The following is a 55,540-nucleotide window of genomic DNA, read 5'->3' as shown; positions in this document are numbered from 1 at the left end:
CCGCCGCCCGCGGTGAGCGGGAGCGGGGGCCTCCGCCGGTGATGCCCTCCGGCGGGGCGTCAGACGGCGGAGCGCAGGAGTCCGAGCGAGCGGTTGATGCCGTCGACGTCGACCGCGGCCGGATCGAACGAGGCTCCGGCGGCGAGGCCGAGAGCCTCGAGCGCCTCCGCGTGGTCGGCCGAGGACGGGTCCGTCGCCGCCCGCACCGTGTCGGCCCAGGCCGCGGGGCCTCCCGGCACGTCGAGCGGAGCCGCGCCGCGCGCGCCCGTGCAGCGCGGCAGAGCCGACGACAGCGGCGCGATCGACTCCAGGCGGATCACGTGGCGCCACTCGTCCTCGAGGTCGTAGACGTAGAAGAGCTCGTCCTGCTCCTGCTCGAGCACCTCGGCGAGCGCGACGCCCGCCTCGTCCACGAGGTCGGCGCCGAACTCCTCCGCGTCGGACGGCGAGCCGATCGGAGCCTGCTCCTCGTCGGGCACGCCGACGCTGAAGTAGTGCGGCTGCGCGTCGGTCCAGCCCAGCGAGAGCTGGAGCGCGAGGTGCAGATCGCGCAGCGACGACTCGGAGGAGAGCTCGAGGCGCCGCCAGACGACGGGCTTGGTCCCGAGCAGGGCGACGTGGAGCGCGTAGGCCGTCGCCGTGTCCTGGGTCGCCTCGTCGAGGATCTCGAGGCGGGTGGCCTCGCGCTCGCCGAGGAGGACGACCGTCGCGCGGACGACGGAGGCGAGGACGGGCGCCAGGCCCTCCGGCACCGCGTAGCCGAATTCCGGCGAGTGCAGCAGCAGCCCGAGCTCGGCGGTGTCGTCGAGCATCCGCTCGGCCGTGCCGACCATGCGCTCGCGCTCGTCGAGGGCCTCGTCGAGCGAGACTCCGGAGTCGGCTGCCAGCTCGTCGACCAGCTCGCCGACGACCAGGCCCGGGTGGATCTCGGCCTGGCAGGCGACCGCGATGCGGACCAGCACGGCGTCGGTGGTGGTGACCGCGCGCTCCTCCGGGGAGAAGGCGCCGTCCTCGATGTCGGCGGCCGCCAGCGCGGTCTGGGCGCTGAGGATCCACTGCTCGAGGAAGCGGGCGACGTAGGCGATGCGCTCGGCGGCGGCCTCGTGGGCATCGGAGCTGCGCCAGAGCACGGCGGCCTCGCCGAGACCTGCGGCGGATCCCTCCTGCTCGAGCACCGCGGAGCCGACCAGCGCGTCCCACCAGGCCGAGACCGGGATGCGGACGGAGTCGTCGCTCGGGGTGGATCCCGCGGAGGAGATGCCCGCCTCGACCGCGATCTCGCGGGCGGCGCGCTCGGTGAGGGTCGCGCCGTCGTCGGCGGCGAGGTGCTCGACCACGACGTCGGCGGCGTGCACGAGAGCGGTGGCGCGCACGGCGGAGAGCTGCTCCTCGGCCGGGACCTCGTCGAGCTCGGCGAGGTCGTCGAGCACGGCCTCCACGAAGGAGCCGGCGAGGTCGAGGACCTCGTCGAGGACGGCCTGGCACTCGTCCAGCTCCTCGTCGGTGCCGGTCCAGAGGTCCTCGTCGGTGAGGAAGTCGAGGAAGTGCTCGACGACCTCGGCGACGGTGAAGAGGGTGTCGTCGAGGTCGGCCTCGCTCTCCTCCCCCGACAGGTCGGCCTCGATCTGGTCGAAGACGGCCTCGAGCAGCTCGGCGTCGGGCTGGGCGAAGGAGCCGCGCGGGCGCAGGTCGCGGGTCATCGCGAAGAGGTCGGTCAGCACCTCGACGGCCTCGTCGGCCTCGAGGTGCTCGTGCTGCATGCCCACCTCGGCGAGGTGCGAGCGGTACCAGCTGCGGAACCGCACCATCAGCGCGGTCTCGGCCGTGCGGCCGCCGCCCTGACCGCCGGACCCGCCCTGACCGCCTCCGGATCGTCCCTGGTTGCGCTTCTTGCCCATGATTCCTCCGCGACCGCTCCACTCACGACGAAGCGCTCCAGCCTACCCAGTGCGGGCGCGCGGCGGCACGCGCGGTCGCCCCCTGTTCACCCTGTGCGCACCGGGGGTCCGCTCCCTCTGATGCGGCCGATCGCCCGAGTCCCGGGATCAGCGCGCTGTGGGAGTCCTCGCCGCCCGGGCCCCTGCCACACGGGTCGCGATCATGAGAAATCTCGCAGCGATCGGGCGGCGAGGCTTGCGCTCGGCCCCCTCGCTTCGGTGGAGTGTCCGGATGACCGACACGACGGACACCGCCGAGACCGCTCCCGGGAAGGCGTCGCTCAAGCGGGTGATCACCGGACCGCTGCTGTTCGCCTTCATCGTGGGCGACACGCTCGGCGCCGGCATCTACACCCTGGTCGGCACGATGGCGGAGGACGTGGGCGGCGTGATCTGGCTGCCGCTGCTGATCGCGCTGGTCGTCGCCCTGCTCACCGCGGGCACGTACGCCGAGCTGATCACCAAGTACCCGCACGCCGGAGGGGCGGCGCGCTACGTGGACCGCGCGTTCGGGAAGCCGTACCTCTCGTTCCTGATCGGCTTCCTGATGATGGCCTCCGGCATCACGACGGCGGCCTCCCTGGCGAACGCGTTCGCGGGCGACTACCTCAGGGCTCTGCTGGACGTGCCGCCGATCCCGACCGCGATCGTCTTCATCGCGATCCTCACCCTGGTGAACCTGCGCGGGGTGAAGGAGTCGCTGACCGCGAACCTGGTCGCTTCGGTGATCGAGGTGAGCGGACTGGTCATCGTCATCGTCTGCGCCGCGGTCTTCTTCGGCTCCGGCGACGGCGATGCCTCCCGCGTGCTCGAGTTCAACCCCGACGTCGCTCCGCTGCAGGGGGCGTTCGCCGCCTCGATCGTCGCCTTCTTCTCGTTCCTCGGCTTCGAGGCCGCGGCGAACATGGCCGAGGAGGTGCGGAACCCCTCGAAGGTCTACCCGCGGGCCCTCTTCGGTGCGCTGATCACCGCCGCCGTGGTCTACCTCCTGATCGCGCTCGGCGCCGTGATCGTGCTGCCGAACGACGAGCTCGCGGCCTCCAGCGGTCCCCTGCTGGACGTTGTCGCGGCGAGCGGAGTGGCGGTGCCGCCGTGGCTGTTCGGCCTGATCGCGCTCGTCGCCATCGCGAACGGCGCTCTGCTGTTCATGGTGATGGCGTCGCGGGTCGGCTTCGGGCTCGCCACCTCCGGGCTGCTGCCGAGCGCCTTCGGCAAGGTGCTCCCGGGCCGCCGCACGCCGTGGGTGTCGATCGTGGTCGTCGGCGGAGTGACGATGCTGCTCAGCCTCATCGGCGACGTCGGCACGCTCGCCGAGACGACGGTGCTGCTGCTCCTGCTGGTGTTCATCGCGGCGAACGTCTCGGTGCTGGTGCTGAAGAAGGACCGCGTCGACCACGCCCACTACTCCGTGCCGCGCGTCGTGCCGGTGCTCGCGACCATCGCGAGCGTGGTGCTGCTGACGCAGCAGACGGGCGTGGTCTGGCTGGCGACAGCGGGCTACGTGGTCGTGGGGACGCTGCTGTTCCTCGCCACCCGCCTGGGGAAGCGGAAGCACGCGGAGCGGACCCCGGACTGATCCGGGCCGGCGGCGATCCGTCGCGAGCGGCCCGTCCGCGGATCCCCTGCGGGCCGTCCGCGGCGGATCGATCGCGGGGGGCGGTGAGGAGTGGGATCGTGAGGCTATGACCGTCACGCTCGAGCCGATGCCCGCCGCCGCTCTCGCCATCTGGATGCGGGTGCAGCGCTCGGCGTACATCGAGGACCGGATGCGCGCGGGCGACGACGAGGCGGCCGCGACGCGCAACGCCGATGCCTCGTACGAGAAGTACGTCCCTGGCGGCTCCCCCGCCGCCGGGCACGACGTGCTCCTCGTCTCCGAGGACGGCCGCGCGGTCGGGTCGCTCTGGCTCGGCCCGCACCCGAGCGGACTCGAGGGCGTCGGGTACGTCTGGGACGTGCAGATCGACGCCGCCGAGCGCGGCCGCGGCCTCGGCCGGGCGGCGATGCTGCTCGCGGAGTCGCACGTCCGCTCCCGCGGCGGCTCCGCCCTCGCGCTGAACGTGTTCGGCTTCAACACCGCCGCGCGGGCTCTGTACGAGTCGCTCGGCTACGAGACGACGTCCCTGCAGATGCGCAAGCCGCTGGTCTGAGCGGGGCCGCTCGACGCCGGGCAGGGGCACGACCCGGTCGCGCAGAACGCCGCACGCCGTGCTCGAGGGCGGACGCCGACGGGTGCCCACCGACGAGCACGGCGGCGGTGGTGGAACCGCCGGAAATCAGCGGGACCCTGCGGTCAGCTCGTGGAGGCGACGGCGGTCGGGTCGCCGGTGCCGGACGGACGCGGGGCGTCACCCGATCCGGTCGCCACCGACGCGCCGGTCGGAACGACGGTACCGCCGGTCGCCATCCCCCGGCCGAAGGCCTGGCCCTGGAGGATCGCGCCGAGGTCGACGCCGGTCGCCGACCTGACGCTGTCGAACGTCGCGGCGAGACCCGCCGCCTGCTCGCGCGCGATGTGGGTGCCGGCGGTGTCGCCGCCGATCAGCGTCACCGAGCCGACGTTCTGGTAGCCCTTCGCGAACTCGGCCATGAGCGAGGGCAGCTGCCCGATGAGCTCGCGACCCAGGATCGCCTCCTGGTTCTCGCGGAGCGCCTCCGCCTCGGCCGCGATGGCCGCCGCGCTCGCCTCTCCCTTCGCGCGGATGGCCTCCGCCTCGGCGGTCGCGTTCGCGCGCAGCGCCTCGGCCTCGGCGCCCGCCTTGGCCCGCAGTGCGTGGGCCTCGGCCTCGGCGCGGGCGCTCACGGCGGCGGCCTCGGCAGCGGCGGACGCCTGGCGCGCCTCCGCCTGGCGCTGGACGGCGTACGCCTCGGCGTCCGAGACCTGCTGCGCGACCTGGCGGTCCGTCTCGGCCTTCTTCTCGCGTCCGTAGGCGTCGGCGTCGGCCTCGGTCTGACGGCGGTACTTCTCGGCGTCCGCGACGCGCTTGACGTCGGCGTCGAGCTCGGCCTGCCGGTTCTCGGCGCGCTGCACGAGGACGGCCTGCTCGCGCTCGGCGCGGGCCAGGTTCTCGGCCTGCTCGGCCTCGGCGTTGGCGCGGCCGACCTCGGACTTCGCGGCGGCGGTGTTCTTGTCGTAGGCGGTCTGCTCGATCAGGTTCGCCTCGTCCGTGGCCAGCTGGCGCGCCTTGACCTCGCGGGCCGCGTTGATCCGCGCGACGTCGGCCTCGCGGCGGACGCGCTCGATCTCCTGCGCTCCGAGCGCCTCGATGTAGCCGTTGCGGTCGGTGACGCCCTGGATGGCGAAGGAGTCGAGGACGAGGCCCTGGGCGAGCAGGTCGCCCTTGATGCCCTCGGCGATCTCGTCTCCCAGCTTCTGCCGGTCCTGCATGACCTCCTCGACGCTGAGCTTCGCGACGACGCCGCGGAGGGCACCCTCGAGCTGCTCGGTCGTGAAGACGTCTATGGACTGGTCCTGCGACGCGAAGCGCTCGGCGGCGGCGCGGACCTGGTCGGCCGTGGACCCGATCTTGACCAGGGCGACGCCCGCGAGGTGGATGGTCACGCCGTTCTTGGTCTGCGCGACCGGCTCCATCTTGATCTGGCGGGAGCGCAGGGAGATGCGGTCGGACCGCTGGGTCAGCTTGTTCACGAACGCGCCGCCGCCGGTGATGACGGTCATGTTCGAGGTGAGGCCGTCCTCGCCCTTCTGCTTCTTCCCGACGATCACGATCGCCTCGTCGGCCTGCGGCACCTGGTACCAGGCGCGGAAGAGGAAGAAGCCGATGAGGGCGATCAGCAGGAGTGCGCCGACGGCGACTCCGGCGAGGACGATCCAGAGGAGATCCGGTTCCATGGGCGGGCGACCTTTCGTCCGACCCGCGCGACGCGGGTACCTGAGAGACGTACAGGTTCCATCGTGTCACAGCGCCTCGGACGGCCGCGTCGGCCGGAGGGGGGATACTGCGGACGCCGCCGAGAGCGGTTCGCGAGGGGGCGGGCCCGGACGAGGACACCCCGAACGAGGGCGTCGCGCGGACTGCCGCGGAGGAGATCAGTGCTGGGGTACCTGGACTCGAACCAAGAACAACTGAACCAGAATCAGCCGTGTTGCCAATTACACCATACCCCAATGGTCATCCGGAGGTGAACCCGGGACCAGGCGGCGACCGGATCGAGACCCGAGCGCCGAGAGACGACAGTACCCTACGCGGGCATCCCGCTCAAATCGAGCCGCGGACGACGCTGCCCTCGGACTCCGGGGCGGCCTCGCCGAGGCGGGCGCGGACGAGGTCGCGGTTGATCGCGGAGGCGACCTGGGCGCCCGATCCGGCGGCGACGATCAGCTGCTGCGGGCCGGGAGGGGTGACCTCGCCGGCGGCGTAGAGGCCGGGGACGGACGTGCGGCCACCGGCGTCGACGCGGAGGAAGCCGTCGGCGTCGCGGTCGGGGCCGGCCGCGTCCAGGTAGTCCAGCGCGGGCGTCCAGACGGGGCGGACGAACGCGCCGGTGCGCGGCACGACGTCGCCGTCGACGAGGCGGACGCCGGTCATCTCGGCGCGCTCCCCGGCGAGGTCGGCGACCGGGCGCCGGTCGACCCGGATGCCGATGGAGGCGAGCAGCGACTCGTCGGCGTCGCTCACCGTCCCGACGCCGTTGGTGAAGACGATCAGGTCGGTCGACCACTGCGAGAGGAGCATGGCCCGCTCCGCGAGGTCGTCGGTCTCGCCGATCAGGGCGAGCGCCTCCCCCGCCTTCTCGTAGCCGTCGCACTCCATGCAGCTGTGCACGGCGGTGCCGTAGTAGGCGCGCAGGCTCGGGAGCGCGGGCGGCGTCTCGAGGAGCCCCGCGGCGACCACGACGGCGGTGGCGACGACGGAGCGGTCCGCGCTGCCGCGCACGCCGCGCGCGCCGACCACGAACTCGCCGCCGGAGCGCTCGACCGATGTGACGAGGGCGTTGTGCACCTCGGCGGCCTCGTAGCGCTCGAACTCCTCGCGGCCGAGGCGGCGCAGCTCGAGCGGCGAGATGCCGTCGCGGGTGAGGAACCCGTGCGAGTGCAGGGTCGCGGCGTTCCGCGGGCGGTTGCTGTCGAGCAGCAGCACGCTGCGGCGCGCCCGGACGAGGTTGAGCGCGGTCGAGAGCCCGGCGGGGCCCCCGCCGATCACGACGACGTCGTAGCGTCCGCCGACCGTCTCCGCCACGGTCAGGCCTGCCGGGAGGTGCCGAGGTGAGCGCCCAGGCGGTCGAGGCGGGCGATCGACTCCTGCTTGCCGAGGATCTCCATCGACTCGAACAGCGGCGGCGAGACGCGGCGTCCGGAGACCGCCGTGCGCAGCGGCCCGTAGGCGATGCGGGGCTTGAGGCCGAGGCCCTCGATCAGCGCGGAGGCGAGCGCCTCCTGGATCGAGGCCGTCAGCCACTCGGACGCGGGGACGAGCTCGAGGGCGCCGATCGAGGCGGCGAGCACCTCGCCGGCGTTCGCGGGCAGGCCCTTCAGCGCGTCCTCGTCGTACTCGAGCGCGTCGGACGCGGTGAAGAGGAACCCGAGCATGCCGGGGGCCTCCCCGAGCAGGCCGATCCGCTCCTGCACGAGGGGTGCGGCGGCGTCGAGCACGGCGCGCTGCTCGGCGGTCGGCTCGCCCGCGAGCACTCCGGCCGCCACGAGGTACGGGATCGTCCGCTCGGTGAAGTCGTCGACGGCCAGGAGACGGATGTGGTCGCCGTTGATCGACTCGGCCTTCTTGAGGTCGAAGCGGGCCGGATTGGGGTTCACGTCGGCGACGTCGAAGGCGGCGACCATCTCGTCGATCGAGAAGACGTCGCGGTCGTGCGTGAGCGACCAGCCGAGCAGGGCGAGGTAGTTGACCAGGCCCTCCGGGATGAAGCCGCGGTCGCGGTGGTGGAAGAGGTTCGAGGACGGGTCGCGCTTGGAGAGCTTCTTGCTGCCGTCGCCCATCACGTACGGGAGGTGCCCGAAGCGCGGGACGAAGGTCGTCACTCCGATGTCGATCAGCGCGTGGTACAGCGCGATCTGCCGGGCGGTCGAGGGGAGGATGTCCTCGCCGCGCAGCACGTGGGTGATCTGCATGATCGCGTCGTCGACCGGGTTCACCAGCGTGTAGAGCGGCTGGCCGTTGGGGCGCACCACGACGAAGTCGCTGAAGGAGCCGGCGGGGAACGTGATCGGGCCGCGGACCAGGTCGTCGAAGGACAGGTCGGCGTCCGGCACGCGCAGGCGCAGCGCCGGGGCGCGGCCCTCGGCGCGGAAGGCGGCGCGCTCCTCCTCGGTGAGATCGCGGTCGTGGTTGTCGTACCCGTGCTGCTTCGCGCGGCCGGCCGCCTCGTTGCGCGCGTCGATCTCCTCGGCCGTGGAGTAGCTCTCGTAGAGGTGCCCCGAGGCCGTCAGGCGCGCGATCACGTCGAGGTAGACATCGGTGCGCTCGGACTGCCGGTACGGGCCGTGCGGGCCGCCGACTCCGACGCCCTCGTCCCAGTCGAGCTTCAGCCAGCGCAGCGCGTCGAGGATCTGCTCCACGCTCTCCTCGCTGTCGCGGGCGGCGTCCGTGTCCTCGATGCGGAAGACGAACGTGCCGCCGGTGTGGCGCGCGTACGCCCAGTTGAACAGGGCGGTGCGGATGAGGCCGACGTGCGGGGTCCCGGTCGGCGAGGGGCAGAAGCGGACGCGGACGTCGCTCCCGGTCGCGGTCGTGAACGGGTGCGCGTCCGGCGCGCTTTCCAGGGGCGGGGTGAGCTCAGACATACGAGGCCGATCCTACCGGCGGGAGCCGGTGCGGCGCCCGGGATCGCGGGGGGCCGTGGCGCCTCCGCCCCGGGCACGGTGCGCGCCTCGCGGCGACTGCTTCTACCGGACAGCACTGCTCCGAGTCAACGGACTCCCCGAGCGAGCAGGAGCGGTGGTGCGCTGACCTCGGGCCTCTCGTCGAGAGGGCCCGAGCGCCGCACCGCAGGCCGCGCCGGGCCTCCGCGCGAGCGTGCCCGGAAGGAGCACTGATGAGCACGATCGATCTCGACCCCCGCACCGACCGCCCGAGCGCCCTCACCGAGGCGGCACGGGAGGAGAAGGACGCCCGCACGCTCTCGCTCTTCCAGGCCGCGGTGAGCGCGGAGGCCGCCGAGGGCGCGCGCATCCGCGAGCGCATCGTGCTCGACCACCTGGGCCTGGCCGAGGCCATGGCCCGCCGGGTCTCCCGGAGCGGAGGCGACTGGGCGGATCTGCGCCAGGTCGCCTACGTGGGCCTCGTGAAGGCCGCCCGCCGCTTCACTCCCGAGCGCGGCGACAGCTTCGCCGCGTTCGCCGTCCCCACGATCACCGGCGAGCTCAAGCGCCACCTCCGCGACCTCGGCTGGATGATCCGGCCGCCGCGCGGCGTGCAGGAGCTGCACCGCCGCTCCGCCGTCGTCGCCGACGAGCTCGCGCAGGAGCTCGGCCGGCACCCCACCGACCAGGAGATCGCCCGCCGCCTCGGAGTGGACGCGACGGAGGTGGCCGACGCGCGCCTCGCGGGGCATCCGCTCTCCCTCGACGAGACCGTGGGCGAGGGGGGCGTCGGCCTGGGCGACACCCTCGGCGGCGAGGACGACCGGCTGCTCGAGATCGACCGGCGGCACGGGCTCGCCGAGGCCCTCGCCGAGCTCGAGGAGGGCCAGCGCGAGCTCCTCCGGATGCGCTTCGTCGAGGAGCGGACCCAGCAGCAGATCGCCGACGCGCTGGGGACGACGCAGATGCAGGTCTCGCGCCTGCAGCGGCGGATCCTCGCGCAGCTCGCCGACCGGCTCGGCGCCCCCTCGCGCAGCCATCAGCCGCGCGCTCCCCGGGCCCGCGTGGCCACGGTCACTCCGGTCCGACCGGCGACGCGGCTGAAGTCCGCCTGAGGTGGGCCTCGGCACGCGACGGGAGCGACGAGAGGGCGGCGAGGACGTCGTCGACCTGGACCGCGAGCAGCGCCGGGTCCGGCTCGGCGGAGAAGACGTCGCCGCGGCGGAGGGAGGCGTCGGTCAGCACGACGTGCGGCCCCGAGGCCGGAGGGCCCCAGGCCTCGGGCGGTGCCGGACCGAAGATCACGACCGAGGGGACGCCGTACGCGGAGGCGAGGTGCGCGGCTCCGGTGTCGACGGTCACCACGACCTCGGCGGCCGCGACGACCGCGGCGAACCCGCTGAGCGCGAGCTCCCCCGCCAGCACCTCGCCCGTGCCGGCGAGCTCGGCGACGCGGCGGGCGCGGTCGGCCTCGTTCGCGCCTCCGGTGTAGACGACGCGGTGCCCCTCGGCGGCGAGGGAGCGGGCCACCGCGGCGAAGCGCTCCTCCGGCCACTCGCGCGAGCCGTAGAAGGCCCCGATGTGCACGACGGCGGCTCCGGGGGCCGAGGCGGGCTCCTCCGGGACGGCGATCGCGACGTCCTCGGGGTCGGCGTCGAGACCGATCGAGTTCACCAGGCGGGCCCAGCGGGCGCGCTCGAGCTCGCCGTCGATCCAGAGCGGCCGCGGGTCCTCCGGGCCCGCGCCCGGGTCCAGCGCCGGGACGCGGAACTCGAGCGTGCGCTCGGGCGCGATCTCGCGCAGCCGCAGCCGCGACTCCGGGCCGTTGCCGTGGAGGTTCACGCCGAGCTCGACCCGGCCGGCGGCCATCGGCAGCGGGTCGTCGAGTCCGCGGAGGGTGGGCACGAGCGCGTCCAGTCCCTCGACCAGGTCGACGATCGGCTCGAGCCAGGGCGTGGTCGCCATGATCAGCCGGTGGTCCGGGAAGCCGCGGCGCAGGGCCTTGAGCGCCGGGACGGCGACGAGCAGGTCGCCGAGCTTGAGGGCGCGCAGCGCGAGGATCTCCGGAGTCCCGTCCGGGGCGGTGAGAGCGCGCACGGCGCCTCCTTCCTGTCGGAGTCCCCGTACCCCGCTGCGCGCACCTCAGACGCGCCGCCCGCAGATGCGAGCGACGCGCCCGGAGGGACCGACTTCTCCGGAAGGGGGTTTACATCCCCGGTCGAGGGGTACGAGGAGAAGGTGAACGACTCCTCCTCCCGGAGCGCCGACGAGCGCGCGAGGGCCCCGCGCCTGCGGGGGATCCTCTTCGACCGCGATGCGACGCTCGTGGTCGACGTGCCCTACAACGGCGACCCGGCGCAGGTCTCCCCGATGCCCACCGCCCTCGCCGCGGTCGAGCGGGCGCGCGAGGCGGGGCTGGCCGTGGGCGTGGTCACCAACCAGTCCGGGATCGCCCGCGGGATCATCGACCGCGGCCAGGCCGACGCGGTGAACCGGCGCGTGGACGAGCTCTTCGGCGGCTTCGACGTGTGGATGCTCTGCCCCCACGGCCCGGAGGACGGCTGCTCCTGCCGGAAGCCCCGGCCCGGCATGGTGCTCGGCGCCGCCGAGCAGCTGGGACTGCCGGCCCGCTCCCTCGCCGTGATCGGCGACATCGGGGCCGACGTCGGCGCCGCCGCCGCGGCCGGCGCCCGTGGAGTGCTGGTGCCGACTCCGATCACCCGCGCCGAGGAGGTGGACGCCGCTCCGCTGCAGGCGGCGACGCTCCTCGAGGCGGTCGAGCTGCTGCTCGCGATGCGGCCCGACGAGGACGCCGAGTGAAGCGCCGCGTGCTCGTCGCCCGCCTGGACAGCGCGGGAGACGTCCTGCTGTGCGGACCCGCCGTCCGCGCGATCGCGGCCGACGCCGAGGTGCTGCTGCTGAGCGGTCCGCAGGGAGCGCCCGCGGCCGCGCTGCTGCCGGGTCCCTCCTCCGTCCGCACCTGGTGGTGCCCGTGGATCGGCGACGCCTCCCGCCCCGTCGACTCCGAGCTCGTCGACGAGCTGCGCGCGATCGTCGAGGAGTTCGCGCCGGACGAGGCCGTGATCCTCACCTCCTTCCACCAGTCGCCGCTTCCGCTGGCCCTGCTGCTCCGCCTCGCCGGTGTCGCCCGCATCACGGGCGCCTCGGTCGACTTCGCGGGCGCCCTGCTCGATGTGCGCCTCGTCCCGGGCGAGACCCTCGAGGAGGACCAGCCGGAGCCGGAGCGCGCGCTCGCGATCGCGGCGGCGGCCGGCTTCGCGCTGCCCGCCGGCGACGACGGACGGCTCCGCGTGCGCCGCGAGGGCGTGCTGCCCGCCGCTCTCGAGGGGATCGGCCCCTACGCGGTCGTGCACCCCGGGGCAGCCGTCCCCGCCCGCGCCTGGCCCGCGGCGAACGCGGCCCGCGCCGTCGAGCTGCTGGCGGACGCGGGCCTCGCCGTCGTCGTCACCGGCGGCCCGGGCGAGCGCTCCCTCACAGCCGAGGTCGCGGGCTCCCGCGGCATCGACCTCGGCGGGGCGACGGACTTCCCCGGCGCCGCCGAGGTGCTGGCCGGCGCCGAGGTCGTGATCTGCGGCAACACCGGCCCCGCGCACCTCGCCGCCGCGGTCGGCACCCCCGTGGTCAGCCTCTTCGCGCCGGTCGTCCCGGCCGTGCGCTGGGCGCCCTACGGCGTCCCGGTCGCGCTGCTCGGCGACCAGGAGGCGCCCTGCGCCGGCTCGCGCGCCCGCGTGTGCCCCGTCCCCGGCCATCCCTGCCTCGCGGGAGTGAGCGCCGAGGAGGCGGTCGCCGCCGCCCTCCGACTCCGACCCACGACTTCCCCGAGAGAGGCCATCGCATGAGGATCCTGCTCTGGCACGTGCACGGCGGCTGGGCGGACGCCTTCGTCCGCGGCGCCCACACCTACCTGCTCCCCACGACTCCGGCCCGCGACGGCTGGGGCCTGGGCACCGGCGGCCGCGACTGGCCGAGCGCCGTCGAGATCGCGCCCGAGGAGCTGCACGACGCCGACGTCGACGCGGTCCTCCTCCAGAGGCCCGAGGAGCTCGCCGAGGCCGAGCGCCTGCTCGGGCGACGCCTCGGCCGCGACGTGCCCGCCGTCTACGTGGAGCACAACACCCCCCGCGGGGACGTGCCGGACAACCGCCACCCGCTCGCCGACCGCGACGACCTGCTGATCGTCCACGTCACCCACTTCAACGCCCTGATGTGGGACACCGGATCGACGCGGACGACGGTGATCGAGCACGGGATCCACGACCCGGGTCCCCTCTACACCGGCGAGCTGCCGCACTTCGGCGTGGTCGTCAACGAGCCCGTCCGCCGGGGCCGGGTCGCCGGGACCGACCTGCTCCCCCGCTTCGGCGCGGTCGCTCCGCTGGACGTCTTCGGGATGAAGACCGACCGGCTCGCCGAGCTGCCGGGCCTGGAGGACGTGACGGTCCTCGGCGACGTCCGCACGCAGGCGATGCACGCGGCCCTGGCCCGCCGCCGGGTCTACCTGCACCCGTTCCGCTGGACCTCCCTCGGCCTCGCGCTGCTGGAGGCGATGCACCTCGGGATGCCCGTCGTCGCGCTCGACGTGACGGAGGCGGGGCGCGCCGTCCCGCCCGAGGCCGGAGCGGTCTCGAACGACCTCGACGCCCTCGTCGCCTCGGCCCGGGCGCTCGTCGAGGACCCGGACCGCGCCGCCCGCGCCGGCGCCGTCGCCCGCGAGGCCGCGCTCGCGCGCTACGGCCTCGCCCGGTTCCACCGCGACTGGGACGAGGTCCTCGCCGACCTCCCCGGACGCCGGTCGCCGGAGCCCGCTCTGGAAGGGAGCACCCGATGAAGCAGCACCTCTCCGCCGCGCCCGCGCTGACGATCGCCATGGTCTCGGAGCACGCGAGCCCGCTGGCGACCCTCGGCGGCGTCGACGCCGGCGGCCAGAACGTCCACGTGGCGGCGCTCGCCGACGCGCTCGCCCGCCGCGGCCACCGCGTCGTCGTCTACACCCGCCGCGACGACCCCTCCCTCCCCCGGCGCGTGCCCTTCACCTCGGGAGTCGAGGTCGTGCACATCGACGCCGGACCGCCGCGCCGGGTGTCCAAGGACGAGCTGCTGCCCTTCATGGGCGACTTCTCCGTCGACCTCGCCGAGGAGTGGCTGCAGGAGCGGCCGGACCTCGTGCACAGCCACTTCTGGATGTCCGGGGTCGCCGCGCTCGACGCCTCCGAGCGGGTGGAGCGCGCCACCGGGCGGCGCGTGCCCGTCCTCCACACCTTCCACGCGCTGGGCGTGGTCAAGCGCCGCCAGCAGGGCGCGCTCGACACCAGCCCCGAGGAGCGCGCCTGGCTCGAGCCCGGAGTGGGTCAGAAGGCCGACGGCGTCGTCGCCACCTGCTCGGACGAGGCCTTCGAGCTCAAGGGGCTCGGCGTGCCGACCTCGCGCATCTCGGTGGTGCCCTGCGGAGTCGACATCGACCGGTTCTCGGTCGAGGGCCCGGTCGCGCCCCGCGGCGAGCGCTCGCGGCTGATGACCATCGGACGCCTGGTGCCGCGCAAGGGCATGGGCATCGCGATCGAGGCGCTCGCGCACCTGGTCGCGGCCGGACACGACGCCGAGCTCGTCGTCGTCGGGGGCTCCGGCTCCGGCGACGCGCTGACCGCGGACCCGGAGTACCAGCGGCTGCACGGCGTCGCCGAGAGCCTCGGCGTCGCGGACCGCGTCGACTTCGTCGGCCAGCTCTCGCAGACCGAGATGCCCGCGATGCTCCGCTCGGCCGACGTCGTGGTCTGCGCGCCCTGGTACGAGCCGTTCGGCATCACTCCGCTCGAGGCGATGGCCTGCGGCGTGCCGGTCGTCGCCTCCTCCGTGGGCGGCCTGATCGACACCGTGGTCGAGGACGTCACCGGGGTCCACGTGCCTCCGCGCGATCCGGTCGCCCTGGCCGCCGCCCTCGGCTCGCTGCTGGAGGACCCCGACCGCGCCCGCGCCTACGGGGCCGCCGGACGCGAGCGCGTCGAGTCCCGCTACTCCTGGGACCGCGTCGCCGCCGACACCGAGCGCGCCTACGTCACGACCCTCGCCGGCCTCGGCGACGAGTCGCTCCTCACCGGCGCCACGAGCGCACCCTCATCCCCCACCACCCGGAAGGCGGCTCCGCGACGATGACCATCGACAGCGCGACCATCGACACCGTTCTGGACACCCCGGCCGACGCCGCCCGGCGCCTCGTCGACGACCACGTGGCGCGCGCGCTCGACGCGGTCGCGCAGCTGGAGCGCCACTCCGAAAGGATCGCCGCCTGGGGCGTCGAGCTCGCCGACCGCCTGCACTCCGGCGCGCGCCTGCTCGCCGCGGGGAACGGCGGCTCCGCGGCCGAGGCGCAGCACCTCACCGCCGAGCTCGTCGGCCGCTTCGACGGCGACCGCGTCCCCTTCTCCGCCATCTCGCTGCACGCCGAGACGTCGAGCCTGACCGCGATCGGCAACGACTACGGCTTCGACCACGTGTTCTCGCGCCAGGTCACCGCGCACGCCCGGACAGGGGACGTCGTGGTGCTGCTCTCCACCAGCGGACGCAGCGCGAACCTCCTCCACGCCGCGGAGGCCGCCCGTGCGGCGGGCGCCCGGTCGTGGGCGCTGACCGGCGAGGGGCCGAACCCGCTCACCGAGCTCTGCGACGAGGCGATCGCCCTCGAGGGCCACGGCTCCAACGTGCAGGAGGCGCAGCTGGTGCTCGTGCACGCGCTCTGCCGGGCCTTCGAGCACCGGATCCGCGCACGGACGGCGGCCGCCTCGTGAGCCGCCTGCGCCTCGTCGTCGTCGGCGACGTGATGCTCGACGTCGACCTCTCCGGACCCGCCGAGCGGCTGAGCCCGGACGCCCCCGTCCCCGTGGTCGACGTGTCGGCCCGCAGTGCCCGCGCCGGCGGTGCCGGACTCGTCGCCCGGATGCTCGCCCGCGACGGGCACGAGGTGACGCTGGTGACCGCGCTCGCCGAGGACTCGGATCCGGACGTGGCGGAGCTGCGCGCCGAGCTGTCCGGCGTCCGCCTGGTCGCCGGGCCCTCGGGAGCGCCGACGCCGGTGAAGACCCGCGTCGCCGCCTCCGGCCAGGCCGTGGTGCGGATCGACCGCGGCTGCGAGACGCCGCCCGTCCCCGGCGTCACCGACGCGATGCTCGCCGCGCTCGCCGATGCCGACGCCGTGATCGTCGCCGACTACGGCCGCCGCCTGACCGAGGACCCGTCGCTCCGCACGGCGCTCGACGCGCTCACCGTGCCGCTGGTGTGGGATCCGCACCCGCGGGGCTCGCAGCCGGTCGCCGCCACCTCCCTCGCCACCCCGAACCTGGCCGAGGCCACCGCCTTCTCGGGAGCCGTCGGCCGCGGAGTGACGCGCGCCGAGTCCGCCGCGACCACCCTCCTCGAGCGCTGGGGCTGCGGTGCGGTCACCGTGACGATGGGATCCTCCGGCGCCCTGCTGCGCTCCCGCGGCGCCGGCGTCCCGGTCGTCGCACCGGCCGTCGCCGTGCCGCCCACCGACCCGTGCGGCGCGGGCGACCGGTTCGCCGCCTCCGCCGCCGTCGCCCTCGCCGAGGGTGCGAGCACGTCGGAGGCGGTGCAGGCGGCGGTCGCCGCAGCCGGCGCCTACCTCCTCGCGGGAGGGGTCGCCTCCCTCTCCGCTCCCGCCGACCCCGCACCCCTCCACGGCGGCGGTGTGGACGCCCTGCGCGTCGCCGAGTCCGTCCGCGCGGCAGGAGGAACAGTGGTCGCGACGGGCGGCTGCTTCGACCTGCTCCACGCCGGCCATGCCCGCACCCTCTCCGCAGCACGCGCTCTCGGCGACTGCCTGATCGTCTGCCTCAACTCGGACGACTCCGTCCGGCGCCTCAAGGGCGCGGCGCGGCCGATCATCCCCGAGGACGACCGCGTCGACCTGCTGCTCGCGCTCGAGTGCGTCGACGCCGTGCTGGTCTTCGGCGAGGACACGCCGGACGAGGCGCTGCGCCGCATCCGCCCCGACGTCTGGGTGAAGGGCGGCGACTACTCCGCCGAGTCCCTCCCCGAGACGGCGACGGTGGGGGAGTGGGGCGGCCGGGTCCTGACCGTGCCGTACCACCCGGGCCGCTCGACCACCCATCTCGCCGCCGCGCTCGCGCGCGTCGGCTGACCCGCGGCCCACGAGGCCCGCAGACCACCCCCGGAAGGAAACCATGAGCACCACTCCCACCCCCATCGGCCGCGTCCTGATCACCGGAGGAGCCTCCGGGCTCGGTGCGGCCGTCGCCGCCGCGGTCACCGCCGCCGGCGGCACCCCGATCGTGCTCGACCGCGACGTCTCGTCGGTGAAGGAGGGCGTCGCCGCCTACCAGGTCGACGTCGCGAAGACCCGCGAGGCCGAGAAGGCGGTCGTCGAGATCGCCCGCGAGCACGGCGGGCTCGACGCCGTCGTGACCGCGGCCGGCATCGACCGCTGCGGCCGCCTCGTCGACGTGGAGCCGGAGGAGTGGGAGCGCGTCATCTCCGTCAACCTCCTCGGTACCGCGGCCGTCGTCCGGGCGGCGCTGCCCTTCCTCACCGAGACCCACGGCCGCGTCGTCACCGTCGCCTCCTCGCTCGCGATCAAGGCCGTCTCGGACGCGACCGCGTACTGCGCCTCGAAGTTCGGCGTGCTCGGCTTCACCCGCGCGCTCGCGGCCGAGACCAAGGGCGAGATCGGAGTGACCACGCTGATCCCGTCGGGCATGAAGACGCGCTTCTTCGACGACCGCGACGAGCAGTACAAGCCGGGTCCGGACGCGCTGCTGAACGACCCGGAGAACGTGGCGAACGCCGTCATGTTCGTCCTCGGCCAGCCGCGCGGCTGCGAGGTCCGCGAGCTCGTCATCACGCACGAGGAGGAGCCGTCCTGGCCGTGATCCGCTGACGCGGACCCCGGGATCCCCCCTGCTGCGAGATGCCACCTGTGACGCCGACACGCCGATGTCGAGCACCACAGGTGGCATCTCGCGGTTCAGCGGGTGGAGGCGAGCACTCCGCGGACGTCCTCGAGCACGCGGTCGACCGGCACGTCGTCGACGAAGGTGAGCTCGTGCTCGCAGCGCGGAGCCGTCCAGCCCACCTGCGTCACATCGATGCCGCAGACCGGGCAGCGGGTGGTCCAGCTCAGCTGCACCCGGTGGCGCTGCCGTCCGAGGGGCTGCGCGTTGATCGCGTTGCCCACCCAGAAGATGCCGACCGTCGGAGCACCGACCGCGGCGGCGAGATGGCGGGGGCCGGAGTCGTTGCCGAGCACGAGGTCGGCGAGCGAGAGCAGCGGTGCCAGGTCCGGGAGGTCCACGACGCCCGCCCAGGAGACCGCTCCCGGCGCTCCGGCGACGATCTCATCGGCGGCGGGCACGTCGGAGGCGTCTCCCACCACCAGCACTCGCGCTCCGTCGTCGAGGAGAGCGGTCGCCACCTCGGCGAACGACGCGCTCGGCCAGCGGCGGCGGACATCGGTCGCTCCGGGATGGATCAGCACGAGCGGGCCGCCCGCGGGCAGCACTGCGGCCAGGCGGTCGCGGCGCTCCGGGTCGACGGGCAGGACGGGCTCCAGGCGGACGGCTCCGGCCCCGGCCAGCCCGACGATCTCGAGCGCCCGCAGCATCTCGTGCTGGTAGTAGACGTAGGGGATCGTGCGCTCGAGCTCCGCGGCGTCGTCGGTGCGCGACCCGATCGTGTGGCGCGCGCCGAGGCGCTGGAGGAACGGGTTGGAGTAGCGCCCGCCGCCGTGCAGCTGCACGGCCAGGTCGAAGCGGCGCGCGCGCATCCGCTCGGTGAAGTCCTCGACGACCCGGGGGTCCTCCCCCTCTCCGTCGCGAACGCCCTGCGCCACCGGCAGGATCTCGACGTCGGCGATCGGCGACTCGACGCCCGTCAGCAGGACCCGGTGCGCGGGCGTCCCGAGCAGGGTGATCTCGGCTCCCGGGTAGGCGGCCGCGAGGGCGTCGACGGCGGGCAGCGCGAACAGCAGGTCGCCGAGTCCGCCGCCGCGCAGGACGGCGATCCTCTCGACTCCGGCGAAGGGCTCTCGGAGGGGGGCGATGGCGACCACGACGGGTTCCTCTCAGGTGCGGAGGGCGCGCGGGCGCCGCTCCGGGGACGGTGCACTCCTCCACTTCCCCGCCGGGGCCGATCCGAAACCGGATCGGGGGCGAGCCCGTCTCCGATCCGGGGGCGGATTCCGGAGGCGGCGTGTCTAGGCGCGCACCACCCGGGTACCGGACGGATGCGTCCGCCACTCCGCGGGCGCCCCCGACCGAGAGGTGACCGTGACCATCGACATCACGACCCCCGCCACGACCGCCGCCGACGCCGTCCGCCGCGCGCGGACCGCGTTCCCCGCGTGGGACGACACCGCGCCCGCCGAGCGCGGCGCCCTGCTCCGTGCCGCCGCCCACCGCGTGGCCGAGCGCGAGCAGGAGCTCGCCGACCTCAACACGCAGGAGACGGGCAAGCCCGCCGGCGACGCGCTGGGCGGCGTGCGCGCCGGTGTCGACACGCTGCTCCAGTACGCCGAGCTCGGCCCGCTGCACCGCGGGAGGAGCCTGCGCGGAGGGGCCCTCAACGTCGATCTCGCCCTGCCGCACCCGCGCGGTGTCGTTCTCGCCCTCACTCCGTGGAACGACCCGGTCGCCGTCGCCGCGGGCCTCCTGGGCGCCGCGATCGTCTCCGGGGACGTCGTCGTGCACAAGCCGAGCGAGCGCAGCCCGGGGACGGGCGCCCTCTTCACGAGCATCCTCGCCGAGGCGCTGCCCGAGGGCGTGCTGACCCTGGTCGAGGGCGACGGGGCGGTCGGCGACGAGCTGGCGCGCACCGAGGGCGTCGACGTCCTCGCCCACGTCGGCTCGACCGCCACCGGCCGCGCGCTCGCCCGGGTCGCCGCCGTCACCGGCGCGCACGTGATCCTCGAGAACGGCGGCAACGACGCGCTCGTCGTCGACCGCGACGTCGACCCGGTCTGGGCCGCCGAGCAGGCCGCGCTGGGCGCCTTCGCCAACGCCGGCCAGATCTGCACCTCCGTCGAGCGGATCTACGTGCACCGCGACATCGCCGAGGCGTTCACGGCGGCGCTCGTCGCCGAGGCCGATCGCTGGAGCGCGGGCCCGCTCCCCCGCCTCGTCGACGCCCGCATGCGCGACGCCGTCCACGAGCACGTCACGGAGGCGCTCGGCAGCGGCGCGCGCGCCCTCACCGGCGGCACTCCCGGGGACGGCACCTTCTACCCCGCGACGGTCCTGGCCGACTGCACCGAGTCGATGCTGGTGATGACGGAGGAGACCTTCGGGCCCGTCGCGCCGATCCGCGTCGTCGACTCCTTCGACGAGGGCCTGGACCTGGCCGCCGCGAGCCCCTACGGCCTGGCCGCCGCGATCCTCACCGCCGACATGGAGCACGCGCACCGCGCCGCGGCGACGCTGCCGGTCGGCACCGTCAAGGTCAACGGCGTCTTCGGAGGAGCGCCGGGCGGCAGCGCCCAGCCCCGCGGAGCGTCCGGCTCCGGCTTCGGCTACGGCCCGGAGCTGCTCGACGAGATGACCACCACCACGGTCGTGCACTTCGGCCTGCCCGTTCTGCCGGGAGGCGCGCGATGAGCCTCGAGGGCTCGGCGCTCCAGCGGGCGAGCGCCCTCCTGGCGCACGTCCACGAGCGCCCGCCGGTCGTCGCCGTGATCGGGGACCTCATCCTCGACTCCTGGTGGCTCGGCGAGGCGGAGCGCGTCACGCGGGAGGCGCCCGCGCCGGTCCTGCGGCTCGAGGACGTCGTCGACGTCGCGGGCGGGGCCGCCAACACCGCCGCCAACCTGCGCGCGCTGGGCGCCGTCGTCCGCACGGTCGGCGTGGCCGGTCGCGACTCCGAGGGCGACCGGCTCGTGCGCGCGCTAGAGCGGGCCGGCCTGGACACCTCCCGGGTCGTCCGCACCGGCGCCGCGACGACGATCAAGACCCGCGTGGTCGGCGGCGACAGCGTGATGCTGCGCGTCGACTCCGGCCCGCACCGCCCGGCCGACGACGAGCTGGCCCTGCTCGCCGGTGCCGCCGCCGAGGCCGCCGCGGGCGCCGACGCCGTCCTGGTCTGCGACTACGGCTCGGGGATCCTCCGCGAGGCCGTCGAGCGCCTGCTCGCCGTCGGGCGCCCCGGCCTCCTCGTGGTCGACGCGCACGAGCTCGCCGACTGGGCCTTCGCCCGGCCGGACCTCGTCACTCCGAACGCCAAGGAGGCGGAACGGCTGCTCGGCGGCTCCCTCGGCCGCGGGACGGAGCGGGCCGCCGCCGTGCGCGACGCGGCGGACGACCTGCGCGCCCGCTCGGGCGCCCGGCACGTCGTGGTCACCCTCGACCGGGACGGCTCCGCCGCCCTCGACGCCGACGGCACGGTCAGCCGCACCTTCGCTCAGCCCGCGGAGGAGAAGCAGGCGTCCGGCGCCGGAGACACCTTCGCCGCGACCGCCACCCTCGCCCTCGCCGCCGGCCGCTCCCTGGCCACCGCCGTCGATCTGGCGCAGGCCGCCGCCGACGTGGTCGTGCAGCGCCCCGGTACCTCCGTCTGCTCGGGCGACGACCTGCTCGCCTCCCTCGCCGCTCCCGGCGCCGTCGTGCTCGGCGAGGACGCCCTCGTCGAGGTCCTCGCGGAGCAGTCGCGCCGCGGTCGCCGCGTGGTGTTCACCAACGGCTGCTTCGACGTCCTGCACCGCGGCCACACCGCCTACCTCCGCCAGGCCCGCGAGCTCGGCGACGTGCTCGTGGTCGCGGTGAACGACGACGACTCCGTCCGGCGGCTGAAGGGCGAGGGACGGCCGATCAACCCGGAGGGCGACCGCGCGGGCGTGATCGCCGAGCTGGGCTGCGTCGACTACGTGACGCTCTTCGGCGGAGACACCCCCATCCCGCTGCTCGAGCGCGTGCAGCCCGACGTCTACGTGAAGGGCGGGGACTACAACCCCGACATGCTCGCGGAGGCGGCCGTCGTCCGCTCCTACGGGGGCGTCGTCACCACGGTCGGCTACGTCTCGGAGCACTCCACGACCGAGATGGTCCAGCGCATCCGATCGGCCGCGCCGTGACCAGCCGCCGGTGGTCCGGGCGCTGGGGGGTCCCCGAGGCTCCCCGGCAGCCGCAGATCGACGTGCTGGTGCCGACGGTCGGCCGCCGTGCCGAGCTCGCCGCCACGCTCGCCGGACTCGCCGCCCAGGACGACCCGCCCTTCCGCGTGATCGTCAGCGACCAGTCCGACGACGCGGTCGCCGAGAGCGACCCGACGATCCTCGCGATGCTGCGCGTGCTGGAGGCGCAGGGCCGGGCTCCGGTGGTGCGCCGGCACCTGCCCCGGCGCGGGCTCGCGGAGCAGAGGCACTACCTCCTCTCCCTCGCCACCGCCCCGGCCGTCCTCTTCCTCGACGACGACGTGTGGCTCGAGCCGGGCACGCTCTCGCGGCTGCACGAGGCCCTCGAGCGCCTCGACTGCGGCTTCGTCGGCTCCGCGGTGCAGGGCCTGTCCTACCTCGAGGACGTGCGCCCGCACGAGACCGAGTCGTTCGAGACCTGGGAGGAGCGCGTGGAGCCCGAGCGGGTGCGGCGCGGAACCCCGGAGTTCGAGCGCTGGCCGCTGCACAACGCGGCCAATCTCACGCACGTCGCCGCCCGCCTCGACGTCCCGGAGGGCGCCTGGCGCGCGTACCGGGTCGCCTGGCTGGGCGCGTGCGTCCTCTACCGCCGCGACGCCCTCCTGGCCGTCGGCGGCTTCGACTTCTGGGAGCAGCTGCCCCCGGAGCACAGCGGTGAGGACGTCGCCGCGCAGTGGCGCGTCATGGAGCGCTTCGGCGGCGCGGGCCTGGTGCCCAGCGGCGCCGTGCACCTCGAGACGCCCACGACGGTCACCGACCGGCGCGTCGACGCCTTCGACCGGCTCTTCGCCGAAGAGCACTCGTAACACTCAGCAAGGCGACGAAAGGACAGCACGATGGACGCACCCAACCCGATCCAGATCCAGAAGTACCTCTCGGGCATCGACTACCCCGCCTCGAAGGACACGATCGTCGAGACCGCCGAGAAGGAGGGCGCGGACGGCGACGTCCTCGAGGCCCTCCGTGCGATCCCGGACGGCGACTACGAGAAGCCCACCGACGTGAGCTCGGCCGTCTCGAAGGTCTGACCACCCTCCGCGGGACGCCGCTCCGGTGCACGGCACGCCGTGCCTGCCGTACCGGAGCGGCGTCCCGCGAGCGACGATCGGCCGGCGCGGAGAGCCGGGGTCAGGCGGAGGCGTGCTCGCGCTCGCGCAGGACGCCGGACTCGAGCGCCTGGAACGACAGCACCTTGTAGCCCTCGGACTCGAAGAAGATCGTCGCCCGGTCGGCCTCCACGCTCATCACGGTGCCGGCGCCCCACTCGCGGTGCTCCACCGACTCGTCGACGCTCAGAGGGGCGTCCACGGGCGCCTCGACGGTCTCGCCGCTCGCCTCGTGCCGCTCGCAGCCGTCGCAGTTGCCGCACCACTCGGCCGACTCCACGCCGAAGTAGTCCAGCAGGACCCGGCGGCGGCACTGGCTGGTCTCCGCGTACGCGCGCATCATCGACAGGCGCGACTCCGCGATCCGCTCGCGGGAGGCCAGAGCCTCCTTCACCGCGTGCACGGCCTCGTCGCCCGAGGCCTCGCGCGTCGCGCGCAGACCGGACCCGGTCTCCACCAGCCCCGCGTCCGCGAGATCGTTGACGATCCGGGCGATCGTGCGGGCCGGCTTCCCCAGCTCCTTCGCGAGAGCCGCGGAGTCGAGCCCCGGCTGCTCCGAGACGGCCGCCCAGATCACGCGCAGCGCGGCCTTGTCGACCGAGCGCTTGGCGAAGAAGCGGCGGAGACCCAGGTCCTCGGCGCGGTAGTGCAGCGCGCCCGTCGCCGGCTCGCCGTCGCGGCCCGCGCGGCCGATCTCCTGGTAGTACGCGTCGAGCGACTCGGTGGTCGTCGCGTGCAGCACGAAGCGGACGTCGGCCCGGTCGATGCCCATCCCGAAGGCCGAGGTCGCGACGACGACGTCGAGCTCGCCGGCGCGCCACTGCTCGTGCACGACCTTGCGCTCGGACACCTTGAGTCCGGCGTGGTACGCCGCGACCCGGCGCCCCTCCGCCGCGATGTCGGCCGCGTAGGCCTCCGTCTCCTTGCGGGTGGCGACGTAGACCAGGCCCGGAGCCGTCCAGCTGCGCGCCTCCTCGACCACGGCGGCGCGCTTCTCGTTCTCGCTCTCGTGGCGGTGCACCACCAGCCGGATCTCCGGACGGTCGACGCCGTGCACCTGGATCTCGGGGTCGGTCATCCGGAGGCGCTCGATGATCTCGTCGCGCACCGGCCCGGAGGCGGTGGCGGTCATCGCGAGCACCGGCGGTTCGCCGAGCTCGCCGCGCACATCGGCCAGGCGGAGGTAGTCGGGGCGGAAGTCGTGGCCCCAGGAGGAGACGCAGTGCGCCTCGTCGACGACCAGGAGCGACACTCCCGCGGCCGCCAGACGCGCCACGTTCTCGGGCTTGGCGAGCTGCTCGGGCGCCAGGAGCACGTAGAGCGGGCCGCCCTCGTCGATCCGGTCCCAGGCGCGGGCGACGGCCGCGGCGCCCTGGGAGGAGTTGATCGCGACGGCGGGCGGGGCCGCCGGAGCCGCCTCGATCGCGGCGAGCTGGTCGGCCTGCAGGGCGACGAGCGGGGAGACGACCAGGACGACGCCGCCGCGCTCGGCTCCGGCGATCTGGTAGACCGCGGACTTGCCGCCGCCCGTCGCCAGCACCAGCAGCGTGTCGCGCCCGGAGGCCGCCGACTCGATCGCCTCGCGCTGACCAGGGAGCAGCGACGACCAGCCGAAGTCCTCCCGGGCGATGCGGCTGACGGAGTCGGTGCGGGAGGAGTTCATAGCTCGACGCTACGACCAGACGGCCCCGTAGGCAGTCCGCTTGACAGCGCCGGGGAGCACGGTGAAGGCGCGTCGCCCGGCCTCGCGGCCCGCCTCTGCCCCCTCGTCCCCGCGCTGTCAACGTCCTGCGGAGGGGCCCGTCGCGTGCTGGGCTGGAGCCCCGACGAGAGGAGCCGACATGGCCGACCAGAACGTGAACGAGGACCTTCCCGGATCCGGCGGCGACGCCGTTCCGAACACCGGCGGCGCGCAGACGGTGCTGCCCGGCGAGGACGCGGCCGACGCCTCCGCCGCGGGGGCCGCTCCCGGGGGCACCGCGATCGACCGCGGTGTCACGGACGCCGTGACCGACGGCGACAGCGGAGGGGACACCGTCTCCGGCGACGCCGACCTGCCGGACGAGACCGAGGGCGCGGTCGGCAGCGACCCGGCGAGCGCCGACTGACGTCCCGCTCGGACGTGTCCGGCCCGCCGGATCCGAGGATCCGCGCGGGCCGGAGGCGCTCGTCCCTCCGCGGAGGAGGGCCCGGGCTCAGCGCCGGACGACCACCGGGTTGAACAGCGTGCCGATGCCCTCGACGTCCACCGCGACGGCGTCCCCGTTCGCGATCGGCCCGACGCCGGCGGGCGTCCCGGTGAGGATCACGTCCCCGGGGAGCAGCGTGAAGATGCGCGAGACGTAGGCCACGAGCTCGGGCACCCCGTGGATCATGTCGCCGGTGCTGCCCGACTGCTGCACGCGCCCGTTGACGCGCGTCTCGATCGCGCTCTCGTTCCAGACGAACTCGGTCTCGATGACCGGGCCGAGCGGGCAGAAGGTGTCGTAGCCCTTCGCCCGCGCCCACTGGCCGTCGGAGCGCTGGAGGTCGCGTGCGGTGACGTCGTTGGCGATCGTGTACCCGAAGACCACGTCCTCGTAGTCCTCCGCACGGACGTTGCGGGCCACGGCGCCGATCACGATCGCCAGCTCGCCCTCGAACTCGACCTGCTGGCTGTCCTCGGGGAGGACGATCGCCTCGTCCGGGCCGATGACCGACGTGTTCGGCTTGAGGAACACCAGCGGCTCCGCCGGGGCGTCGCCGCCCATCTCGGCCGCGTGGTCGGCGTAGTTCCTGCCGATGCCGACGATCTTGGAGCGCGGGATCACCGGCGCGAGGAGCTTCGCCTCCGCGATCGGGATGCGCTCCCCCGTGGTGTCGAACCCGGCGAACATCGGGTCGCCGGCGAGCACGACCAGGTCGTCCTCGTCCACGATCCCGAAGTGGATCGCTCCCCCGTTGTCCCCGTCGCGCTGCGTGGCGAATCGTGCGATCTTCATGCGTCCAGCCTCGTCATCCATCCGTGCGTGTCCTCGCGGCGTCCGTACTGGATGCCGGTCAGCTCCTCGCGGAGCGACATCGTGAGCTCCCCGGCGGGCGCGCCCTCGCGGCCGACGGAGAAGCCCTCGCCCTTGAGCTCGGCGATCGGGGTGATCACGGCGGCGGTCCCGCAGGCGAACACCTCGGCCACGTCGCCGGAGGCCACCCCGTCGCGCCACTCGTCGATGCTCACGCGGCGCCGCTCGACGCGGTGGCCGCGGTCCTCGGCGAGCTGCAGGACGCTGTCGCGCGTGATGCCCTCGAGGATGGAGTCCGATTCCGGGGTGACCAGCGTGCCGTCCTTCTTCACCAGCACCACGTTCATGCCGCCGAGCTCTTCGATCCACTGCGACTCCTGCGAGTCGAGGAAGAGGACCTGCGCGCAGCCGTGGCTGTAGGCCTCCTGCTGTGGAAGGAGGGAGGAGGCGTAGTTGCCACCCGTCTTCGCCGCTCCCGTGCCGCCCTTGCCCGCCCGGGCGTAGGAGGTGGAGAGCCAGATCGACACAGGGGCGACCCCGCCCGAGAAGTAGGCGCCGGCGGGGCTGGCGATCACGTAGTAGCCGACGTCCTCGGCCGCGCGCACGCCGAGGAACGCCTCCTGCGCGAACATGAACGGGCGCAGGTAGAGGCTGGTCTCCGGTTCCGAGGGGACCCAGTCGCCGTCGACCGCGATCAGCTGCCGCAGCGACTCGACGAAGAGGTCCGTCGGGAGCTCCGGCAGCGCGAGACGGCGGGCCGAGCGCTGCAGGCGGCGCGCGTTCGCCTCCGGGCGGAAGGTCCAGACGGAGCCGTCCTCGTGGCGGTAGGCCTTCATCCCCTCGAAGATCTCCTGCGCGTAGTGCAGGACGGCGGCGGCGGGGTCGAGCGCGAGCGGGCCGTAGGGCTCGACGCGGGCGCTGTGCCAGCCGTCCGCGCGGGTCCAGCGGAGGCCGACCATGTGGTCGGTGAAGTGCATGCCGAAGCCGGGGTTCGCGAGGATCCGGGCGCGCTCCTCGGCGGAGCGGGGCGCGGGGGCGGCGGTCACCTCGAAGGCGAGGTCGGCGGGGGCGGAGTCGGTGCTCATCGTGGTGGTGTCCTTCTGCGGGGGATCAGCGGAGGCGGGCGACGACGGAGTCGCCGATCGCGGCCGTGGAGCGCGGGGTGCCGTCGCGCGACTCGATGTCGGCGGTCACGGCCGCGGTGACGCGGGCGGCCTCGTCGCTCCGGCCGAGGTGGTCCAGCAGCATCGCCGCCGAGAGGATCGCGGCGGTCGGGTCGGCGAGCTGCCGTCCGGCGATGTCGGGCGCGGATCCGTGGACCGGCTCGAACATGCTGGGGAACGCGCCGTCGGGGTTGATGTTGCCCGAGGCCGCGAGTCCGATGCCGCCGCTGATCGCGCCGGCCAGATCGGTCAGGATGTCGCCGAAGAGGTTGTCGGTGACGATGACGTCGAACCTAGCAGGGTCGGTCACGAGGAAGATCGTGGCGGCGTCCACGTGGAGGTAGTCGACGTCCACGTCCTCGAAGGCGGCCCCCACCTCGTCGACGATCCGCTTCCAGAGCGAGCCGGAGAAGACGAGGACGTTCGTCTTGTGGACGAGCGTCAGCCGGGAGCGACGCGTGCGGGCGAGCTCGAACGCGTGTCGGACGACGCGCTCGACCCCGTAGGCGGTGTTGACCGACACCTCGTTGGCGACCTCGTGCGGGGTGCCCTGCCGGATCGAGCCGCCGGTGCCGACGTAGGGCCCCTCCGTGCCCTCGCGGACGACCACGAAGTCGACCTCGCCGGGAGCCGCGAGCGGCGAGGGGACGCCCGCGTAGAGACGGGTGGGCCGCAGGTTGACGTAGTGGTCGAGCTCGAAGCGCAGCCGCAGCAGCAGTCCGCGCTCGATGTTCGCGTCCCGGAGGCGCGGGTCGCCCGGTGCTCCGCCGACGGCGCCCAGGAGGATCGCGTCGTGTCCCGCGATCGCCGCGAGGTCCTCGTCGGTGAGGACGTCGCCGGTCTCGAGGTAGCGGGCGGCGCCGAGCGAGAAGGTGGTCGTCTCGAGCACCAGGTCGGAGTCGGCGGTGACGGCGTCGAGGACCTTGACGGCCTCGGCGGTCACCTCGGGCCCGATCCCGTCTCCGGGGATGACGGCGAGCTTCACGGTGCGGGGCATGGCGGTCCTCAGGCGTACGGGGTCGGAGTCCCCCCAGCGTACTCGCGGCCCGCCCGCGCCGCGGTCCGGGGCACGCGCTCCGCCGGGCGGGCGAGGGGCCGCCTGGGAGTCGCTGCGCGTCCCGGGCGGCCTCCCTCGGGAGGAGAGGAGGAGCGTCAGCTCCGGCGGAGGCGCCAGGCGCCGACCGCGGCGGCGGCCAGCACGAGGACGACGCCGAGCCAGGCCGACCAGCCGACGCCCGAGTCGAACGCCGCGCTCGCCGACGCGACGAGGCTCGCGGCGGAGTCGGCGGGCAGCTCGCCGGCGACCGAGACGGCGCCGCCGAGGGTCTCCCCGGCCCGCTGCGCCTGCGCGGCGTCGAGGCCCTCGGGCAGCACGACTCCCCCGCGGTACACGGCGGTGAGGACCGTGCCGAGCGTCGCGGTGCCGAGGACGGCACCGAGCTCGTAGGCGGTCTCGGAGACGGCGGAGGCCGCACCGGCCTTGTCGGCGGGCGCGTTGGCCAGGATCAGCTCGTTCGACACCGTCTCGGCCGCACCGATGCCCAGGCCGAGGAACGCGAAGGCGACGGCGACGGTGAGCGCGGACGCTCCTCCCGGCGCCCCGCTGCCGAGGGCCAGCAGGATGTACCCGACGGCCGAGACCAGCAGTCCGGCCGGGACGACGAGGCGCGGAGCGACGCGGCGGGCGATCGGCACCACGCCGAGCCCGGCCAGGATCATCACGGCGAGGCCCGGCACGAGCACGAGGCCCGCCTCCAGGGGCGAGAGCCCGACCACGAGCTGCAGGTGCTGCGAGAGGAAGAAGAGCCCGCCGACCAGCGCGGTGACGCTGAGGAGGTTGACCACGATCGCCGCACTGAACGAGCCGCGGCGGAAGAGCGAGAGATCGAGCATCGGCGAGGCCCGGCGCTGCTGGCGGCGGACGAACAGAGCTCCCGAGACGACGCCCACGACGAGCGCCGCGACGCCGACCGCGTCGATCCCGTGCTCGGCGAAGGACTTCACCGCGTAGACGACCGGCGCCATGGTCGCCAGCGACAGCAGGATGCTGACCACGTCGACCGGGCCGGGCTGCGGGTCGCGCGACTCCGGCACCAGGATCGGCACCAGGACGACCAGCGGGAGCAGCACGGGCACCGCGAGCAGGAACACCGACCCCCAGGGGAAGTGCTCGAGCAGCACGCCGCCGACCAGCGGGCCGATGCCCGAGCCCACGGCGAAGCCGGTCGCCCAGATCGCGATCGCGAGGCGGCGCTGGTCGCGGTCGGGGAAGACGCTGCGCAGGAGCGAAAGTGTCGAGGGCATCAGCATCGCGCCGAAGAAGCCCAGTGCCGCGCGGGCGCCGATGAGCGCCGCGGCGGTGGGAGCGAACGCGGCCACGACCGAGACGGCGGCGAAGCCGACCGCGCCGACCAGCAGGAGGCGCCGCCGCCCGACGCGGTCGCCGAGGCTGCCCATCGCCACCAGCAGGCCCGCGAGCACCAGCGGGTAGGCGTCGACGATCCACAGCAGCTCGGTGCCGGAGGGGCCCAGATCCTCGGCGATCGAGGGGAGCGCGAAGTTCAGCACCGTGTTGTCGACCGAGACCAGCAGCACCGGGAGCATCAGCACCGCGAGCGCCACCCAGGCGCGTCGCCCGACCCTGTCGGCGGCGCCGGCGGTGTCGTGGGTGGAGACGGGAGCGGTGCGCGCGGACACGGGAACGACCTTTCAGAGGAGAACGGAGAGAGTATACCGTCCAGCCGGTACAGTCACCACTGATCCGCCGTAGGATGGTCGCCGTGCCTCCTGCCCCCGCCCGCGACCGCGTCCTCGACGCGTTCGAGCAGCTCCTCATCGAGCAGGGCGAGCGCGCCGCGACCCTCGACGCCGTCGCCCGCGAGGCCGGAGTCTCCAAGGGCGGGCTGCTCTACCACTTCCCCTCGAAGGACGCCCTCGTCGACGGGCTCCTGCAGCGCCTCGACGCGCGGCGGGAGGCGGACGTCGAGCAGAGCCTCGCTGCTCCCGAGGGCGTGGTCGCCTACCTGCTGCGCACCTCCTTCGCCGCCGACTCGGCCTTCGACCGCACGATCCTCGCCGTGTCGCGCATCGCGCAGGGGCACGACGAGCGCGCCAGCGGGGGCCTCGCGCGGATCCACGACAGCTGGAACGAGGTGGTCGCCGACGCCGTGGGCGACCCGCTCGTCGCCCGGGCGATCGTCCTGATGAGCGACGGGCTCTACTACAACTCCGCCCTGCTCCCCACGGGCTCGCAGTCGCGCGGCGAGGCCGAGGACGTCCTCGCGGTCGTCCAGCGCCTCCTCGGGAGCTGAACCGCGCCGCCCCGGCGGACCCGCTACAGCTCGACGACGCCGTCGATCAGGGTCACCGTCGCGCCGCCGATCCAGATCGCGCCGTCCGTGCTCTCGACGCGCACGCGCCCGGCTCGGCCCAGCGCCGCCCCCTGAGCGGCCGTGTAGCGCTCGGGCAGCACGCCGCTGCCGATCAGCCACTGGGCGATCCCCGCGTTGAGGCTCCCCGTCACCGGGTCCTCGGACACACCGGCGTCGGGGATGAACGCCCGCACCTCGACCGCGCACTCGCCTCCCGCCGGATGCTCGCCCACGACGCCGACGGGGAGCCCGGCGAGGAGAGCCTGGTCCGGCCGCAGCGCGAGGACCTGCTCCGCCGACGCGAGCCGCACGGCCAGCCAGCCGGGACCGTTGTCGACCCACTCGTGGTCGAGGATCTCCGCGCGCGGGATCCGCAGAGCCGCGGCCACCCGCTCGAGCGTCGCCTCGTCGACCGGCCCGGTCCGCCGGCGGGGCGGGGCGGCGAAGGCGATGCCCTCCTCCGTCACCCGCAGTCGGACGAGGCCCGCGGCGCACTCCTGCACGAGCTCCCCCGCCGCGCGGGCCGTCCCTCCGGCCGCGAGCCAGGCGTGCGCGCTCCCGAGGGTCGGGTGCCCGGCGAAGGGCAGCTCCCCGCCCGGCGTGAAGATCCGCAGCCGGTAGTCGGCCGCGGGGTCGCTCGGGCGGAGGAGGAAGGTCGTCTCGGAGAGGTTCGTCCAGCGTGCGAACTCCGCCATCGCGGCGTCGCCCACGCCGTCGCCGTCGACGACGACCGCCACCGGGTTGCCCCGGAACGGCGCGGCGCCGAAGACGTCGACCTGAGCGAATCTCCGCGTGCTCACTGCTCGGTGATGTCGATCTCCTGCATGAGGTCGGCGTCGATCGCGACGCGGACCTTCTCGAGCAGGCCGTCCGGGGCGGGCGAGTCGATGGTGATGACCGAGAGCGCCTTGCCGCCCGCCTCGGTGCGCGCGATCTGCATGCCCGCGATGTTGACCGCGGCGTCGCCGAACTCGCGGCCGTAGACCGCGACGATCCCGGGGCGGTCGACGTAGCTCATGACGACGAGGTGCTTCGCGAGGGGGACCTCGACGTCGTAGCCGTTGATCGCCACGATCTTCTCGACCTGCTTGGTGCCGGTCAGCGTGCCCGAGACCGAGATCTGCGAGCCGTCCGAGAGCGCGCCGCGCAGCGTGATCACGTTGCGGTACTCGTCCGAGACCGGCTCCGTGATCAGGCGCACCTCGATGCCGCGCTGCTCCGCGAGCACCGGCGCGTTGACGTAGGACACCGTCTCCGAGACCACGTTGGTGAACACGCCCTTGAGAGCCGCCAGCTTGAGGACCTTCACGTCGTAGCCGGCGAGCTCGCCGCGCACCTCGACGTCGATGGAGGTGACCGGCGAGTCCGCGAGGCCCGAGAAGACCTGGCCGAGCTTCTCGACCAGCGGGATGCCGGGGCGCACGTACTCGTCGATCACGCCGCCGGCGACGTTCACGGCGTCCGGCACGAGCTCACCCGAGAGCGCCAGGCGCACCGAGCGGGCGACCGAGACGCCGGCTTTCTCCTGCGCCTCGTCGGTCGAGGCCCCGAGGTGCGGAGTGACGACCACGTTCTCGAGGGCGAGCAGCGGCGATCCGGTCGGCGGCTCCTTCACGAACACGTCGAGTCCGGCGCCGGCGATGGTCTTCGCGACGAGCGCGCGGTGCAGCGCGTCCTCGTCGATGAGGCCGCCGCGGGCCACGTTCACGATGAACGCCGACGGCTTCATCAGCGCCAGCTGATCGTCCGAGATCATGCCCGTCGTCTCGGGGGTCCTCGGCATGTGGATGGTGATGAAGTCGCTCTCGGCCAGCAGCTCCTCCAGGGAGAGGAGCGTGACGCCGAGCTGCTGCGCGCGGGCGCTGGTCACGTAGGGGTCGTAGGCGACGACGTTCACGCCGAAGGCCTGCAGGCGCGCGGTGATCAGCGCGCCGATGCGGCCGAGGCCGATGATGCCGACGGTCTTCTCGTAGAGCTCGACGCCCGTGTACTTCGAGCGCTTCCAGAGGCCCTGCGCGAGCGCGCTGTGCGCGGCGGGGATGTGGCGGGCGAGGCTCAGGATGTGGCCGACGGTGAGCTCGGCGGCCGAGATGATGTTCGAGGTCGGCGCGTTCACGACCATGACGCCCGCGGCGGTCGCGGCGGTGATGTCGACGTTGTCCAGACCCACACCGGCGCGGGCGATCACCTGGAGCGAGGGGGCCGCGGCGATCGCCTCCGCGTCGACCTGCGTCGCGGAGCGCACGAGGATCGCGTGCGCCGTGGCGAGGGCCTCGAGCAGCGCCGGGCGGTCGGTGCCGTCCACGGAGCGGATCTCGAAGTCGGGACCGAGCGCGTCCACGGTGGCGGGCGAGAGTTCTTCGGCGATCAGGACGACCGGCTTTGTCACGAGAGGCGCTTCCTTCGGAGAGGGGACGGAGCGGGCACCGAGGCGGGGGCGTCGGCAGCCCCCCGTCACTGTAGCGGAGGGGTGCGCGCGCCCCGCGCCGTGTGACGCCGCCGGTCAGCTCAGCGAGACCAGGCTCTCGACGCCGAGGACGAGCTGCACGTCGAGCGAGAGCGCCGCCGAGAGGCAGAGGGCCGCCGCGAGCAGTCCGACGCGCGCCGGGAGCCCCCGGCGGCGGCCGAGCAGGACGGCGGCGACGAAGCAGGCGACCGGCAGCACCAGGCCGAGCAGGAGCACCGCCCAGCCCGTCGGATTCAGGTCGGTGCCGAGGGAGGCCGCGTAGCTGCGCAGGCCGATCAGGTTGCCGACCGCCTCCCAGACGTCCCAGGCGAAGAAGAGCGCGAACACCACGGCGACGAGGACGGAGGCGGCCAGGCGCCGGCCGGGCCGGTCGCGCCGGCCGGTCCCGCCGAGGGTGGCCCGGGTCGAGTCGGTCATCAGGCCCCCTTGAGGAACGGCAGCGGAGCGAGGAGGACGAGTCCGGCGACCAGCCAGAGCACGCGGGTGCGCACCCGGGAGTCGCGGGTGGCGAGGAGCACCACGGCGAACCACACCGGCGGCGCCAGGACCGCCAGCCAGAGCCCGAGCGAGTAGAGGGCGCCGCCGAGCGCATCGCCCGCGAAGCCGGCCGCGGCGACCGGCGACTGCCGCGTCGCCGTGATCGCCCAGGCGATGGCGTACAGGAGGTAGAGGCCGGCCGCGATGCCCGCGGCGATCAGCAGAGCGGACGAGGACGCGGCCTCGTCGGCGGGGTCCTCGACCTCGGAGTCGTCGTCGTCCGAGCCGTCGTCCGCCGGGCCCGCCCCCGCGACCGTGCGGGGCGTCCGGCGCACACGCGCCGTCCCCGCGGCGAGCGTCGGGTCCGCGCCCTCGCCCGCCCACTCCAGGGCCTCGTCGTCCGCGTCGTCCTCCGGGCCGGCGTCCGGCCCGCGGTCCGCCGGCGGGGTCGCCGCGTCGTCGTCCTCCGGGGAGCGGCCCGGTCCACCATCGATCACCGCAACACCCTAGCCGCGCGCACCTCGCAGGAGGCTCGGAGCCCGCCGCCGCCTCCCCGACACCCGGCGGACACCCCGCGTCCTCCCCCGGGGGCGAGGCTGAGCGGATGGACGACCGCCGCCGCCGCTTCGTCGCCCTCGGCGACTCCTTCACGGAGGGGGTCGGCGACCCGCACCCGCGCCTGCCGAACGGGGTGCGCGGCTGGGCCGACCGCGTCGCCGAGCGCCTGGCGAAGGCCGAGCCGGGCTGGGAGTACGCGAACCTCGCCGTCCGCTCGAAGCGCCTCGCCCAGATCACCGAGGACCAGCTCGCGCCCGCCCTCGCGCTCCGCCCCACGCTGATCACGCTGTACGCCGGCGGCAACGACATCCTCGACCTCGGCACCGACACCGTCGATCTGATCACCCGCTACGAGGCGCTCGTCGACGCGCTCGCGACCACCGGCGCCTCACTCGTGCTCTTCACCGGCGTCGACATCCCGGGACTGCCCGCCCCGCGGATGTTCCTGCGCCGCAACCACCTCTACAACAGCGCCGTCCGCCGGATCGCCCGCGAGCGGGGCGCGATCCTCGTCGACTACTGGGCGATGCGGGAGTTCCACTCCCCCGTGCTCTGGTCGCCCGACCGGATGCACCTCTCCAAGCGCGGCCACCGCGTCCTGGCCGGCCGAGTGCTCGACACGCTCGGCGTGCATCACACGATCTCGACCGGGCCCTGGGACGCCCCCGAGCCGCTCCGCCTCCGCGCGCGGCTGCGCGAGCAGCGCCGCTGGGCCGCCGACTGGGTCCTCCCCCTCGTCGGCCGCAAGCTGCGCCGGGTGACGCTCGGCGACCACCTCTCGCCCCGGTGGCCGGACCCCGTCCTCGTCCCGCCGAAGGGCGGTCTCCGCCGTCTCGTCCGCGAGCTCGAGCGGTAGTCGCGCCCCGGACGCGGAGGAGCCCCGGCCCGGCGGGGGGCTCCCGGTGGACGGGTCCCTCGTCGGACCGGGGCTCCCCCGATCGACGCGGTGCGGCTAGCGCGCGACGCTGCCGTCGGTGTAGTCCTCGTCGGTCTGCTTCCAGGCGAAGAGCTTGCGCAGCTCGCGGCCGGTCTCCTCGATCGGGTGCTTCTCGCCCTTGGCGCGCAGCTCCTGGAACTCGGGTCCGCCCGCGTCCTGGTCGCCGATGAAGCGCTTCGCGAAGGCACCGCTCTGGATGTCGCCGAGGACGGCCTTCATGTTCTCCTTCACGCGCGGGTCGATGACGCGCGGGCCGGAGACGTAGTCGCCGTACTCGGCGGTGTCGGAGACGCTCCAGCGCTGCTTGGCGATGCCGCCCTCCCACATGAGGTCGACGATGAGCTTGAGCTCGTGCAGCACCTCGAAGTAGGCGATCTCGGGCTGGTAGCCGGCCTCGACGAGGGTCTCGAAGCCGTACTGGACGAGCTGCGAGGTGCCGCCGCAGAGCACGGCCTGCTCGCCGAACAGGTCGGTCTCGGTCTCCTCGGTGAAGGTGGTCTTGATGACGCCGGCGCGGGTGCCGCCGATGGCCTTCGCGTAGGACTTCGCGGTCTCCCAGGCGGTGCCGGTCGCGTCGTTCTCGACAGCGATGATGTCCGGGATGCCGCGGCCGGCGACGAACTCGCGGCGCACGGTGTGGCCGGGGGCCTTCGGCGCGATGAGGATGACGTCGACGCCCGCGGGCGCCTCGATGTAGCCGAAGCGGATGTTGAAGCCGTGCGCGAAGGCGAGGGTCTTGCCCTCGGTCAGCGCGGACGCGATCTGCTCGCTGTAGATCGCGCGCTGGTGCTGGTCCGGCGCGAGGATCATGATCAGGTCGGCCCAGGCCGCGGCGTCGGCGACGCTCTTGACCTCGAAGCCGTCGTCCTCGGCCTTGGCGGTCGACTTCGACCCCTCCTTCAGCGCGATGACGACCTGGACGCCGGAGTCGCGGAGGTTCTGCGCGTGCGCGTGGCCCTGCGAGCCGTAGCCGACGATCGCGACCTTCTTGGACTGGATGATGGAGAGGTCGGCGTCGGCGTCGTAGATGAGCTCGGTCACGTGGTGAGTCCTTTTCTGTAGTGGAGAGTTCGCGGTCAGTTCTTGAAGACGCGCTCGGTGATCGACTTGGAGCCGCGCCCGATGGCGAGCAGGCCCGACTGCGCGATCTCCTTGATGCCGTAGGGCTCGATCACCCGCAGGAACGCGTTTGTCTTGCCGGTGTCGCCGGTGACCTCGATCACCAGGGCGTCCGTCGCGACGTCGACCACGCGGGCGCGGAAGAGCGTGACGGCCTCGAGCACCTGCGAGCGCGTGACGTTGTCGACGCGGACCTTGACGAGCAGGTGCTCGCGCTGGACTGACTGGTCGGTGTCGAGCTCGACGATCTTGATCACGTTGACGAGCTTGTTGAGCTGCTTCGTGACCTGCTCGAGCGGCAGGTCCTCGACGTCCACGGCGACCGTGATGCGCGAGAGCCCGGCCAGCTCGGTCGGACCGACCGCCAGCGACTCGATGTTGAAGCCGCGGCGGGCGAACAGCCCGGCCACACGGGTGAGCAGTCCCGGCTTGTCCTCGACGAGCAGGGAGAGAACGTGGTGCGTCATGCGGGTCTACTCCTCGTCGTCCCAGGTCGGGCTGTGGTCTCGGGCGTACTGGACGTAGCTGTTGGAGACGCCCTGCGGGACCATCGGCCAGACCATGGAGTCGCGGCTGACGACGAAGTCGATCACCACGGGCCGGTCGTTGGTGGCGATGGCGAGGCGGATGGCGTCGTCGATCTCCTCCGGCTTCGTGACGCGGATGCCGAGCGCGCCGTAGGCGTCGGCGAGCTTCACGAAGTCGGGCACCCGGACGGTGTCGTGACCCGTGTTGAGGTCGGTGTTGGAGTAGCGGCCCTCGTAGAACAGGGTCTGCCATTGGCGCACCATGCCGAGCGAGGAGTTGTTGATCACCGCGACCTTGATCGGGATGTCGTTGATCGTGCAGGTGGCGAGCTCCTGATTGGTCATCTGGAAGCAGCCGTCGCCGTCGATCGCCCATACGGTGCGCTCGGGCTCGCCGACCTTGGCGCCCATCGCCGCGGGCACGGAGTAGCCCATGGTGCCGGCGCCGCCGGAGTTCAGCCACGAGTTGGGGCGCTCGTACTTGATGAACTGCGCCGCCCACATCTGGTGCTGGCCGACGCCGGAGGCGAAGACGCCCTCGGGGCCGGTGATCTCGCCGATGCGCTTGATGACGTACTGCGGCGAGAGCAGGCCGTCGTTCGGCTCGGTGTAGCCGAGCGGGAACTCCGTCTGCAGGCCCTTGAGGTAGCTCCACCACTCGGAGGTGTCGGCGCGGCCGTCGGACGAGGCCTTGGCGAACGCGTCGGTGAGGTCCGGGAGGACGTCCTTCAGGTCGCCCACGATCGGCACGTCGGCGGTGCGGATCTTGGAGATCTCGGCCGGATCGATGTCGACGTGCACGACCTTGGCGTGGGGCGCGAAGAGCGCCGCCTTGCCGGTCACGCGGTCGTCGAAGCGCGAGCCCAGCGCGAGGATCAGGTCCGCCTCCTGCAGCGCGAGCACCGCGGGGACGGTGCCGTGCATGCCGGGCATGCCCAGGTGCTGCTCGTGCGAGTCCGGGAACGCTCCGCGCGCCATCAGCGTGGTCACCACGGGAGCGCCGCAGGCCTCGGCGAACGCCTTCAGCTCGGCGGCCGCGCGGGCGCGGATGATGCCGCCGCCCACGTAGAGCACCGGCTTCCTCGACTCGACCAGCAGCTGGGCCGCGGCCTGGATCTGCTTGCCGTGGGCCTTCGTGACCGGCCGGTATCCGGGCAGGTCGATCTTCGGCGGCCAGAGGAACGGCGCCTGGTCCTGCTGCGCGTCCTTCGTGATGTCGACCAGCACGGGGCCGGGGCGGCCGGTGGTGGCGATCAGCGCGGCGGAGGCGAGGGCCGAGGGGATGTCCTCGGGGCGCGTCACGAGGATGGAGTGCTTCGTGATCGGCATCGTGATGCCGACGATGTCCGCCTCCTGGAACGCGTCGGTCCCCATGAGCGTCGAGAACACCTGGCCGGTGATCGCGAGCATCGGGACCGAGTCCATGTAGGCGTCCGCGATCGCGGTGACCAGGTTGGTCGCTCCGGGGCCCGAGGTCGCGATGCAGACGCCGAGCTTCCCGGTCGCCGAGGCGTAGCCCTCGGCGGCGTGGCCGGCGCCCTGCTCGTGGCGGACCAGGATGTGCCGGACCTTCGAGGAGTCCATCAGCGGGTCGTAGACCGGGAGGATCGCGCCGCCGGGCAGGCCGAAGACGTCCTCGATCCCGAGCATCTCGAGCGAGCGGACGACCGCCTGCGCTCCGGTGAGGACCTCGGCCGCGGGGGCGGTACCGGGAGCGTGGGCGGGTCGGGGTGGCTGGGGCGTCGGTGCGGGCTGCACGGCGGACGGATCCGGAGTCATGCGGGTGTCGATTCCTTCAGGAGGTGGTGCGGCGGCGGGCAGAGCCGGAGGCGAGTGCCCGGGAACGCGAGTGCGCGGCCGGCCGGAGCGGGCCGGGTCACCCGGTGACGGCGCCCTCGGCTGCCGAGCGGACGAGCTTGGCGTACTTGGCGAGGACACCGCGGGTGTAGCGCGGAGGGAGAGGGGCCCAGCCTTCTCGGCGGGCGGCGAGCTCGGACTCGTCGACGAGTAGGTCGATCGAGCGAGCGGCGATGTCGACCCGAATCGGGTCTCCGTCGCGAACGAATGCGATGGGACCTGCGTCCACCGATTCGGGAGCTATGTGGCCGATGCACAGGCCGGTTGTGCCGCCTGAGAATCGTCCGTCCGTCAACAGTAGTACATCTTTTCCGAGCCCGGCCCCCTTGATGGCGGCGGTGATGGCGAGCATCTCGCGCATGCCGGGGCCGCCCTTGGGGCCCTCGTAGCGGATGACCACCACGTCGCCCTTCTCGATCCGGCCCTCGGTCAGGGCGTCCATCGCGGCGCGCTCGCGCTCGAACACGCGGGCCGGACCCTCGAAGACGGAGGCGTCGAAGCCGGCGGTCTTGACGACCGCGCCCTCGGGGGCGAGCGAGCCCTTGAGGATGGTGAGCCCGCCGGTCGCGTGGATCGGGTTGTCGAGGGTGCGGATGACCTCGCCGTCCAGCGGCGCGATGTCCATCGCGGCGAGGTTCTCGGCGACCGTTCTCCCGGTGACCGTCAGGCAGTCGCCGTGGAGCAGCCCGGCGTCCAGGAGCGCCTTCATCACGGCCGGGACGCCGCCGTGGCGGTCGACGTCGTTCATGACGTACTTGCCGAAGGGCTTGAGGTCGCCGATGTGCGGGATCGTGTCGCCGATGCGGTTGAAGTCGTCGATCGTCAGGTCGACCTCGGCCTCGTTGGCGATCGCGAGCAGGTGCAGGATGACGTTGGTCGACCCGCCGAAGGCCATCGCCACCGCGATCGCGTTCTCGAACGCCTCCTTGGTGAGGATGTCGCGGGCCGTGGTGCCGTTGCGCAGCAGCTCGACGACGGCCTCGCCGGACTTGCGGGCGAAGTAGTCGCGGCGGCGGTCGGCGGCGGCGGGCGAGGCGGAGCCGGGCAGGCTCATGCCGAGCGCCTCGGCGACGCTGGCCATGGTGTTGGCGGTGTACATGCCGCCGCAGGAGCCCTCGCCCGGGGCGAAGGCGCACTCGATGCGCTTGGCGTCCTCCTCGGACATGATCCCGGCCTTGACGCCGCCGACGGCCTCGAAGGAGTCGATGATCGTGATGTCCTTCTCGGTGCCGTCCGAGAGCTTGACCCAGCCCGGGGCGATCGAGCCGGCGTAGACGAACACGGCGGCGAGGTCGAGGCGGGCCGCGGCCATCAGCATGCCGGGCAGCGACTTGTCGCAGCCGGCCAGCATGACGGTGCCGTCCAGGCGCTCGGCCATCATCACGGTCTCGACGGAGTCGGCGATGACCTCGCGGGAGACGAGCGAGAAGTGCATGCCCTCGTGGCCCATCGAGATGCCGTCCGAGACGGAGATGGTGCCGAACTGGAGCGGGTAGCCGCCGCCGGAGTGCACGCCCTCCTTCGCGGAGCGCGCGAGGCGCTCGAGCGAGAGGTTGCAGGGGGTGATCTCGTTCCACGAGGACGCGATGCCGATCTGGGGCTTCTCCCAGTCGTCATCGCCCATCCCGACCGCCCGCAGCATCCCGCGCGACGTCGTGGCCTCGATGCCGTCCGTGACGGTGCGCGAGCGGGGCTTCCAATCGATTTCCGGCATGCGATGAGGCTACCGCCTCGCGCGCAGTGCCCCTGCTCGCCGGGCGGACCCGGACCGGCCCGCGCACCCGTCCCGGCCCCGGCCTCCGGCAGCGGCACCGGATGCGGACGTCCCCGCGGATCTCCGACTCGTCGCGAACGGCCGCTCCCCGCGTCGGCGGACGGCCGTCCGCAGCGGGTCGACGGAGCCGCACCGCGAGGGCGGCCGGCGCTGACGGCCGGAAGGGAGCTGCTACTCCGCGCGCAGGTCGGCCAGCAGCCGGAGCGCGTGCGCGACCTGCTCGGGGCCGCGGACCCGGTAGGAGGCCGCGGTGGTGCCCTCGCCGCTCTTGATGCCGACGTCGCCGGAGCCGAGGACCGCGAAGGCGTCCTCGTCCGTCACGTCGTCGCCCGCGTAGAGCACGGCGGTCGCGCCGGTGTAGCGGCGGAGGTGCTGCACGGCCTCGCCCTTGGTGGTCGAGCGGACCGAGAACTCCAGGACGTTCTTGCCCTCGCGGACGGTGACCCCCTGCACCTCGGCGCGCGCCTCGGAGAGGGCGACGACGTGGGCGACGCGGCTGTGGCGCTCGGTCGCGAGGCGGGTGTGCAGGGCGAAGCCGGCGGGCTTGTCCTCGATCCAGACGTTGTCGATCCCGCGGGCGATCCCCTTCAGGACGTCCTCGAGCACTCCCACCTTCTCGAGCTCGTCGTCGTCGAGCCGGACCGCGTCCTCCTCGGGGTCGAGGCGGATCTCGATGCCGTGGGAGCCGACCAGCAGCGCCTCGTCCGGCAGCTGCGAGACCTCCTCCAGGCTCCCGAGCGCCCGGCCGGAGACCAGCGCGACCCGGGTGCCGGGGAGGGCGAGGAGCCGCAGCACGGCCTCGCGCGCCTCGGGGAGCGCCCGCGCGCGGGCGGGGTCGTCGACCTCGGGTGCGAGGGTGCCGTCGAAGTCGAGGGCCACCAGGAGCCGGTCGGTCGCGGCGAGCTCCCGCAGCGCCGCCGCGAGCCGCTCGGGCACTCCCTCGCTCATCGCGCGCCGCCGTCGAGCTCGCGGTCGTCGGCGGCCTCCCGCTCGAGCTCGGCCGCCTGTCCGTGGGCCGCGTCGTCGCGGTGCTCGGCCTCCTGGCCGTGCGGCGCCTCCTGCCCGCGGGCGGCGGGCCGCACGTCGAGCTGCTGGCCGGCCGCGTGCTCCGCGAGAGCGGAGAGGAACGACTCGGACCAGCGCGCCACGTCGTTCTCGAGCACGCGGCGACGGAGCGCGCGCATGCGCCGGGTGCGCTCGACGCGCGGCATCCGCGCCGAGGCCTCCATCGCGTCCTTCAGCCCCGAGATGTCGTGCGGGTTCACCTGCACGGCCTGCTTGAGCTCGTCGGCCGCTCCGGCGAACTCGCTCAGCACGAGCACGCCGTCGTTGTCGAAGCGGGAGGCGACGTACTCCTTCGCGACGAGGTTCATCCCGTCGCGCAGCGCCGTCACGAGCATGACGTCGGCGGCGAGGTAGAGCGCCACCATCTCCTCGCGCGGGTAGCCGTGGTGGAGGTAGCTGATCGCCGGGTGCCCGAGCGTGCTGTAGTCGCCGTTGATCCGGCCGACCTGCAGCTCGATGTCGTCGCGCAGCTGCCGGTAGGTGTCCACGCGCTCGCGGCTCGGGCTCGCGACCTGCACCAGCACCGCGTCCTCGGAGGTGAGGCGGCCGTCCGCCAGGAGCTCGCCGAAGGCCTTCAGGCGGTGGCCGATCCCCTTGGTGTAGTCGAGCCGGTCGACGCCGAGCATGATCGTCGCGGGGTTGCCCAGCTCGGCGCGGATCTCGGCGGCGCGGGCCTGGATCTCGGGGGTGCGCGCCATCGCCTCGAACGACGCGGAGTCGATCGAGATCGGGAAGTGCCGGGCGACGACCGGGCGCACGCTCGCCCCGCGCCGCGAGCGGTTGACGCGGCGGGTGCCGCCGACGGCCTCCTCCTCGACCGGGACCTCGACGACCGTGCTGCGGGTGTCGTAGCCCAGCAGGCGCCGGACCGCGCGCAGGAAGCTGCCCGCGTCGCCCTGGCGCTGGAAGCCGATCACGTCGGCGCCGAGCAGGCCCTCGACGATCTGCCGGCGCCACGGGAGCTGCGCGAAGATCCCGTAGGGCGGGAACGGGATGTGGTTGAAGAAGCCGATCGTGACGTCGGGCCGGAGCTCCCGCAGCATCTTCGGCACGAGCTGGAGCTGGTAGTCCTGCACCCAGACCACGCCGTCCTCCTCCGTCACGGCCGCGGCCGCCTCGGCGAAGCGCTGGTTGACCCGCACGTAGGCGTCCCACCAGTCGCGGTGGTAGGTCGGGGGCGCGATCACGTCGTGGTACAGCGGCCAGAGCGTGTCGTTCGAGAAGCCCTCGTAGTAGTCCTCGAGCTCCTGCGCGCTGAGGGCGACGGGGACGATCTGCACGCCGTTGTCGACGAACGGGGCGACCTCCTCGTCGGCCACGCCGGGCCAGCCGACCCAGGCGCCCTCGTTCGCGCGCATCACGGGCTCGAGCGCGGTGACCAGCCCGCCGGGCGAGGTCTTCCAGGAGGCGGTGCCGTCCTCGGCCACGACGCGGTCCACGGGGAGGCGGTTCGAGACGACCACGAACGCGTTGCGCTCGGTCCCTCCCGAGGTCCCGGCGTCGGTCCTGTCAGCGGCGGAGGAGGCGGAGGCGGAGTGCGGAGGAATGGTGGTCCCTTTTCGTCGGTCGAGCCGTCGTCGTGCCCGTCGAGGCTATCAGCCGGCCCCGCACGGGGGACGGCGGGTCAGCCCTGCACGAGGGCGAGGGCGAGCGTCGCTCCGCCCACCGTCGGGACGACCGCGACGAGTCCGAGGAGCGCGTACTGGCGCCACGAGACGTGCACGCCCAGCGCGGTCAGCCTCTGGTGCCAGAGCAGGGTGGCGAGCGAGGCCCACGGGGTGAGCAGCGGTCCGGCGTTCACGCCGATCAGCAGGGCGACCAGTCGGAGCGGATCCGCCGCGACGGGCTCGAGGGCGAGGTAGGCGGGCAGGTTGTCGACCAGGTTGGAGGCGACCGCGCCGGAGCCGGCGAGGCGCAGCAGGTCGAGCGTCCCGCTCCCCTCCCCCGCGACCACGGCGAGCGCCGCGCCCAGCCCGAGCTGGTGCGCCGCCTCCATCGCCACGAAGAGGCCCGACGCGAACACGACGAGCTGCCACGGCAGGAGGGCGGGCGTGAGCGCCGCGGGACGGCGCACCGCGAAGAGGACGATCAGCGCGACCGCGGCGACCGTCGCCGGGATCCACACCTCGAGGCCCGAGACGAGCGCCGGCAGGAGCAGCGCCACGACGATCCCCGCGCCGACCAGCAGCACCCGGTCCTCCACCGGCGTCCGCTCCCCCGGGGTGTAGCGCCCGGCCAGCTCGCGCCGGTAGCGGATCGCGAGGATCAGCACGGGCACGACGGCCGCGACGAGCGCGGGCACCGCGGTCAGCGCGGCGAAGGCGAAGGGGCCCTCGACCCCCAGGCGCCGCTGCGCGAGCAGGTTGGTGAGGTTCGAGACGGGGAGGAGGAGGGAGGCGCAGTTCGCCAGCCAGACCGTGGCCATCGCGAACGGCAGGGGCGGGACGCGCACGTGCGCCGCGAGCAGGACCACGACCGGGGTCAGGAGCACGGCGGTCGTGTCGAGCGAGAGGAACACCGTGCTGACGACGGCCATCGCCACCACCAGCAGCCAGAGCACCGCGGTCCGCCCGCGGCCCCACTCGGCGGAGCGCTCGGCGACCACGGTGAAGACGCCGGCCTCGGAGGCCAGCTCGGCGACCACGGTCACCGCGACCACGAAGCCGAGGATCGGCGCCGTCCGCTCGACCAGCTCGCCCAGCGCGTCCATCGGGAGGACCCCCGTGACGACGGCCACCGCCCCGACGACGAGCAGCACCGCCCCGATCACAGCCGTGCGCATGTCGTTCCCGTTCTCCTCGGCGTGCCCCGGCTCGAGGATTCGGGTCCCGGCGGCGGTCCACCGTAGCGGGACAACCCCTCGGTGCTGTCAAGCGTTCCTCTGAGAGCTTTCGCACCCGCTAGCGTCGGGGTGAACACGGGAGGCACACGCATGCGCAAGTTCATCCTCAACTCCAGCGTCATCAGCGCGATCGTCGGCGGCTGGTCGATCCTGCAGACCACGCGCAAGGGCCCGCGCGACTGGCGCCTGGCCCTCCAGTGGGTCAGCTGGGCCATCTCGGTCACCGTCGCCCTGGGCTCCGTGTCCTACGACTCGAAGGAGATCGTCAAGGAGGAGCGCGGCAAGAATCGCGACCGCTAGGCCCTCCTGACGCGCCGCCTGCCCGCGGGGCGGCGTGTCAGCCGGTCTCCCGACCCGGTGGCGGCGACACTGTTCCCAGTCGCTGCCGGCACGGGAAACGGGGTTCGTCATGAGGTTTCGTCTGAGGCGTCGCAAGCCGGCCCCCGAGGTCGTCGAGTCGGCCCCCGTCCTCACGCAGGACGAGCTCTTCGCCGTCGTCCACGAGCGCCTCGCGGCCTTCGTCGGATCCGAGGGCGCCTGGGTCGTCACGCGCCGCAGCCACGACGACCGCGACCCGATCTTCCACGGGATGCTCGCGCGCTCCCTCGCCCACGAGCTCTCCGCCGCCATCCAGGAGGAGCAGCTCCGCGCCGGCGCCGAGCGGACGTCGTCCCCGGTCACCGAGGCGATCCCTGCGATGCGCGCCTCCACTCCCCCGGTGGAGCCGGCCGCCCTCACCTGGGAGCCGAAGCCGATCGCCGTCTGGGCGGAGCCGGCCCCCTCCGACGTCGCCGTCCCGACCCGCTCCTGACCCGAGCGGTCGGCCGGCGGGCTCGCCCTCCGGCCGACCCGACGAGCGACGTCGCCCTTCCCACTGATCGAGGAGGCGGCACCGCCGCCGTCCCGAGATCCCCGTAGCCGACCCTCCCCCGGCCGCCCGTCAGAGCGTCGGCCAGCTCCCGGGGCCCCCGCTGCCCGCCGGGTACTCGTCGAGCGGCACCCGATCCGCGTGCCACGCGTCGATCGCGGGCTGCACGATGCGCCAGCACTCCTCGGCGGCGTCCCCGCGGACCGAGAGCGACGGGTCGTCGTCGAGGATCCCCGAGATGACCTCGCCGTACGCCAGCAGCTCGCCCGCGCCGAAGGTCGCCTCCAGCGAGGCGCGCTCGAGCGTGTACGGGTCGCCGGGGCCGTTGATGTTCAGCTCGAGCGACATCTGGTCGGGCGCGAGGAACAGCCGCAGCACGGACGGCGCCTCGGTGCCCACGAAGCCGCGGGGCAGGTGCGGCACCGGCTTGAAGCGGATGACCACTTCGCGCCGCCGCTCCCCGAGCGCCTTGCCGGAGCGGAGGGTGAACGGCACGCCTGCCCAGCGCCAGGTGTCGATCTCGACGACCAGCTCGGCCAGCGTCTCGGTCCGGCGAGCGGGGTCCACGCCCTTCTCGTCCGCGTAGGCGGGCAGCTGGCGTCCGTCGATCGTCCCCGCCGTGTAGCGGGCGCGGCGCGAGCTCGCGGAGGGGTCGTCGCCGTGCAGGCGGGTGGCGCGCAGGACGATCGACTTCGCGTCCCGGAGGTCGGCCGCGTCGAGAGAGGACGGCGGCTCCATCGCGATCACCGCGAGGACCTGCAGCAGGTGGCTCTGGATCATGTCGGTCAGCGCGCCCGCGCCGTCGTAGTAGCTCGCCCGCCCCTCCAGTGCCAGCTGCTCGTCGTAGACGATCTCGACGCTCTCGATGTGCTCGGCCGACCACAGCGGCTCGAGGATCCGGTTCGCGAAGCGCAGGCCGAGCACGTTCATCACGGTCGCGCGGCCGAGGAAGTGGTCGACGCGGTGGATGCGGTCCTCGGGGACCAGCGCGGCGAGGCGCTGGTTGAGGGCGTGTGCGCTCGCCTCGTCGGTCCCGAACGGCTTCTCCAGCGCCAGCACGGTGCCCTCCGGCAGGTCGTGGGCGGCGAGCGCCTCGCAGGCCTTCGCCGCGATCGCCGGCGGAAGGGCGAAGTAGACCGCCACCGGACCGTCGCAGCTCGCGAGCAGTGCGGCGAGCGCCTCCGGATCGGTGACGTCGACCTGCTGGTAGCGCGTGCCGGAGGTGAGCGCGTCCACGCCCCCGCCCTGCGCCTCGACGGTGGCGAAGGAGGCGGTCAGCACCTCGTGCCAGTGCTCCTGGGTCCAGTCCTCGCGTCCCGCGCCGACGAGGTGGACCCGTCGGTCGGTCTCGCGGGTCAGCAGCTGGCCGACGGCGGGGAGGAGGAGCCGCGAGGACAGGTCCCCCGTCGCTCCGAGGATGAGCAGGGTCGAGACGGTCTGTGCCATGCGGCTCACCCTACGGCGGTGCTGAAGAGCCCCGCTCCGCCTTGACTGGGAGGCCACAGCCGCACCTGAGAGGATCGCCGCATGGTCTCCCCGATCGAGGACTACGCCGTCCTCTCCGACTGCCGCACGGCCGCTCTCGTCTCCCGCGACGGGGGGATCGACTGGCTGTGCCTGCCGCGCTTCGACTCCGCCTCCGTCTTCGGCGCCCTCCTCGGCGGCGACGACCAGGGGCGCTGGTTGCTCCGGCCGGTGGACGGGGAGGCGACGAGCGAGCGCCACTACCTCGGCGACACGCTCGCGCTGGTCACCCGGTGGACGACTCCCACCGGCGTCGTCGAGGTGGTCGACGTGATGCCGCTGCGCGACGAGCGCGCCGAGCTGGTGCGCCGGGTGCGCGGAGTGTCGGGGACCGTCCGGATGCGGCAGGAGCTGCGCATCCGCTTCGACTACGCCCGCACCATGCCGTGGGTGCGGCAGGAGGGGACGGACGAGGATCCGCTGCTCGTCGCCGTCGCCGGGCCCGACGCGGTCGTGGTGCGCGGAGTGCGGCTGAAGGCCGTCGACCACGCCCACGCGGCGGAGTTCGACGTCGACGCGGACGCGGTCGTCGACCTCTCGATGGCGTGGTTCCCCTCGCACCAGCGGGCGCCGAAGCGCCTCGACGTCGACCGCGCGCTGGAGCGCACGCTCTCCTGGTGGTCCGAGTGGGCGTCGGCGATCGACTACGACGGGCCGCACCGCGACGCCGTCGTCCGCTCGCTGCTGACCCTCCGCGCCCTGACCGACGACGAGACCGGCGGCATCGTCGCGGCGGCGACCACCTCGCTCCCGGAGCAGTTCGGCGGCGCCCGCAACTGGGACTACCGCTACGTCTGGCTCCGCGACGCCTCGCTCACCCTGCAGGCCCTGCTCGCGCACGGGTTCGAGCAGGAGGCGCAGAAGTGGCGGGCCTGGCTGCTCCGCGCGGTCGCGGGCGCGCCGGAGGACGTGCAGATCATGTACGGCCTCGCCGGCGAGCGCGACCTGCCCGAGCGGGAGATGCCGAGCCTGCCCGGCTACGACGGCGCCTCCCCCGTGCGGATCGGGAACGCCGCCGTCGACCAGTACCAGGCGGACGTGATCGGCGAGGTGATGGTCGCTCTGCACGAGGCCCGCGTGGCCGGAGTGGACGAGACGGAGTTCTCCTGGCCGCTCCAGCGCGCGCTCCTGGGCTTCGTCGAGACCAACTGGCAGCGGCCGGACAACGGCATCTGGGAGATCCGGGGCGAGCCGCGCCACTTCACGCACTCGCGGGTCATGATCTGGGCCGCGCTCGATCGGGGTGTCCGCGCCGTGCGCGAGAACGGCCTGCCCGGTCCGGTCGAGACCTGGGAGCGCCTCCGCGACGAGGTGCGCGCCGAGATCGAGGCCCAGGGCTTCGACGCCGAGCGCGGCCACTTCGTGCAGTCCTACGGCTCACCCGAGGTCGACGCGTCGCTCCTCGTGCTGCCGATGGTCGGCTTCGTCCCCGCCGACGACCCGCGGATGCTGGGCACCGTCGCCGAGCTGGAGCGCGTGCTCCTGCAGGACGGCCTGCTGCACCGCTACCGGACCGAGTCCTCGGTCGACGGCCTCGCCGGCGGCGAGCACCCGTTCCTCGCCTGCTCCTTCTGGCTCGTCCGGCAGTACGCCGACTCCGGCCGGATCGACGACGCGCGGACCCTGATGGACCGGCTCGTCGGGCTCTGCAACGACGTGGGCCTCCTCTCGGAGGAGTACGACGTCGAGGGCCGCCGGCACGCGGGGAACACTCCCCAGGCCCTCTCCCACCTCGCCCTGGTGCAGGCGGCCGACGCGATCGCGGCAGCCCGATGAGGCGCCGCCGCGTCGTTCTCGCGAGCATCGGCGGAGTCCTCGGAGTCGCGGTCCTCGGCTTCCTCACCTGGAGCTCGATCGTCAGCGGCCCCGACGAGGACGCCCTCGCCCGCGTGCGCGCCGATCCGGCGATCGCGGTCGAGCGCACGGACGACGCGCTCGTGATGACGCCGACCTCGACCGGTGAGCTGGCCGGCACGGGCCTGGTCTTCATCCCCGGAGCGAAGGTCGACGCCTCCTCCTACGAGGCGACCCTGGCTCCGCTGGTCGAGGCCGGGGCGACCGTCGTGATCACGCGGCCGATCCTGCACCTGGCCTTCTTCGATCTCCGCTCGCTCGAGACCTTCACCAGCCAGGCCGAGGGCGTCGACCGCTGGCTCGTCGGCGGCCACTCCCTCGGCGGCGTGAAGGCCTGCCAGTGGGCCGAGGACCCGGCGGTGGCGGGCCTGGTGCTGCTCGGCAGCTACTGCGCGAACGACCTCTCGGGCTCCGGGCTCCCCGTCCTCAGCGTCAGCGGATCGGAGGACGGGCTCAGCACGCCGGAGAAGGTCGCCGACGCGAGCGTCCGGCTGCCCTCCTCCGCCGACCTCGTCGAGATCGACGGCGCCAACCACGCCGACTTCGGCTGGTACGGGCCGCAGGCGGGCGACGGCGAGGCGACCATCAGCCACGAGGAGGCGGACGCGCGCATCGCCGAGGCCCTCCTGGGCTTCAGCCGCGAGGTCGGCTGAGTCGCCCGCTCCCGCTTGACCTCGAGCGCACTCGAAGTCGTAGGTTGACGCCATGTCCACCGCCACCGCCGCCCCGGCCGAGCCGGAGGCGCTGTCGATCTCGCAGGTCGCCGCCGTCACCGGTCTCACCGTGCACACCCTGCGCTACTACGAGCGCGCCGGTCTCATGCTCGACCCGGTCGAGCGCGCCTCGTCGCAGCACCGCCGCTACCGGCCGGCCGACGTCGGCTGGGTCGACTTCCTCACCAAGCTCCGCGCGACCGGGATGCCGATCGCGCGGATCCGCGAGTACGCCCGGCTCCTCCGGATCGGGCCCGCTACGGAGCCGGAGCGCCTCGCGCTGCTCCGGACGCACCGCGAGGAGGTCGAGGCGCAGCTCGCCCGGACACACGCCAGCCTCGCCGCGATCGACATCAAGATCGCGGCGTACCAGGAGAGGACCACCCACTGATGAAGACGATCACCCTCGGATCCGACGTCGCCGCCCTCGAGGTCTCGCGCCTCGGTCTCGGCGCGATGGGCATGTCGGCGTTCTACACCGGCGCCGGCACCGACGACGCGGAGTCGATCCGCACCGTGCACCGCGCCCTCGATCTCGGCGTCACGTTCCTCGACACCGCCGAGATCTACGGCCCGTACACCAACGAGGAGCTGCTCGGCCGCGCGCTGGCAGGCCGCCGCGACGAGGTCGTGCTGGCGAGCAAGTTCGGCATGATCCGCCACCGCGGCGACGGGGGCCGCGGACTCGACGGCTCCCCGGAGAACCTGCGGCTCGCCGTCGAGGGCTCGCTCGCGCGCCTCGGGACCGACCGCATCGACCTCTACTACCAGCACCGCATGGACCCGGGCGTCCCGGTCGAGGAGACCGCCGGGGCCTTCGCGGAGCTGATCCAGGAGGGCAAGCTCCGCGGCTACGGCCTCTCGGAGGCGGCGCCCGCGACGATCCGGCGCGCTCACGCCGTGCACCCGGTCACCGCTGTGCAGTCCGAGTACTCGCTCTGGACCCGCGACCCCGAGGCGGAGGTGCTGCCGGTCCTCCGCGAGCTCGGCATCGGCTTCGTCCCGTACTCGCCGCTGGGCCGCGGCTTCCTCACGGGCAGCATCCGCTCGGTCGCCGAGCTGGGCAGCGACGACTTCCGCCGCGACAACCCCCGCTTCGCCGACGGAGCGCTGGAGGCGAACCTCCGCATCGTGGAGGCCGTCGACCGTGTGGCGGCAGAGGCGGACGCGACCGCCGCGCAGGTGGCGCTCGCCTGGCTGCTCGCCCAGGGCGAGGACATCGCTCCGATCCCGGGCACCAAGCGCGTCTCGCGCATCGAGGAGAACGCCGCCGCGGACGCCCTCGTGCTGACCGCGGAGCAGCTCGACGTCCTCGGCTCGCTCGAGGCCCCCGTCGGCGACCGCTACGCCGACATGAGCTCCGTGAACCGCTGACCGCCCTGCGGGACGCCGCTCGCCGCGCGCACCCCGGGTGCGGCCGTGCGAGCGGCGTCCTCGCAGGAGTCAGTCCCGCGGCGGCAGCTCCCGCTTCGGGGTGTCCCGCAGGTCGATGAGACCCGTGAACATCGCCCCCCGCTCGTTCGAGCGCTCGTCGCCCGAGAACAGGTTGTCCGGGGCGGAGGACCCGTGCCGGCGCGGGGTCGCGGCGGGAGCGGGCTCCCGCTCCATCTCGACGCGCTGACGCGGCAGGGCGACGGGGTCGTTCTCGTGCAGCCACGAGACGAGCCGCTCGCGCACGTAGCAGCGCAGGTCGAAGAGCGTCGGCGCGTCCTTCGCGGTGACGAGCACCCGGATCCGGACGAAGCCGCCCGTCGCGTCGGTCACCTGCAGCACGCTGGTGCGCCGGTCCCAGAGGTCGGTCTCCTCGAGCATGCGGTGCAGCTCCTCGCGCATCTGCTCGGGGCTGACCCGCCAGTCCAGGTCGAGCTCGACGGCGCCGAGCAGCTCGGACCCGGTGCGGGTCCAGTTCTGGAACGGCTGGGTCGTGAAGTAGTTCGTGGGCAGCACCAGGCGGCGGTCGTCCCAGAGGTGGACGACGACGTAGGTCAGCGTGATCTCCTCGATCCGCCCCCACTCGGTCTCGACGATCACCACGTCGTCCAGGCGGATGGCGTCGCTGAAGGCGAGCTGCATCCCGGCGAAGATGTTCGTGAGGCTCGACTGCGCGGCCAGGCCCGCCACGATCGAGAGCACGCCGGCCGAGGCCAGGAGGCTCGCACCGGCCGTGCGGGCCTCGGGGAAGGTCAGCAGCGAGGCGCCGATCGCGATGACCACGACGGCCGCCACGGCGACCCTCCGGATGATCGTCATCTGCGTGCGGAGGCGGCGTGCCCGGCGGTTGTCGGCCGTGTCGGTCCGGTAGCGCTCGGCGCCCAGGTCCTCGAGGAACACGAACAGGGATCCGATCACCCACGCCGCCGCGCCGATCGTGGCGATCTGGAACACCCGCTGCACGAGACCCGGCCAGGGGTCGCCCGACACGGTGGCGGCGAGCGCGGCCCAGACCGCGATGGTCATCAGCAGCACGCGGAACGGGATGCGCAGACGCCGGATCAGCAGGCGCGCCCAGGTCTTGCGCTTGCCGACCGAGCGCAGCACGAGGGCGACGACGGCGGTCGCGACCACGGCGATCACGACCGCGATCACCACGGCGAGCGCGATCGAGCCGATCACGGGGAGGACGTCTTCGGGCACATCGGTCCTTTCTGGAGGGGAAACGGAAGCGAACGGAGATCCTGCCACGCGAACGGGGGTCGGTCCGCATTCTGCGCCGGACACCGTGCGGATGCTCAGGCGCCTGTTGGCGTCGGCGGACGGAGACGTCGACCCCGCCTGGAGCACCGTCGCCCGGGCCTTCACCCGGACGGGCATCACCCTGAGCCTGACCGCCGCCGCCGCCGCCGCCGATCAGGCCCGGGCCTCGGACGCGCTCGACATCGGGATCGGCTCCACGAGCGTCGGCTTCCGCGGAGTCCTGCCGCTGCTCGACCCGTCGACCGCCGCACCCTCCAGCGAGTGAGCACGGGCCGGCGCTCCCCCCGCGGGCGCTCCGAGGAGGTCGGGAACGGACACGGACCGGGAACGACGAAGCCCCGCACCTCACGAGGAGGTGCGGGGCTGGTGGTGCACCCCCTCGGACTTGAACCGAGAACCCACTGATTAAGAGTCAGTTGCTCTGCCGATTGAGCTAGAGGTGCGTTCCGGCCGGCTGATCGTGCGTGCCGAACCGAGGGATCACATTACCAGCGTCTCCCCCCGTCTCGTCAAATCGAGTGCGACGGACCGCCCGCGGCAGCGATCGGAGGCTCCGCGGGACCCACCGGTATCGTGGTCGCGTGATCCCGCAGAGCAGTGACCAGAGCTTCGACGACGACCTCCGACTCGCCCTCCGCCTGGCGGACGCGGCCGATGCGATCTCGCGGGAGCGGTTCGGCGCGCTCGACCTCGTCGTGGACACGAAGCTCGACCGCACCCCGGTCACCGACGCCGACCGCGCCGTCGAGGAGGCGATCCGCGCGCTGCTCGCCGCCGAGCGTCCGGACGACGCGATCCTCGGCGAGGAGTTCGGCACCTCGGGCGAGGCCTCGCGGCAGTGGATCCTCGACCCGATCGACGGCACCGCCCACTTCCTCCGCGGCGTCCCGATCTGGGCGACCCTGATCGCGCTCGCGGTCGACGGCGTCCCCGTCGTCGGAGTCGTCTCCGCTCCCGCTCTCGGCACGCGCTGGTGGGCGGCCGAGGGCTCCGGCGCCTGGGCCGTCGAGCTGGAGGCCGGGGCCGAGCCGCGACCGCTGCGCGTCTCGGGGATCGACACGCTCGCCTCGGCGACCTTCAGCTACAACAGCATTCAGCAGTGGGAGGGCGCGGGCCGTCTCCCGCAGCTGCTCGAGCTCGCCGGCGCCGTCTGGCGCGACCGGGCGTACGGGGACGCGTGGCCCTACATGCTCGTCGCCGAGGGTCTCCTCGACGGTGCGGGCGAGTTCGACGTGAAGCCCTACGACCTGGCGGCCCTGGTGCCGATCGTGCAGGAGGCGGGCGGCCGCTTCACCTCCGCCGACGGGGAGGACGGGCCGTGGCACGGCAGCGCCGTCGCCACCAACGGCCTGCTGCACGACGAGGTGCTCGCGATCGTGGCGCCGCGATGAGGAGCCGGACGGCCGCGCTCGCCTCGGCGGCGCTCCTCCTGCTCCTCTCGGGCTGCTCCTCCGTCGTCGGGCCGGACGGCCCGGAGGCCGTGCGTGACGAGGGCGGCACGGTGGCGACCGCCGGCGTCACCGACGTGTTCTCGTTGCGGCGCGGCGACTGCCTGGCCGACCCGGGCGACGACCGCATCGCCGACGTGGACGTCGTTCCCTGCGCCGAGGAGCACGAACTGGAGGTCTTCCACACGTTCGCGCAGCCCGGAGACCGCTACACCAGCCGCAACACGCTGCTCGCCCAGGCCGAGGCGGGCTGCGAGCCGGAGTTCGGCGCCGTGATGGGGATCGCCTACGGCGACTCCGCCCTCGAGTACCGCTCGCTCGTCCCCTCCGAGGTCGGCTGGCGCCACGGGGACCGCACGATCGTCTGCGCGGTCCTCGATCCGGCCGACGACTCCACCACCGGCAGCCTCGTCGGCTCCGCTCGCTGACCACGGCTCCGATCGACCCCCGTTCGGCTCATTGACACGCGCTCCGGCGGAGCGCAGGGTGAAGGGACGACCGGCAGGCGCGAGGGGGCGCGGAGACCGGCGGCTCAGGAGTCGACATGCAGGACCGGCACGATCAGGAACCCCCCGAGCGCTCGCGCACGGCCGAGCAGCACTGGGGACCGGCGGACAGCCTGTTCCCGAGGCTCCACCGGCAGAGCTCCCTGCTCGCCGCGGCGGAGGCGGTCGCGCGGGTCGACGGGCCCGGCCCGGGCGACGTCTGGTCGCGGCTCCTGCACGACTACGCCCACGCCTCCGACCGCGTCGTCTCGGTGGACGGCGACGCCGAGGCCGCCACGCTCGGCTGGCTGAAGCCGCGCGGGGTGGTCTCGCTGCTGGTCACCGAGCGGTGCGACGACGACGCCGCCGCCGAGCACCTGGTGGCCGCGCTCGCCGCGATGAACGCCGTGACCCTCTCCGTGCACGAGGCGCGAGCAGCACGGCTCCGTCCTCTGCTGGAGGCACTGCACCGGCTCCTGCCCGACGCGTTCGCCGAGCTGCCGGTGGACCGCAGCGCCCACTACCCGGCCGGCACCGCCGTCGCCGTGCTGGCGCCCGGCGTGCTCTACCGGGACTGGGCCCCGCCGCAGGCTCTCGCCGGCCCGGCGCACGACGACGACGACCGGCTGGCGATGCTCACCCTCTACGGGCGGATCAGACAGCTCGACGTGCGACCGTCGTGAGGGCGGCGGAGCGGAGCTCCCAGTGTGCGACGACGACCGGTGGTGGAGATGGGGGGAATCGAACCCCCGTCCATCGCTGTGATTCTGCGCCTTCTACGGGTGTAGCCGATGAGAGCGTTCTGCTCGGCCCCGACCGTTACCATCGGCGCATCGGTCGACGGGCCCAGCCCGAGTGCAAGTCCCGCGTCGCCCTCAGGCGTAACGACGCAGCAAGTCCTCTAGATGACGCCAGGATCCGGGGCGAGGACGCACCCACGGGCTGACGGACTATCTACTCTGGCTTAGGCAGCGAGAGCGAAGTCGGTGCGCTTCTGTTCGGCACCTGTGTTTTCCAGGGATCGTTGACGAGATGACCCTGGATCCTCGACCCGCTTCTCGCAGTTTCGCAGGCAATGTCGAAACCGATCATCCCCGCGAGCACTCGACGGCCCGGAGGCCGCTGGAGTGGGTCGTTCGTCGCACACTGTGGAGTTACGAGACCTAGTCTACCTCAGCTCCGCGGGCGGTCACCCGGCGGCGGCGCAGATCGAGCAGACCCAGCACGAGCGCGAGCGCGATCAGCCCGAGGGTGACGAAGTAGCCGTTGCGGAAGGCGTCGTGGTAGCGGTCCAGCCCCTCCGCCATCCCCTGCTCGCTCGCCAGCGTCGCGAAGAAGACGGCGGAGGCGCAGGCGGTGCCGACCGCGGTGCCCACGCGCTGGCCGAGCTGGCCCACGGAGCCCGCCACGCCGCCCTGCGCCGGCGGGATCTCGGCGAGGGTGAGCGTCTGGTTCGGCGACACGACGAAGCCGCCGCCGGCCCCGGCGACGAGCATCGCGGCACCCATGCCGTAGGCCGCGGTCTCGGCCGGGAGGAGCTCGGCGGCGAGCAGCACGAGCGTGAAGCCGATGACCACGAGCACGATGCCGAGCACCACCAGTGCGCGGCCGTAGCGCTGCACGAGCTTGCCGCCGTACCAGGCGGTCACCGCCGAGGTCAGCGCGAACGGGATGCTCACCATGCCGGCGAACACCGGCTCGAGGCCGAGCCCCTGCTGGAGGAAGAGCGTGGTGAGGAGGAAGGTCGCCGGGATCGCGGCGAAGTAGGAGGTCGCGACCAGGATGCCGTTGCGGTAGGAGCTCGTCCGG

Annotated in this window: 52 protein-coding genes, 2 tRNA genes and 1 other RNA gene (1 of these 55 only partly in view); 27 read left to right on the top strand and 28 right to left on the bottom strand. The window is 73.6% G+C overall.

Going from position 1 to position 55,540, the window contains the following annotated elements:
• Positions 1-59 precede the first annotated feature (59 nt).
• Complete coding sequence (locus C5C49_RS07855) at positions 60-1,898, bottom strand: plasmid pRiA4b ORF-3 family protein (RefSeq protein ID WP_104345848.1); 1,839 nt, start codon at positions 1,896-1,898, stop codon at positions 60-62.
• A 271-nt stretch (positions 1,899-2,169) separates the two neighbouring features.
• Between C5C49_RS07855 and C5C49_RS07850 the strand changes: the two genes are divergently transcribed.
• Both C5C49_RS07850 and C5C49_RS07845 read left to right on the top strand, forming a co-directional pair.
• Positions 2,170-3,513 carry an APC family permease gene (locus tag C5C49_RS07850; protein WP_104345847.1) on the top strand — a complete coding sequence of 448 codons (1,344 nt, stop codon included), beginning with the start codon at positions 2,170-2,172 and terminating at the stop codon, positions 3,511-3,513.
• A gap of 106 nt (positions 3,514-3,619) precedes the next feature.
• Entirely contained in the window at positions 3,620-4,087 is a 468-nt protein-coding gene (locus tag C5C49_RS07845) for an N-acetyltransferase (protein ID WP_104345846.1), read from the top strand.
• Positions 4,088-4,230: 143 nt separating this feature from the next.
• Here the strand turns inward: C5C49_RS07845 and C5C49_RS07840 are convergent, their stop codons facing one another.
• The 4 genes from C5C49_RS07840 to gltX form a co-directional block, all read right to left on the bottom strand.
• Entirely contained in the window at positions 4,231-5,790 is a 1,560-nt protein-coding gene (locus tag C5C49_RS07840; protein WP_104226268.1) for an SPFH domain-containing protein, read from the bottom strand.
• A 204-nt stretch (positions 5,791-5,994) separates the two neighbouring features.
• A tRNA-Gln gene (locus C5C49_RS07835) sits at positions 5,995-6,066 on the bottom strand.
• Positions 6,067-6,157: 91 nt separating this feature from the next.
• A complete protein-coding gene (locus tag C5C49_RS07830; protein WP_104276156.1) occupies positions 6,158-7,138 on the bottom strand; it encodes an NAD(P)/FAD-dependent oxidoreductase in 981 nt (326 codons plus the stop codon).
• A 2-nt stretch (positions 7,139-7,140) separates the two neighbouring features.
• Positions 7,141-8,697 carry a glutamate--tRNA ligase gene (gene gltX / locus C5C49_RS07825; protein ID WP_104233235.1) on the bottom strand — a complete coding sequence of 519 codons (1,557 nt, stop codon included), beginning with the start codon at positions 8,695-8,697 and terminating at the stop codon, positions 7,141-7,143.
• Between the two features lie 251 nt (positions 8,698-8,948).
• Between gltX and C5C49_RS07820 the strand changes: the two genes are divergently transcribed.
• A complete protein-coding gene (locus tag C5C49_RS07820) occupies positions 8,949-9,830 on the top strand; it encodes a sigma-70 family RNA polymerase sigma factor (RefSeq protein WP_104223520.1) in 882 nt (293 codons plus the stop codon).
• Here the strand turns inward: C5C49_RS07820 and C5C49_RS07815 are convergent.
• Positions 9,790-10,812 (bottom strand): glycosyltransferase family 9 protein, encoded by a 1,023-nt coding sequence (locus C5C49_RS07815; RefSeq protein ID WP_104345845.1) that lies wholly within the window; start codon positions 10,810-10,812, stop codon positions 9,790-9,792. The genes C5C49_RS07820 and C5C49_RS07815 overlap by 41 nt on opposite strands.
• Before the next feature lie 141 nt (positions 10,813-10,953).
• Here C5C49_RS07815 and C5C49_RS16950 point away from each other — a divergent pair, with 141 nt between their 5' ends.
• Genes C5C49_RS16950 through C5C49_RS07785 form a run of 7 tightly spaced genes read left to right on the top strand, consistent with a single transcriptional unit; the run spans position 10,954 to position 17,636 of the window.
• Positions 10,954-11,535, top strand: a complete 582-nt coding sequence (locus C5C49_RS16950; RefSeq protein ID WP_181135731.1) for an HAD-IIIA family hydrolase — start codon at positions 10,954-10,956, stop codon at positions 11,533-11,535.
• Entirely contained in the window at positions 11,532-12,575 is a 1,044-nt protein-coding gene (locus C5C49_RS07810) for a glycosyltransferase family 9 protein (RefSeq protein ID WP_219814144.1), read from the top strand. Before C5C49_RS16950 ends, C5C49_RS07810 begins: the two co-directional genes overlap by 4 nt.
• Positions 12,572-13,564 carry a glycosyltransferase gene (locus C5C49_RS07805; RefSeq protein ID WP_104233231.1) on the top strand — a complete coding sequence of 331 codons (993 nt, stop codon included), beginning with the start codon at positions 12,572-12,574 and terminating at the stop codon, positions 13,562-13,564. The genes C5C49_RS07810 and C5C49_RS07805 overlap by 4 nt, the downstream gene beginning before the upstream one ends.
• A gap of 26 nt (positions 13,565-13,590) precedes the next feature.
• The gene (locus tag C5C49_RS07800; protein WP_104345867.1) at positions 13,591-14,886 is read left to right on the top strand and encodes a glycosyltransferase; all 1,296 of its coding nucleotides are present in this window, start codon (positions 13,591-13,593) and stop codon (positions 14,884-14,886) included.
• Positions 14,883-15,518, top strand: a complete 636-nt coding sequence (locus C5C49_RS07795) for an SIS domain-containing protein (protein WP_104345844.1) — start codon at positions 14,883-14,885, stop codon at positions 15,516-15,518. Before C5C49_RS07800 ends, C5C49_RS07795 begins: the two co-directional genes overlap by 4 nt.
• A gap of 5 nt (positions 15,519-15,523) precedes the next feature.
• A complete protein-coding gene (locus tag C5C49_RS07790) occupies positions 15,524-16,888 on the top strand; it encodes a PfkB family carbohydrate kinase (protein ID WP_104345868.1) in 1,365 nt (454 codons plus the stop codon).
• Positions 16,889-16,931: 43 nt separating this feature from the next.
• A complete protein-coding gene (locus C5C49_RS07785; protein WP_104250150.1) occupies positions 16,932-17,636 on the top strand; it encodes an SDR family oxidoreductase in 705 nt (234 codons plus the stop codon).
• 95 nt (positions 17,637-17,731) lie between these two features.
• Here the strand turns inward: C5C49_RS07785 and C5C49_RS07780 are convergent, their stop codons facing one another.
• A complete protein-coding gene (locus C5C49_RS07780; RefSeq protein ID WP_104345843.1) occupies positions 17,732-18,814 on the bottom strand; it encodes a glycosyltransferase family 9 protein in 1,083 nt (360 codons plus the stop codon).
• A gap of 217 nt (positions 18,815-19,031) precedes the next feature.
• Here C5C49_RS07780 and C5C49_RS07775 point away from each other — a divergent pair, with 217 nt between their 5' ends.
• The 4 genes from C5C49_RS07775 to C5C49_RS07760 are packed head-to-tail and all read left to right on the top strand — an operon-like array spanning position 19,032 to position 22,911.
• Complete coding sequence (locus tag C5C49_RS07775) at positions 19,032-20,354, top strand: aldehyde dehydrogenase (protein WP_258068414.1); 1,323 nt, start codon at positions 19,032-19,034, stop codon at positions 20,352-20,354.
• On the top strand, positions 20,351-21,823 hold the full coding sequence (gene rfaE2 / locus C5C49_RS07770; RefSeq protein ID WP_104345841.1) for a D-glycero-beta-D-manno-heptose 1-phosphate adenylyltransferase: 1,473 nt from the start codon (positions 20,351-20,353) through the stop codon (positions 21,821-21,823). Before C5C49_RS07775 ends, rfaE2 begins: the two co-directional genes overlap by 4 nt.
• Entirely contained in the window at positions 21,820-22,689 is an 870-nt protein-coding gene (locus C5C49_RS07765) for a glycosyltransferase family A protein (protein ID WP_104345840.1), read from the top strand. The genes rfaE2 and C5C49_RS07765 overlap by 4 nt, the downstream gene beginning before the upstream one ends.
• A gap of 30 nt (positions 22,690-22,719) precedes the next feature.
• Positions 22,720-22,911 (top strand): DUF2795 domain-containing protein, encoded by a 192-nt coding sequence (locus tag C5C49_RS07760; RefSeq protein ID WP_104223528.1) that lies wholly within the window; start codon positions 22,720-22,722, stop codon positions 22,909-22,911.
• Positions 22,912-23,011: 100 nt separating this feature from the next.
• On the opposite strand, the gene C5C49_RS07755 is transcribed toward C5C49_RS07760, so the two are convergent.
• Entirely contained in the window at positions 23,012-24,652 is a 1,641-nt protein-coding gene (locus C5C49_RS07755; RefSeq protein ID WP_104345839.1) for a RecQ family ATP-dependent DNA helicase, read from the bottom strand.
• A gap of 178 nt (positions 24,653-24,830) precedes the next feature.
• Here C5C49_RS07755 and C5C49_RS07750 point away from each other — a divergent pair, with 178 nt between their 5' ends.
• Entirely contained in the window at positions 24,831-25,097 is a 267-nt protein-coding gene (locus C5C49_RS07750; RefSeq protein WP_104226254.1) for a hypothetical protein, read from the top strand.
• An 87-nt stretch (positions 25,098-25,184) separates the two neighbouring features.
• On the opposite strand, the gene C5C49_RS07745 is transcribed toward C5C49_RS07750, so the two are convergent.
• From C5C49_RS07745 to C5C49_RS07730, 4 genes are all read right to left on the bottom strand, one after another.
• Positions 25,185-25,970, bottom strand: coding sequence for a fumarylacetoacetate hydrolase family protein (locus C5C49_RS07745; RefSeq protein ID WP_104345838.1), 786 nt, complete (start codon positions 25,968-25,970; stop codon positions 25,185-25,187).
• Positions 25,967-27,073, bottom strand: coding sequence for a branched-chain amino acid aminotransferase (locus C5C49_RS07740; protein ID WP_104345837.1), 1,107 nt, complete (start codon positions 27,071-27,073; stop codon positions 25,967-25,969). Before C5C49_RS07740 ends, C5C49_RS07745 begins: the two co-directional genes overlap by 4 nt.
• A 25-nt stretch (positions 27,074-27,098) precedes the next feature.
• Positions 27,099-28,148: a 3-isopropylmalate dehydrogenase gene (locus tag C5C49_RS07735; RefSeq protein ID WP_104345836.1), complete on the bottom strand. Its 1,050-nt coding sequence runs from the start codon at positions 28,146-28,148 to the stop codon at positions 27,099-27,101.
• Between the two features lie 155 nt (positions 28,149-28,303).
• Positions 28,304-29,848 carry an MFS transporter gene (locus tag C5C49_RS07730; RefSeq protein WP_258064161.1) on the bottom strand — a complete coding sequence of 515 codons (1,545 nt, stop codon included), beginning with the start codon at positions 29,846-29,848 and terminating at the stop codon, positions 28,304-28,306.
• 74 nt (positions 29,849-29,922) lie between these two features.
• On the opposite strand from C5C49_RS07730, the gene C5C49_RS07725 reads away from it, so the two are divergent.
• Positions 29,923-30,462 carry a TetR/AcrR family transcriptional regulator gene (locus tag C5C49_RS07725; RefSeq protein ID WP_219814579.1) on the top strand — a complete coding sequence of 180 codons (540 nt, stop codon included), beginning with the start codon at positions 29,923-29,925 and terminating at the stop codon, positions 30,460-30,462.
• Between the two features lie 23 nt (positions 30,463-30,485).
• Here the strand turns inward: C5C49_RS07725 and C5C49_RS07720 are convergent, their stop codons facing one another.
• The 4 genes from C5C49_RS07720 to C5C49_RS07705 all read right to left on the bottom strand — a co-directional run bounded on the left by C5C49_RS07720 (position 30,486) and on the right by C5C49_RS07705 (position 33,963).
• A complete protein-coding gene (locus C5C49_RS07720; RefSeq protein ID WP_104268716.1) occupies positions 30,486-31,322 on the bottom strand; it encodes a PhzF family phenazine biosynthesis protein in 837 nt (278 codons plus the stop codon).
• On the bottom strand, positions 31,319-32,911 hold the full coding sequence (serA, locus tag C5C49_RS07715) for a phosphoglycerate dehydrogenase (RefSeq protein ID WP_104223535.1): 1,593 nt from the start codon (positions 32,909-32,911) through the stop codon (positions 31,319-31,321). The genes C5C49_RS07720 and serA overlap by 4 nt, the downstream gene beginning before the upstream one ends.
• A gap of 114 nt (positions 32,912-33,025) precedes the next feature.
• Entirely contained in the window at positions 33,026-33,406 is a 381-nt protein-coding gene (locus C5C49_RS07710) for a hypothetical protein (RefSeq protein ID WP_104233218.1), read from the bottom strand.
• Positions 33,406-33,963, bottom strand: coding sequence for a hypothetical protein (locus C5C49_RS07705; RefSeq protein ID WP_104345835.1), 558 nt, complete (start codon positions 33,961-33,963; stop codon positions 33,406-33,408). Before C5C49_RS07705 ends, C5C49_RS07710 begins: the two co-directional genes overlap by 1 nt.
• A 107-nt stretch (positions 33,964-34,070) precedes the next feature.
• Here C5C49_RS07705 and C5C49_RS07700 point away from each other — a divergent pair, with 107 nt between their 5' ends.
• On the top strand, positions 34,071-34,880 hold the full coding sequence (locus C5C49_RS07700) for an SGNH/GDSL hydrolase family protein (RefSeq protein ID WP_104226248.1): 810 nt from the start codon (positions 34,071-34,073) through the stop codon (positions 34,878-34,880).
• Between the two features lie 96 nt (positions 34,881-34,976).
• On the opposite strand, the gene ilvC is transcribed toward C5C49_RS07700, so the two are convergent.
• From ilvC to C5C49_RS07665, 7 genes are all read right to left on the bottom strand, one after another.
• Entirely contained in the window at positions 34,977-36,002 is a 1,026-nt protein-coding gene (gene ilvC, locus C5C49_RS07695; protein ID WP_104223539.1) for a ketol-acid reductoisomerase, read from the bottom strand.
• Between the two features lie 35 nt (positions 36,003-36,037).
• Positions 36,038-36,547, bottom strand: a complete 510-nt coding sequence (ilvN, locus tag C5C49_RS07690; RefSeq protein WP_104223540.1) for an acetolactate synthase small subunit — start codon at positions 36,545-36,547, stop codon at positions 36,038-36,040.
• 6 nt (positions 36,548-36,553) lie between these two features.
• Positions 36,554-38,386, bottom strand: coding sequence for an acetolactate synthase large subunit (locus C5C49_RS07685; protein ID WP_104345834.1), 1,833 nt, complete (start codon positions 38,384-38,386; stop codon positions 36,554-36,556).
• A gap of 97 nt (positions 38,387-38,483) precedes the next feature.
• The gene (gene ilvD, locus C5C49_RS07680; RefSeq protein ID WP_104233215.1) at positions 38,484-40,178 is read right to left on the bottom strand and encodes a dihydroxy-acid dehydratase; all 1,695 of its coding nucleotides are present in this window, start codon (positions 40,176-40,178) and stop codon (positions 38,484-38,486) included.
• Positions 40,179-40,409: 231 nt separating this feature from the next.
• The gene (gene otsB, locus C5C49_RS07675; protein WP_104250141.1) at positions 40,410-41,186 is read right to left on the bottom strand and encodes a trehalose-phosphatase; all 777 of its coding nucleotides are present in this window, start codon (positions 41,184-41,186) and stop codon (positions 40,410-40,412) included.
• Positions 41,183-42,766, bottom strand: a complete 1,584-nt coding sequence (locus C5C49_RS07670; protein ID WP_104250140.1) for a trehalose-6-phosphate synthase — start codon at positions 42,764-42,766, stop codon at positions 41,183-41,185. Before C5C49_RS07670 ends, otsB begins: the two co-directional genes overlap by 4 nt.
• 161 nt (positions 42,767-42,927) lie before the next feature.
• Positions 42,928-44,085, bottom strand: a complete 1,158-nt coding sequence (locus C5C49_RS07665) for an SLC13 family permease (protein ID WP_104345833.1) — start codon at positions 44,083-44,085, stop codon at positions 42,928-42,930.
• A gap of 150 nt (positions 44,086-44,235) precedes the next feature.
• On the opposite strand from C5C49_RS07665, the gene C5C49_RS07660 reads away from it, so the two are divergent.
• Together C5C49_RS07660 and C5C49_RS07655 are read left to right on the top strand one after the other, a co-directional pair.
• Positions 44,236-44,445, top strand: coding sequence for a hypothetical protein (locus C5C49_RS07660; protein WP_104345832.1), 210 nt, complete (start codon positions 44,236-44,238; stop codon positions 44,443-44,445).
• A 109-nt stretch (positions 44,446-44,554) separates the two neighbouring features.
• Entirely contained in the window at positions 44,555-44,956 is a 402-nt protein-coding gene (locus C5C49_RS07655) for a hypothetical protein (protein ID WP_104345831.1), read from the top strand.
• A gap of 129 nt (positions 44,957-45,085) precedes the next feature.
• Here C5C49_RS07655 and C5C49_RS07650 read toward each other — a convergent pair whose 3' ends face one another.
• Entirely contained in the window at positions 45,086-46,459 is a 1,374-nt protein-coding gene (locus C5C49_RS07650) for a glucose-6-phosphate dehydrogenase (protein WP_181135730.1), read from the bottom strand.
• Positions 46,460-46,540: 81 nt separating this feature from the next.
• Between C5C49_RS07650 and C5C49_RS07645 the strand changes: the two genes are divergently transcribed.
• The 4 genes from C5C49_RS07645 to C5C49_RS07630 are packed head-to-tail and all read left to right on the top strand — an operon-like array spanning position 46,541 to position 50,478.
• Entirely contained in the window at positions 46,541-48,313 is a 1,773-nt protein-coding gene (locus C5C49_RS07645) for a glycoside hydrolase family 15 protein (RefSeq protein WP_104345829.1), read from the top strand.
• Complete coding sequence (locus tag C5C49_RS07640; RefSeq protein WP_104223550.1) at positions 48,310-49,044, top strand: alpha/beta hydrolase; 735 nt, start codon at positions 48,310-48,312, stop codon at positions 49,042-49,044. Before C5C49_RS07645 ends, C5C49_RS07640 begins: the two co-directional genes overlap by 4 nt.
• 52 nt (positions 49,045-49,096) lie before the next feature.
• A complete protein-coding gene (locus tag C5C49_RS07635; protein WP_104283820.1) occupies positions 49,097-49,495 on the top strand; it encodes a MerR family transcriptional regulator in 399 nt (132 codons plus the stop codon).
• Positions 49,495-50,478: an aldo/keto reductase gene (locus C5C49_RS07630; protein WP_104268707.1), complete on the top strand. Its 984-nt coding sequence runs from the start codon at positions 49,495-49,497 to the stop codon at positions 50,476-50,478. Before C5C49_RS07635 ends, C5C49_RS07630 begins: the two co-directional genes overlap by 1 nt.
• Before the next feature lie 69 nt (positions 50,479-50,547).
• Here C5C49_RS07630 and C5C49_RS07625 read toward each other — a convergent pair whose 3' ends face one another.
• A complete protein-coding gene (locus tag C5C49_RS07625; RefSeq protein ID WP_181065661.1) occupies positions 50,548-51,738 on the bottom strand; it encodes a mechanosensitive ion channel family protein in 1,191 nt (396 codons plus the stop codon).
• A 91-nt stretch (positions 51,739-51,829) separates the two neighbouring features.
• Between C5C49_RS07625 and C5C49_RS16945 the strand changes: the two genes are divergently transcribed.
• Positions 51,830-52,063, top strand: coding sequence for a hypothetical protein (locus tag C5C49_RS16945; RefSeq protein WP_181135736.1), 234 nt, complete (start codon positions 51,830-51,832; stop codon positions 52,061-52,063).
• A 102-nt stretch (positions 52,064-52,165) separates the two neighbouring features.
• Here C5C49_RS16945 and C5C49_RS07615 read toward each other — a convergent pair.
• Positions 52,166-52,241: transfer RNA gene (locus C5C49_RS07615), tRNA-Lys, on the bottom strand.
• A gap of 141 nt (positions 52,242-52,382) precedes the next feature.
• On the opposite strand from C5C49_RS07615, the gene C5C49_RS07610 reads away from it, so the two are divergent.
• The 3 genes from C5C49_RS07610 (at position 52,383) to C5C49_RS07600 (ending at position 54,414) form a co-directional block, all read left to right on the top strand.
• Complete coding sequence (locus C5C49_RS07610) at positions 52,383-53,189, top strand: inositol monophosphatase family protein (protein WP_104268765.1); 807 nt, start codon at positions 52,383-52,385, stop codon at positions 53,187-53,189.
• A complete protein-coding gene (locus C5C49_RS07605; RefSeq protein ID WP_104345827.1) occupies positions 53,186-53,674 on the top strand; it encodes a septum formation family protein in 489 nt (162 codons plus the stop codon). The genes C5C49_RS07610 and C5C49_RS07605 overlap by 4 nt, the downstream gene beginning before the upstream one ends.
• Positions 53,675-53,790: 116 nt before the next feature.
• Complete coding sequence (locus C5C49_RS07600) at positions 53,791-54,414, top strand: hypothetical protein (RefSeq protein WP_104345826.1); 624 nt, start codon at positions 53,791-53,793, stop codon at positions 54,412-54,414.
• Positions 54,415-54,454: 40 nt separating this feature from the next.
• Here C5C49_RS07600 and ssrA read toward each other — a convergent pair.
• Positions 54,455-54,827: a transfer-messenger RNA gene (gene ssrA / locus C5C49_RS07595) on the bottom strand.
• Between the two features lie 67 nt (positions 54,828-54,894).
• Positions 54,895-55,540, bottom strand: the 3' end of a protein-coding gene (locus tag C5C49_RS07590) for an MFS transporter (RefSeq protein ID WP_104223557.1). Its footprint extends 842 nt past the window's final position; 646 of the gene's 1,488 nt are visible here — the last part of the coding sequence; the start codon falls outside the window, past its right edge; its stop codon occupies positions 54,895-54,897.

Source organism: Rathayibacter sp. AY1E2 (assembly GCF_002932325.1).
GTDB lineage: Bacteria > Actinomycetota > Actinomycetes > Actinomycetales > Microbacteriaceae > Rathayibacter.
This window is presented reverse-complemented; position numbering and strand designations above follow the sequence as displayed.

Excerpts from the sequence above, each read along its gene's own strand:
- C5C49_RS07855 (WP_104345848.1), bottom strand. The coding sequence starts at position 1,898 with ATGGGCAAGAAGCGCAACCAGGGACGATCCGGAGGCGGTCAGGGCGGG.
- C5C49_RS07850 (WP_104345847.1), top strand. The coding sequence starts at position 2,170 with ATGACCGACACGACGGACACCGCCGAGACCGCTCCCGGGAAGGCGTCG.
- C5C49_RS07845 (WP_104345846.1), top strand. The coding sequence starts at position 3,620 with ATGACCGTCACGCTCGAGCCGATGCCCGCCGCCGCTCTCGCCATCTGG.
- C5C49_RS07840 (WP_104226268.1), bottom strand. The coding sequence starts at position 5,790 with ATGGAACCGGATCTCCTCTGGATCGTCCTCGCCGGAGTCGCCGTCGGC.
- gltX (WP_104233235.1), bottom strand. The coding sequence starts at position 8,697 with ATGTCTGAGCTCACCCCGCCCCTGGAAAGCGCGCCGGACGCGCACCCG.
- C5C49_RS07820 (WP_104223520.1), top strand. The coding sequence starts at position 8,949 with ATGAGCACGATCGATCTCGACCCCCGCACCGACCGCCCGAGCGCCCTC.
- C5C49_RS07805 (WP_104233231.1), top strand. The coding sequence starts at position 12,572 with ATGAGGATCCTGCTCTGGCACGTGCACGGCGGCTGGGCGGACGCCTTC.
- C5C49_RS07795 (WP_104345844.1), top strand. The coding sequence starts at position 14,883 with ATGACCATCGACAGCGCGACCATCGACACCGTTCTGGACACCCCGGCC.
- C5C49_RS07785 (WP_104250150.1), top strand. The coding sequence starts at position 16,932 with ATGAGCACCACTCCCACCCCCATCGGCCGCGTCCTGATCACCGGAGGA.
- rfaE2 (WP_104345841.1), top strand. The coding sequence starts at position 20,351 with ATGAGCCTCGAGGGCTCGGCGCTCCAGCGGGCGAGCGCCCTCCTGGCG.
- C5C49_RS07760 (WP_104223528.1), top strand. The coding sequence starts at position 22,720 with ATGGACGCACCCAACCCGATCCAGATCCAGAAGTACCTCTCGGGCATC.
- C5C49_RS07755 (WP_104345839.1), bottom strand. The coding sequence starts at position 24,652 with ATGAACTCCTCCCGCACCGACTCCGTCAGCCGCATCGCCCGGGAGGAC.
- C5C49_RS07750 (WP_104226254.1), top strand. The coding sequence starts at position 24,831 with ATGGCCGACCAGAACGTGAACGAGGACCTTCCCGGATCCGGCGGCGAC.
- C5C49_RS07745 (WP_104345838.1), bottom strand. The coding sequence starts at position 25,970 with ATGAAGATCGCACGATTCGCCACGCAGCGCGACGGGGACAACGGGGGA.
- C5C49_RS07740 (WP_104345837.1), bottom strand. The coding sequence starts at position 27,073 with ATGAGCACCGACTCCGCCCCCGCCGACCTCGCCTTCGAGGTGACCGCC.
- C5C49_RS07735 (WP_104345836.1), bottom strand. The coding sequence starts at position 28,148 with ATGCCCCGCACCGTGAAGCTCGCCGTCATCCCCGGAGACGGGATCGGG.
- C5C49_RS07725 (WP_219814579.1), top strand. The coding sequence starts at position 29,923 with ATGGTCGCCGTGCCTCCTGCCCCCGCCCGCGACCGCGTCCTCGACGCG.
- C5C49_RS07710 (WP_104233218.1), bottom strand. The coding sequence starts at position 33,406 with ATGACCGACTCGACCCGGGCCACCCTCGGCGGGACCGGCCGGCGCGAC.
- C5C49_RS07700 (WP_104226248.1), top strand. The coding sequence starts at position 34,071 with ATGGACGACCGCCGCCGCCGCTTCGTCGCCCTCGGCGACTCCTTCACG.
- ilvN (WP_104223540.1), bottom strand. The coding sequence starts at position 36,547 with ATGACGCACCACGTTCTCTCCCTGCTCGTCGAGGACAAGCCGGGACTG.
- C5C49_RS07685 (WP_104345834.1), bottom strand. The coding sequence starts at position 38,386 with ATGACTCCGGATCCGTCCGCCGTGCAGCCCGCACCGACGCCCCAGCCA.
- ilvD (WP_104233215.1), bottom strand. The coding sequence starts at position 40,178 with ATGCCGGAAATCGATTGGAAGCCCCGCTCGCGCACCGTCACGGACGGC.
- otsB (WP_104250141.1), bottom strand. The coding sequence starts at position 41,186 with ATGAGCGAGGGAGTGCCCGAGCGGCTCGCGGCGGCGCTGCGGGAGCTC.
- C5C49_RS07665 (WP_104345833.1), bottom strand. The coding sequence starts at position 44,085 with ATGCGCACGGCTGTGATCGGGGCGGTGCTGCTCGTCGTCGGGGCGGTG.
- C5C49_RS07660 (WP_104345832.1), top strand. The coding sequence starts at position 44,236 with ATGCGCAAGTTCATCCTCAACTCCAGCGTCATCAGCGCGATCGTCGGC.
- C5C49_RS07655 (WP_104345831.1), top strand. The coding sequence starts at position 44,555 with ATGAGGTTTCGTCTGAGGCGTCGCAAGCCGGCCCCCGAGGTCGTCGAG.
- C5C49_RS07650 (WP_181135730.1), bottom strand. The coding sequence starts at position 46,459 with ATGGCACAGACCGTCTCGACCCTGCTCATCCTCGGAGCGACGGGGGAC.
- C5C49_RS07645 (WP_104345829.1), top strand. The coding sequence starts at position 46,541 with ATGGTCTCCCCGATCGAGGACTACGCCGTCCTCTCCGACTGCCGCACG.
- C5C49_RS07640 (WP_104223550.1), top strand. The coding sequence starts at position 48,310 with ATGAGGCGCCGCCGCGTCGTTCTCGCGAGCATCGGCGGAGTCCTCGGA.
- C5C49_RS07635 (WP_104283820.1), top strand. The coding sequence starts at position 49,097 with ATGTCCACCGCCACCGCCGCCCCGGCCGAGCCGGAGGCGCTGTCGATC.
- C5C49_RS07630 (WP_104268707.1), top strand. The coding sequence starts at position 49,495 with ATGAAGACGATCACCCTCGGATCCGACGTCGCCGCCCTCGAGGTCTCG.
- C5C49_RS16945 (WP_181135736.1), top strand. The coding sequence starts at position 51,830 with ATGCTCAGGCGCCTGTTGGCGTCGGCGGACGGAGACGTCGACCCCGCC.
- C5C49_RS07605 (WP_104345827.1), top strand. The coding sequence starts at position 53,186 with ATGAGGAGCCGGACGGCCGCGCTCGCCTCGGCGGCGCTCCTCCTGCTC.
- C5C49_RS07600 (WP_104345826.1), top strand. The coding sequence starts at position 53,791 with ATGCAGGACCGGCACGATCAGGAACCCCCCGAGCGCTCGCGCACGGCC.